Source organism: Burkholderia sp. RF7-non_BP4 (genome assembly GCF_001521935.1).
In the GTDB taxonomy this organism is placed as follows: domain Bacteria; phylum Pseudomonadota; class Gammaproteobacteria; order Burkholderiales; family Burkholderiaceae; genus Burkholderia; species Burkholderia diffusa.
Window position 1 is genome coordinate 1 of the sequence record NZ_LOTA01000040.1, and the last position, 57,671, is coordinate 57,671.

Consider the following 57,671-nt stretch of genomic DNA (forward strand, 5'->3'; position numbering starts at 1 on the left):
TTCGCGATCGTCAGGTTGACGTTGTCGACGGCCGTGCTGTCGCCGAACTTCTTCACGACGTTTTCGATGCGCACGAATGTGTCGTGCGCAGGCTGGCTGCGATGACCGGCCGCGGCCGGCCCGGCGGATACGATATGGTTCATGATCGTCGCCCTCAACCGCCCGACTTCAGCTGCAGCCACAGGCGGTTCTGCATTCGAGCGATGTCGGCACTGCGCGGCATCGCGAGCGACGTCTTCGCGATTGCGGCGTCGGACAGGTAGACGCCCGAATCCTGTGCGATTGCAGGCGTCACGAACGCTTTCGCGGCCTTGTTCGCACTCGGATAGAAGATCTCGTTCGTGATCGCCGCGTTGGTCTTCGGCTCCTCGATATAGTTGATCCACTTCAGCGCGGCTTCGGGGTGCGGCGCATCCTTCGGGATCGCCATCACGTCGAACCACAGCAGCCCGCCTTCCTTCGGATTCACGTAGCGGATCTCGTACGAACGCTTCGCATCCAGCGTGCGGCGCCGTGCGACGCTGACGTCGCCGGACCAGCCGAGCACGACGCACACGTCGTTGTTCGCGAGGTCGTCCGCGTAGCCCGCCGAGCTGAACTGTGTCACGTACGGACGGATCTTCTTCAGCACGTCGTACGCGGCCTGGTAGTCCGCCGGGTTCTTGCTTTCCGGGTCCCTGCCCATGTACTGCAGCGCGGCCGCGAACGCGGCATCCGGCGCGTCGAGCAACGAAATGCCGCACCCCTTCAGCTTCGCCGCGTTCGCGGGATCGAACAGCAGCGCCCAGCTGTCGGTGGGCGCGGCGTCGCCGAGCCGCTTCTTCACCGCCTCCACGTTGTACCCGATGCCCGTGGTGCCCCACGCCCACGGTACGCCGTACTGATTGCCCGGATCGGCCTTCGCGATCATCTTCATCAACACCGGGTCGAGGTTCGCAAGATTCGGCAGCTTCGATTTGTCGAGCTTCTGGTACACGCCGGCCTGGATTTGCTGGGCGAGATAGTTCGACGTCGGCACGACGATGTCGTAGCCCGAGCTGCCCGCGAGCAACTTGGTCTGCAGCGTGTCGTCGCTGTCGTAACTGTCGTAGCGCACCTTGATGCCCGTCTGCTTCTCGAAGCCGGACACCGTGTCCTTCGCGACGTATTCCGACCAGTTGTACACGTTCAGGTTGGCATCGCCCGCACGGGCAGGCTGGCTGGCCGTAGCGGCCAGCGCCACCGACGTGGCAAGCGCGGCGCGCAAGGCCGCGCGACGACGGAAACGAATACGCATGGGGATTCTCCTTGTGATGGATATCGGCCGTGACGCCATCAGGCGGTGTTCAGCACAAGGGGCAATGTAGAGATCGCGGCTCGTATCGTCAGTCCCGAAAACCGGGACAAACGTCATCGTCGTTCGGGGCCGTTTGGGTAGATTCCCGCGTAGGCAGTCGAAAATTTTCGTGATACCTGTAGTCCACCCGATTTCTTCGACACCCGACGCCATGAGCGCTGCGCTTTCCGCCCCCGATCTCCCGCTGAGCCATGTCGCATTCGTGACCGATACGCTCGGCGACATCGCGCAAGCGATCGGGACCCCGCAGTTCATGCGCGCCGTGTACGACACGCTCGTGCGCTACGTCGATTTCGACGCCGTGCATCTCGATTACGAACGCGGTGCGGCGTCGGGCAGGCGCAGCGTCGGCTGGATCGGCAGCTTCGGCCGCGAGCCCGAGCTCGTCGCGCAGGTGATGCGTCATTACTACCGTAGCTACGCGAGCGAGGACGTCACATATGCGGCCATCGACAGCGAAAGCGACACGCAGCTGCTTCAGGTGTCGTCGCAGCGGGTCGCGAGCGAGCTGCGGCACCTGTTCTTCGACGCGGGCGACATTCACGACGAATGCGTAATCGCGGGCGTGACGGGCGGCACGCGCTACTCGATTTCGGTCGCGCGTTCGCGGCGGCTACCGCCGTTTTCGCTGAAGGAGCTGAGCCTGCTGAAGCAGCTGTCGCAGGTCGTGCTGCCGATGGCGTCCGCGCATAAGCGGCTGCTCGGCGCGGCCTGCGCGGACGAAGCGCCGCGCGACGAACTCGATCTCGACCTCGTCGCGCAATGGCTACCGGAACTGCAGGAACGGCTGACCGCGCGCGAGATGCACGTGTGTGCATCGTTCATCCAGGGCATGACCTCGGCGGCGATCGCGCAGTCGATGGGCCTCAAGACGTCCACCGTCGATACCTACGCGAAGCGCGCGTTCGCGAAGCTCGGCGTCGATTCGCGCCGGCAGCTGATGGCGCTCGTGCTCAGGAATGCATCACGCCGGCGCGATGCGTGAGCGTCCGGCGCGCGTGTTGCCGGACGGTTGCGCACGCATCCATCACCGCCGCGCCTCATAACGATTCGACAATTTGTTGGTTCCCTCGACGCGCCGTCTGTATCGTTTACCGACCCGTCAGACCTATCGACCAACGGGGAATCCAACAATGAAACGAATCCGGTCATTCGCACTGCTCGCCCTTCCGGCCTCGCTCCACGTCGTCGGCGCGCGCGGCCAGGGCGGACGCGAATTCGGCCGCCAGTACGATCCGGTCGTCGATCTCGTAGAAGCTAAGCCAATCTAGACAATCGCAAAGATCCGTTACATACCCATCCCATCCGCGTCTGAGCGCCGTAAGAGTTTCAATCGTTCGTCAGCGACTGCAAGACCCGAACTTCGCCTCGCCGAACTCACTGACTGTTACCTGTCGACTGATCGTGGCGCTTGGCAAGTCGGTTTGCCAACCTGTTTCGGTCATCGAGCAGCTCGTCGTACATCGAATACGATCGCCACGACCTGCAGGTGCTCGCGCGCGCCAACGCGCTACGAACGCTCGCCGATGGCACCCGGCGTGCCGCGCTTTGGCTGGCCGCCGCAGTGCTCGAGGACGAGACGGGCCAAGTCAACGTCATCCTCTGGCCTGATCTGCTGGAGAAGTTTCTGAAGGACGCAGTCGGCGCTGCGCTACTCACTGTCTACGGCGTATGGCAGGCCGACCGCTTCCGATTCGAACGCTATCGAGATTCAGCGTGCCGTTCTCTCATTCCTGATTCGGCGACCAGTTCCAGTACGTCTTGCCCCATGCACTGCCCTCTACCACTGGCATGATTTCGCCCGCCTCGAAGTGACGACGGCTCCCTGCCTCCGCAGGCGTTTGCCACCAGCCGGCCGCCGGACACGGGTTGCCACCGGGGACACTTTTGTGATGGAGACCGCCACTCGTCGCAGTCGGCACGATCTGCGGCGGCTCGGGAATAGGCTGTGCATCGGGCAGATCGAAACGCGCAACCCACGCACGCGCATTCCCGGTATCGGCGCTTGGTAAGTCCGGGATGTACGTGTGCAAGGCATCCGGCTTCGGATTCCGCAGAACGCGCAGGACGCTGTTCACGAAAACGTATGGTTCGGGCAGCCCCTCCTCCGGCGCGCCGAGGCGCGGAAAATCGCCGGCTCGAATGAGCAGGCACGAGTTCACGCGTTCGACATGGATGTCAGCGCGATCCAGTTTTCTACGAATCTCGGCGTCGCCGCCGAGGCGATCCACAAACAGTTCACCGAGAACCGTGTACCAGTTCACGCTTTTGATGAAGCCCCAGCGATGCACATGTGCGCCGGGATGCAGATATCGATATACCGCGGTCGGGTCGTCGCGGCTGTCTCCTTCATAGGAGCTCGGGTCGCAATTTTGGGTGCCGAGGTGCGCCGTACTGTCGATCTCGAGACCGCTGAATCGTTCGGCAAGAGCCCATTCCTGCGGCATGTAGCGGTGATAGCTGTATGGCAGGATCGGCGCCAGCCCGCCGTAGCCATATCGCACAACGAGGCGCTCGCAGACGTACCGCAGGAAATCCTCATACTGGGCGATTCCGTCGGCTGTACCGACGAGATCCACCGGCACGTTGAATTTCAAATACGACAGCCCCGACTCGACCCCCTTGGGAATCCGCAGTCGGCCGGTCGGCGAAACATATTCGGTAGGCATGGCCAGGCCGGTCAGCACGCTGATCTGGTATTCGGCCGCGGTATCCTGGTCCGCTGCGCTGGATCGAACGACGCTGACGTCCTTGAACGAGGGTGTGTCAAGAATCGCGCGTCGGATTTTCTCGACGCCTTTACTGCTTCGCTTCGTGAATTTGCCGAGATCTTCGTCTTTCCCCCCGATCAGGTGCGCGCCGAACAGCGTTTCAAAGCGATCGAAGCACTCAAGGATTGCCTGCCGTACCTCCGGTTGCGATCCACGCTCGAAATACACCGTGCCGAGTACACCGGGCAAGACGACCATACGGTTATCGGGAAGCCGCAAACTCAGTTCCTCCCGGTATCGTGCAAGCGCCTGCGAGGGCGTCAAAACGGTTTTCGAGTCATGATCAGCCATCGTCATTTCCTGAAATCTCATTCTTCCATGTCCGTCGGTCACCTGGCCGCCGCGGCAAGACCGAGAGCGCCTACGCCGGCCGCAGTTTCGGTAATTCCCAGTGCGACGGCCAGAGCAGCCGCAGCTTCCGCTCCGGCGGCAACAATTGCAATCAATGCCGCGAGGATTGCAAGGAGTGCCTCCGCCAACACGATTGCAATAGCGACCGCCGCCACGACAACCACGATGACCACGATTGCCTTGACGATGGTCATCCCGACTTGAGCCCAATCGATCGACGTCAGGACCTCCCACGTCAGGTCGGTTTGTCGGACGATCTCGTCCCAGCCGGTCTTCAATTGTGCCGTCGTGTAGCGGTAAACTTCATGGCCTTTCTCGTCGATCCAAACCCATGCATCGGAGGCCTTGTCTGCGATCCACCGACCGGCGGTGAACACCCAAGGTGCATGATTATGCAGAAATGCCTTGGTTTCCTCCGAGAGATAACTAAAACCACGACTGGCTGCATCCCAGAGCGGCGCAATTTCATTTCCGATCGCATCGGCCGCTTCTTCGCCGTGTCGTCGTGCCCAGGACCACCACTCCTCGTACCACACCGGTTCGGCGACCGGAATCGTAGTCCGGATCGGCGCTCGCAGTCGCTCCTGTTCGCGCTGCGATTCCGGTGCAGGGACGTTTTTCAACGCCCATTCACGCACCTTCTCGAGTTCGCGATTGCAATCCGCTACGTCAATCACCGTCATTCGGTTGATGAAGTCCCCGGCAATGCCCTGGTAGTCGCGTTCCTGTCCCACGCCCCAGGTATCGCCCGGGAACTTGACCTCAACGAGCCGCAGCATGTTGTCGACGTGCGTGCCGCCGGTCAAATCGACGGTACCGCGGCCTGGCCAGCGATCGGCTGGATTCTTTACGATGATCACGTCCGGACGCCGAAGCATCCCGATCACCCGCCCTTTCGGCCATGGATTCAGGCTATGCCGGCGTCCAGGGCCCTCGGATACGTCGGCACTGAGAAATGGTATCGGGGCAATGACGCGCCCGGACGCGTACCACGGAGACATATCAAAGCTCACCTCCGCCTTGTATGGAAAATAGAACCGGGCGGGTACTTCGTCGCGCCGTATCGCGGCAGTCATCGCCACCTGTTTGAGCAGATTGACTGTCGTCGTGCCATCCGGTAGGCGCACGTAGACGATCTTCGGCATCTTGAGTGCGAATTCAACCTTCTCCTGCAGGTATCCCTTCGTGATTGGCGGAAGCCGAGCGTACGCCGGATCCTCGTTGATCGTCGTACAGGTTGAACCTGCCGGCTGTAGTGTGCCACCCATCATCTCTCTCCCGAATGCTTACGATTCTGAGGTGTCGTCCATGTAGTCGGCCCAGATATCCGGTTGCCCGCCGCCGGCGAATTTCCACGGTTCGATCTTCACCTTATCTTGTTCAAGCGCACGAAGATTGACGTCTTGCGACGTTGGCGTGTACACGGGAATGGTCTCGCCCAGATCGTTGGTTCGCCCAAGTACGGTTCGACCAGACGGTAATTTGAGCTCATAGGGGTGTTGCATCATCGGCATGCCGTCCACTAGGCTCTGGAGAATGTATTTCGCCTGATATGAAGGCTTGAACTGCGGCATCGCATAGGATTGACTCGTCGGGCCACTGAAGCTGTGCTGCGCACCTTTGACGTCGATCCTGCCAGGCGCATGGAGCTCGATGTTGCCGTCGCGCAGACGAATGTATGCCCCGCCCGATGTCAGCAAGATCTCCTTCGCCGCAGCGACCTCGATCTTGTCCATCGACGATAGGATCTTGACCGCCTTTTGCGCCACTACGTCGATGTCGGAATCCTGCGCTTGAATCTCGACCCGTCCCTTCGCGGCAAAGAGCTTCATGCCTGCGTTCTGTACGAATAGACTGAGCTTGTTCGCGACGCTCGCGATCAGCGATTTTCCGGCAGCGATGTGGGTGCTCTGTCCACTCACCAAGTTCATGTGCATGTCGGAAGCCACGTGCGTGGACTGCTGCGTCGACAGGGCGATTCCGGCCGGACTGCCGAAAAGCAACACCGGCGCCTTGAATATACCCGCTGCTCCCGTGCCCCCGCCCGCGGTACGTCCGCCTGACCCCGCACCGGTCGCGCTGCCTTGAGTCGCGTCGACGAACGTGTGCAGGGCCTCTCGACCCGCCGCGAGCGATTCGGCTTGATGCTGCGCCGCTACTTCCGACATCGAGTCCACCAGACTCTCCGCGCTGACGAGTTGCTGCTGAGTCTCGCGCACGTCGAGCGGCTGGCTCGTCGCTGATTTTGGGTGCGTGGTGATGTACACACCGCTCGACGCACGCACTGCGCCATACGCATCAGTGCGCAAGTCGAAGCCCCTCCCGAGGAAGGCTCCTCGCGCGTTCCCTTGCTGATCAATCAAGTAGCCCAGGTGCAGGACGCTGCCGCCGACGCTGCTCATCAATTGCACCCGGCCCTGCGCGGTCGAATCGTCCATCACGAGCTGGTTGAACCCGGCGCCCGAATACTCTTTCGATCGGTATCCCGACAATAACCCGTTGCTGTGCCAATGCGGCCGAACCGCGCCGTTGTAGACGCGGCCCATCGCCAGCGGTCTGTCGCAATCGCCGCCAATGTGATCGATCAGGACTTCTTCGCCGATTCGCGGAATGTGCACTCCCCCGTAGCCGCCTCCCGAGTCGGCCTGCACCGCGCGCACCCAGCACGACGCACCTTGATTGCCCGGGTTCACGCGATCCCAGATGAACTGGACGCGGATCCGGTTCAGCTCGTCGGTGTAGACCTCCTCGCCCGGCGGGCCGACGACCATCGCGGTCTCCAGGTGCATCACCGGCTTCTCGTGCTCGAACGGACTGCGGTACGGAACGCTCACCCGCTGCGATTCAACCTCGACGAGGAAGAAGCCAGAACCCTCGTCGGCATGCGGCATCGGGTGTGCAACGTCCGTCGATCGGTTCGCACGCGCATTGGCGATCTCTTCGCGCAGGCTGTGCGGGAAATTCGATTTGGAACTGACAGGCAGGTTGTTCTCGATCCACCACGACACAGCAATCGTCGCGAATTCGCGCTGGTCAATACTATCGCCTGCATGCGCCGGGTGATCCGCCAGCTCGAAACGCCGGCCGGCGTCGATCGCACGGACACTGCCGACTCCATGGAAGCGCTTCGCACGCGATTCCCACTCTTCGATGCGAATGCGCGACAGCATGTCTCCGCGTTGCTGCTCGAGATACGTATATGCCCCGGAGTACTCGTAGACTTCGAGCTGGTTCGGCAACGCACCTTGATCTCTGGCAGTCTGTACCGACGTCCCCTTTGCGTGCGTGCGAACGGTTGGGTTCTTATAGTCGAAGGTTCGCGTAGTCAGCGTGACGCTTTGCAGCGACCGCGTCGCGGACCATTGCGTAAACGCTTCGACTTCGTTTCTCGTGCTCGAACGACAGAACGATATCGCTTTCGGCGAGAGCGTGGGGAGTGTGTTCAACCGGTCTGTGATCACCAGCGTGTGCGATTTGCCGTCGTCGGCCTGTTCCCAGTAACCGTACAGCCCCTCGCTCTCGAGCAGACGGTGCACGAAGTTCCAGTCGGTTTCGCTCTGCCGAGTGTATGAGCGATTCGGCGTCGGCCGCGATAACGTGAAGCGGAACCGGCCGCGCGCCTCCGGGTGCTGATTCAGCACGTCGGACACGATGTCCTCGACCGTTCTGTCGATCCAGATTCGTTGGTCGCGCCGGAATTTCAGGAGATACATCCACGCCTGCAGCGTGATCTGGTATGTCGTGAAACCGCCATCGGCACCCAACCGACGCGCGGTATAGACATAGCCGTGAATCGGACGATACCCCCCGTTGGCCTGCAGGATCCAGAGCGTAACGGGTTGGGCAATGAGCTTCTTCAGTTCGATCGTGCCGTCTGTCGACACCACGTCGAGCGTGAAAACGTATTCCCGGCCGAGCGTCGAACGGCCGATAGCCCGCTGCACCACCAGGGCATTCGGCCCTAAGGGTGTGTCGATCTTGAGCAACCGCTCGTGTTGCACGGTGCCCCGGAGGATCGCGTCATAGACATCGCGCGCGGCCACCTCCCCGCGCCCGTCGGGTTGGATCGCCATCGATTCTCTCACTCGTTTTATTGATGTTTGCCTCGACAGCTTGCTGTCTGGCCCTCGCTCGCGATTGTACAAAAGTCAGGTGGAGTCGAACATCTAAGCAGTGCAAACATTTTGAGTAAGACAACCAATATGCAACTATCTGTTCATCTATTTACTCCCTCGAAATTCATACGTCATCGGTATCCAACCTCCATATTGCTCCCGGCACCGTAGTCGAGCAGCCCGCGGTAAAAAGGGCCTTCGCGTTAACGAGTTTTCGGCGAACCTTCTCAGCAGGAACGCATCCGTTCGCGGGCGGGGCGCGGCGGCTTCCCGTCAAAGGCCATCGCGCGAATCCGCCACGTTGAGAGACCGCAGCGGAGACGGGCGACTGCCGAGGCGCGTCACGCCGGGGTCCGCCAGTCTCAGCGACGTGTGCTCGAACCGCTGGAACGACTCGGCAATGTGCTTGCGCAGCAGCTCGACGTCCCACGGCTTGATCAGCAGCTTCTGGACCGAGCCGTCACCGGGCGCGTTGGCGATCGATTGCCCCTCGCCGTAACTCGACAGCAGAATGCGTACGACGTCCGGGTACAGCGCCTTCACGCGCTGCAGCAGGTCGATCCCCGACACGCTCGGCATGCGGAAGTCGGACACGATCACGCCGACGCGATGCCGCGCGAGCAGGTCGAGCGCCTCGTCGGGATCGGTGGTCGCGAGGATCTCGTAGCCGTCGCGGCCCAGCGCCTGCCTGAACATCTGCAGCGTCGCACGATCGCCGTCAACCAGCAGCAGCGTCCGGCGCAGCAGCTCGCGCTGCCGGCAGTGTTCGGGCAACTCCGAGCCGGCCGACAGCATGTCGGCGATTTCGTCACCGGTCACCGGATGGCTGAAGTAGTAGCCCTGCATCGCATGGCAGCGGTGCCGGTTCAGGAACGAGAGCTGCGCTTCGGTCTCGACACCTTCGGCGACCGTCTCCATGTGTAGCGACTCCGCCATCGCGATGATCGATCGCGTCAGCGACGCGCCTTCCGCGCTGGTCGTGACGTCGCTGAGGAACGACCGGTCGATCTTCACGACATCGATCGGCAAGTCCTTCAGATAGGACAGGCTCGAATAACCGGTGCCGAAATCGTCCAGCGACAGCACGACGCCGAGTGCCTTCAGTTCGCGCAGTGTGTGCGCGATCGCATTGCAGTCCTGCATCAACACGCTTTCGGTCAGCTCGAGTTCGAGCGATGCCGGTTCCAACCCGGTATCCTTAAGCGTCCTGCGCACCATGTCGGCCACGTCTTGCTGTCGGAACTGGCGCGCCGACAGGTTGACCGCGATGCGGATCGGCGGATGGCCGTCCCGATGCCACGCGACGGCCTGCGCGCACGCTGTGCGCAACACCCACTCGCCGATCGGCAAGATCAGCCCGGTTTCTTCAGCGATCGGGATGAAGCGGTCAGGCGGGATGATGCCGATTCCCGGCCGTCGCCAGCGAATTAGCGCCTCGACCCCGCTGATCTGCCCCGTCTTCAGATCGACCTTCGGCTGGTAGTACAGCTCGAGTTCGTCGTTCACGACGGCCTGGTGCAGCGCGTTTTCGAGGACGGCATGCTCTTCCACTCGAGCACCCATTTCGCGCGTATAGAAGCTGTAGCAGTTGCGCCCGTGCTCCTTCGCGCAATACAGCGCGGCGTCGGCCGTTTTCAGCAGCGTCTCCGCGTCCGTGCCGTCGGTCGGACACAGACTGACGCCGACGCTGGTCGACACGTGCAGATCGTGTCCGTTGAGCACGAACGGCGCAATGAAGGTGTCGAGAACCTTGCGCGCGATCGCATCCGCGTCCGACGGCGTCGACAGGTTGACCAGCATCACGACGAACTCGTCGCCACCGAGCCGCGCGACCGTGTCGCCATCGCGCACCGAACTCTTCAAGCGCGCGGCGACCACCCGCAGCAGACCGTCGCCGACCGAATGGCCGAAGCTGTCGTTGACGTGCTTGAAACGGTCGAGGTCGAGCACCATCACCGCGATCAGTTGCCCCGTGCGCCGCGCCTGCGACATCGCCTGCTCCATCCGGTCGCTGAGGAGGTTGCGATTCGGCAGGCCGGTCAACGCATCGTGGTTGGCGAGATATTCGATGCGCCCCTGCTGCGCCTTGCGCTCGGTGATGTCCTGCACGATGCCGCGCAGGATGATCGCGTGGTTCGGATCGCGCCCGGCCTCCGCGAGGTGCAGCACATGGCGCTCGGTGCCGTCCGGGTGAATCAGCCGATGCTCGAGCGAGAACGCGACGCCTTCGGTGCGCAGGCTTGTATACGACTGCACGAGCAGCGGCTGCTCGTCGGTCGGCACCGCCTGCAGCAGACGTTCGAACGTGGGCGGCGTGCGCGTGGGGTCGAGCCCGAGGATCCTGAACAACTCCGGCGACCAGTATCCGTCGGTCCGCCCGGCCTGGTACTCCCAGTTGCCCAAGTGCGCGAGCGCCTGCGCATGCGTGAGCCCGACCTCGGTGGTCGCCAGCTTTTCGACGGCGGCTGCCGCGCGCAGCAAATACCGGATCCGGTAGCCCAGCAGCTTCCAGCGCATCGGCTTCGATACGAAATCGGTCGCGCCGGCGTCGAACGCACGGGCGATCGATGCGTCGTCGTCGTTGCCGGTCAGCATGACGATCGGCACGCGACGGCCTTCCGGCAACGCGCGCAATGCGCGGCAGCAGTCGAAGCCGTCGCCGCCGGGCATTTCGACATCGAGCAGCACGACCGCGGGGCGATGACGCAGGAACGCGGCGATGCCCTCGTCCGGCCCCGTCGCTTCCTCGACGCGAAAGCCTTCGGGCTCCAGCGTTTCGACGACCAGCAGGCGCGTCATCGCATCGTCATCGATGATCAGAATCGCCGGCACATCGGCATTGTCCTGGTTCACGACCGTCCTCCTGTTTGGTCCGCTGCGCGATCGCCGCGGCGATCGGCTGGCGACCGTTCGAGCTTCAACCGGTCACGCGCTCGGCGACCAGCGCCGCATGCGCGTGCTCGAATTCCTCATCCGTGCCGGCCACGAGCGGCGCCGCGGCTGGCACGTCGGCCGCGCGCGCGAGACGCTCGATCTCCCGGCAGCGGGCCGACAGCAGATGGGCGCCCACGTTCGCGCTGCTCGATTTCAACGTATGGGCGGCCAGCTTCAGCGCATCGGCGTCGCCCGCTGCGACGGCCGCGCGCATGTCACCGATCAGGCGCGGCGCATCCAGCGTGAATTGATCGATGATCCGGGTCAGCACGTCGGGGCGGCCCGGCCGCTGGAGCGCGCGCAATGCATCGAGCGCCTTGCGGTCGATTACGTCCGCGTCGTCACCCGCGCTCGCTGCCGCCGCCCCAGCCGCGGTAGCGGGACTCGGTTCGATTTCGGCACGGCTTACCGTCTCTTCGCATGCAGCGGCCGGCACGCACGCGTTGCCGCGAACGTGGCGCGCGAGCGTGTGCAACAGCGCGTCGCGGCGGAATGGCTTAGCCAGATAGTCGTCCATGCCGGCGGCGAGACAGCGCTCGCGGTCGCCGCTCAGCGCGTTCGCCGTCAGCGCGATGACCGGCACGCGCGGCGAACCGGTGTCCGTTTCGCGCCGACGCAGCCGCCGCGTCGCCTCGAAGCCGTCCAGCCGCGGCATCTGGCAGTCCATCAGCACCACGTCGAATGCGTCGTGCGCGAGCCGCTCGAGTGCCTGCTCGCCGTCGTCGGCCACGGCGACTTCGTAATCGGTGTCCTCCAGCATCGCCAGCGCGATCTGCTGGTTGACCGCGTTGTCCTCGACCAGCAGCACCCGTGCCGCGATCGCATCGAGCCGCCGGTCGTCGGCCGACGCGATGCCATCGACACCATCGACACCATCGGCGCCCGGCACGGCCGCCGGCAGCCGCGGCGGCATCACGTGCATCGCCGATGCGATCGCCGCGTGAAGGTTGGCGCCGTGCAGCGGCTTCGTCAGCCGCGCGGCGATGTCGAGCTCGTGCGCGACCTGCACGCTGTCCATCATCTCGAACGCGGTCAGTGTGATGATCCTGAGCGCACGCAGCGACGGATCGTGGCGGATGTGCTGCACGAGCGAGATGCCGTCCATCCCCGGCATCCGCACGTCGACGATCGCGAGGTCGAACGGCGCGCCGTCGGCGACTGCGGCCCGCAGCTGCGCGAGCGCGTCGTCGCCGCCGATCGCCGTGGCGACGCACAGCTGCCATTCGATCGCGTGTTCGAGCAGCACGCTGCGATCGGTCTCGCTGTCGTCGACGATCAGCACCTTCAGCCCAGCGAGCGACGGCCTCGCGAATGGTGCGACGCCCACCACGCCGGACACCGGTTCGTATCGCATCGTCACGGTAAACACCGAGCCCTTGCCGGGCGTCGATTCGAGCGTGAGCGTGCCGCCCATCATCTCGGCCAGCTGGCGCGAAATGACGAGCCCAAGCCCGGTTCCGCCATACTTGCGCGCGATCGAGCTGTCTGCCTGCTGGAACGGCTGGAACAATTCCGCGGACACCTCCGGCGCGATGCCGATCCCGCTATCGGCGATCGCGAACACGATGCGGCCGTCGTCCACATACGATACGTTCAACTCGACGTGCCCGCGTTCCGTGAACTTGATCGCGTTGCTGAGCAGGTTCGTCAGGATCTGCCGCACCCGGACCGGGTCGCCGCGCATCCATTCCGGGACCGAGTCGGCGCGATTGAACACGAGCGCCAGTTCCTTGCGTCGTGCATTGGGCTCCATCAGCGCGACGACGTCGTCGAGCAGTTGATGCAGGTTGAAATCGATGCGTTCGAGCGTCAGCTTGCCGACCTCGATCTTCGAGAAGTCGAGAATGTCGTCGATGATGACGAGCAGCGTCTGGCCGGACCGGTACACGGTATCGACGAACTTGCGCTGCTTCGACGTCAGCCGCGTCCGCTGCAGCAGTTCGGTCATGCCGAGCACGCCGTTCATCGGCGTGCGGATCTCGTGGCTCATCCTCGCGAGAAACTCGGATTTCGCCGAATTCGCGGCTTCGGCCGTCGCGATCGCTGCCTGCAGGTCGACGTCGCGGCGCTCGATTTCATCGAGCATCATGTTGAAGCCGGCGATCAGCGCCGCGACTTCGTCGCTGCCCTGATGAGGCATCCGAAGCGACAGGTCGCTGCCGCTGCGAATGCGTGCCATCGTGCGCGTCAGGCTCGACAGAGGTCCGGAGATCGACGTGCCGAGCCGATGGCTGATCACCAGTCCGCCGATCGCCAGCAAGAACGATACCCCCACGATCATCACGATCGCGGTTGCCACGGCCCGGTAGACGTCCGATACGATCCCGCGCTGCTGAAGGTCGACGCGCACCGCCTCCTGTTCCGTATACGCTGCGAGGCGATTGGCCGTCGTGTCGACATCGGCGACGATGCTCTGCATGGCGACGTCGTTGGACAGCATGTCGGACTTCACCGCCAGGATACGGTGCGCGGATCCCGCCAACTCCGTGGTCAGTCCGATCACGCCCTCTGCGCGCTTGGCATTGCGCGGCCCGTCCGCGACAAGTGCATCGCGCAGCGCGCCGGCGGATGCGGTCAGCGCGCCGATATTCCTTCGCAGCTCGTCGTCGGCGCGCTTCAGGCGGTCAGGACTTTCGCCTTGCGCGATCATGCGCAGGTCGAACGCCAGCGTGTTGATGCCGCCGTTCACGGCGGCCGACAGCGACGCGATCCGCGCGGCGCGCTGCCGGAATGCGATCGCTTCGTCGAGGCGCTGCCGCGCGTTGACGATCCGAAGCGCGAACGGGTCCGCGATCTCCGCCAGCTTCGCGTCCAGCGCATCGAGCGATTGCAGCACGCGGTCTTCATGCCCACGGTAGCGCGCCGCCACGGACGGATCCGCGAACATACCGGCACGCAGCGCGACGAGGCCGACCTTGCCGTCGAGGATGTCGTCCGCCACCCGGGTGAGCGCGTTCGTCAGGCTCTGGGCCGCGGCCGCGTCGAGATGCGGCGCCGCGATTGCGAGCGCCTTGCGCGCACCGTCGATGGACGCCTGCATGCGCTCGCGCAGCGGCGCGAGCCGGTACCGGTTCGGCGCGACGTCGACGCGGCCGGCGACGGCGATGATCTCCTTGACGTCCATGCGCGCCTCGTCGAGCGCATGAATCGTGCGGTTGTACGCGGTATTGGCCTCCAGTGCGCCGCTCACGGCGGCATCGGCGTCGCTGTCCAGCCGGTCGACCTGCTTGCCGATCGCGTTCAGCAGCGCATCGCCTTGTGCCTGGACGCGTTCGATCAGCCGGCGTTCGGCGGCGAGTTGCGCGTCGCCGCGCAGCCGCTTGTCGACGCCTTCGTTCATCGACGCGAGCATCGTCCTCAAGCCGGTGGACGGCACGTCGACGCCGTGCCCGTCGATCGCGCGCACGGCCGCCGTCACGCGTGCGATCCGCTGCAATTGCGTTTCGATCTCCGACGACGCCTGCTCGCGCTCCAATGCGTCCTGCGCGCGCTCAAGCCGGCCGAAGTCCAGCGCAAGCTCCGCGTATGCGCGCTGCAACTCGTTGCTGCGCACCTGCAGCGGCAGCGATTCCGTCGTCAGCGTGCGCACACCCGACGCAATGCCGTGCACCGCGATCAGGCTCGTCACGGAAATCGCCACCACACCCAGCAGCATCAGGCTGGTGCTGGCGACGAGCTTAGCCTTGATGTCCATGCAGCCCTCCAGGATCGGGCGGCCCGCGCGCGGCCGCCCAGCCGCTCATCTGGCCGGCCCGTCCAGCGGCGTGACGCGGCCGTGCGCGATTTCGGTGAGGAACACGTCGTTCAGCGCCTGGTGATCGTCGGTGCTTAGATTGGCCACCAGGCCGCCGAGATCGAGACGCCGGATCGATTCGAGCGCCTGCTTCAGCGTTGCCCGGGTGGGTGCCGGTCCCGCCCGTTCCAGTCCGATCAGCGCGACCTTCGCATCAAGGCAGCCCTCGATGTGCACCACGCCAATGTGTTCGTCCGGAAAGCGCTGCGCGATCAGCCGTGCGCAGTCCCGGACCACGGGGCGCTCGCTCTGCGGCAGCGGCACGACCTGCGAAATCAGCATGCCGTTCCCTTCGTCGCCGATCAGGCGCAACAGGTCGTCGGGGCCGACGAACGACACTGCCGCGAGACGGGCCGTGAGGCCTTCGCGGTGCGCTGCGCGAATGAATGCGGCGACCGGCGTATACGGGCCGACCATGATGACGACGTCCGGCCGCGCGTCGAGTATGGCTGCGAGACCCGTCTCGACTGCCGTCGTGCCGCGACGGAACGTACCGGTGGCGACGACGTCGAGGCCGTGGCGGTGCAGCGCGAGCTGGGTGCCGGCCAGCACCGCTAGCCCGAAGCCGTCGTCCTGGTAGAACACTGCAAAACGCCTCGCGCGGTCGTGGGCAATCAAGTGATCGACCAGCACGCGCGTCTCGTCGTCATAGCTCGCCCGGATGTTGAAGACCTCCGGAATGACCGGCCTGCGCAGCGCCATCGCGCCGCTAAACGTACCGATGAGCGGAATGCCGGCGTCCCGGATCATTGGCAGCACCGCGGTGGTTGTCGGCGTGCCGACGTAACCGAACAGCGCGAGGACGTTGCCGCGATCGATCATTTCCAGCGTCGTGTCCACCGTCCGCTCGGGCTCGTAGCGATCGTCGGCGACGACGAGGTCGATCTTCCGCCCGTGCACACCGCCGTGAGCGTTCGCGTCGTCGAATACGGCTTGAGCGCCGATCAACAACCCGTGTCCGAGGCCTGCAGAATTGCCGGATTGCGCGTTGACCATACCCAGGCGGATCGTACTGTCGGTCACACCGGGCTCCGCCGCAATTCCGGCGCCCTGGCCGCTCAGTGCGGCGCAGCACACGATCATCGCCAGCGCCTGCCTGCCGCAGGGACGCGCGAGCGAGCGCAGTACGTTCGAATACCAGGTACCGGAACAAATCGGTGTGACTGACACACTCTCGTCCATGTTGAATCCCTGTCCGGCATCCCGTTATTCCGACTTGCTGGTGCATCCCGCCGCATACCACACGGCTGCCGTGGTACGAGTCAATTAGTCATATATATAGATGGCATATCTTGCGGCCGCAAGCCGCAGGCCAAAACAGGGTCATTACCTTTCAACGGAAAGATGTCACGTCGTAGGCCTTCGTCGATAGAACGGTGGTGCGAAACTCGAGTGAACTTATGAGGTTGTGCGTCGCGCAATAAAGTTGCCGGCGGCAGAGCGCCGCGAAGCCCCTTGTGAGCTCGTCGCTCTGTTGAAGTAACTGGGGCCGTCCGGCGGGCGCCTTGCGACCCGGAGCGGTATCGCTGCGACAGCGTTCACGGGGCGCATCGCCGAAATCGCTTGCTTCTTACGCTTCAAAAATATCGCTGCGAGAACCTCTGCTTCCGCATCAGTGATGTGCGTATTCCGTGCGTGCGATCGGCGTCGCTCTCACTTTCGAATACTGAAATACGGGCATGGCTTTGAGCGCATTCCGCGTCGCGCCGGCCCAGACGAGCTTGCCGCCGATGAAGTCGATCTGCGTGATCGGCACGGCAACATCGTGCGCTGACACACCAAGGAACTGGTGTGCCGCGACGATCGCGAACGAAACGGCGTCGTCGGGTGTGACGATGATGTCGTGCAGTACGCCGACCTTCTCACCGCGATCGTTGTAGATGACTTTGCCCAGCAGACTCTTCTTCGCACTCCATCCGTTCACCACGAGGCTCGCCTGTTCGATGCTCACGCCGACCACCTGCGTGCCGGCGACTTGCGCGTCGGCAAGCGTCGCGCCGCATGCGAGCGACGCGGCTACAACCGCTCCTGCGATCCATTTCGATGTTTTCATCATTCACTCCGGTCAGTACAGAAATCACGGCAACTGCGACCCTCGATAGCCGATACGATCGCCGCGGCCCGCCCCGACGCATGCTGGCGCCGCGTCCCCGTTGACACGGAAGCATGTCGATGCGTTTCTGACACTGTGCTCTCGCAGTTCCCAGCGCGTTTTCGAATTCGCACGGTGGTGTCCACCGAGCGACTGCAGCAGCGAGAGTGAATCGCTGATTTCGTGCGATTCCTGAAAAGCCACCGGCGCTCGCCGAATAAAGTGTTGTCGTCGTCAAATGGCCGCAACCAGCCGTCACATTGACCTGAACCCGAGGAATTCGAATCATGGAGATCGACACACGCAACGCGACGGAAAGCGAACGCGGCCCGTTGTCGCCTTGGCTTGCGGTCTGCCCGCGCGAAAGAAGATGCCGCGCTATTCGGCGCGGCCGATGATGTCGACAGAGATTCTGCTGCTCGGCGCGATGCTCATCGCGGTCACCGGTGTCGTCCAGGCGGCAAGCGTCGCGTTCTCGCTTCCACAGACATTCGTGGTGTCGTTCGTCGGCATTCTGTTCGGAGCGCTATTTCTCGCGATGCACGCGTGGCTTCCGGAGCCGGCGCTGGCATTTGTCGACCCGGTCGTCGCATGGCCGCTATCAGCGGACATGTGCCTGACGCTGTTTCTGCCGCCGCTGCTATTCCAGGCGGCGTTGAGCGTCGAGATTCGCGAGATGCTAGGCGACTGGCTGCCGATCCTGATTCTCGCGATCATCGGCGTGTTCGTCGCAACCGTGTCGATTGGTTTCGTCGCGTCATGGACCACAAACGTGCCGGCCAGGGACGGTCTTTTGCTGGGTGCGATCATCGCAACGACCGACGCATCGGCGGTCCTTGCCGTATTCCGCAGCGTGACGGCACCTAGTCGGCTCGTACGGCTCGTCGAAGGTGAGAGCTTACTAAACGATGCTGCCGCGATTTCGATTGCCACCGTCCTGCTCGAGGCGTCCCGCAGTGCCGATTCGGTCTCACGGACGGTAGCGGAGATATCGCAGATTTTTGCCACTGAATTCGGCGGCGGCGCGATACTGGGCATGGTCGTGGGACGCATGCTTGCCTGGGGACTCGTTCACCTTGGCGGCGAAGGGAAGGCCGAGCTCACGCTGACCCTTGCGGTGCCATACCCGCTCTATATTCTCGGCAACGAGTTCTTCCATGTCTCTGGCGTCGTGGCTGTCGTGACGGCGGGACTCGTGATCAGTGGGCTTGGGCGGGCTCGCCTCACACCGCGCAATTGGTCGCATTTGCAACTCATGTGGGAGCAGGTGGCTGGAATCGCCGGCACGCTTGTATTCCTCCTCGCGACGATCCGCGTGCCCGGTCTGCTGAGAGCCGCCCGGGCGTCTGACGCCCTGGCGCTCGGGGCAATCATCATCGCTGCACTCGCCGCACGACTCGCGGTACTGTTTGGCGTGTTTCCCTCGGTGTCCCGACTAGGGTTAAGCAACGCCGTCACGCGTTCCTTCAGGCTCGTGATCACCTGGGGTGGCTTACGCGGAGCAGTCACCATCATCCTCGCACTGGGTATCGAGGGCAACGCGGCGTTGCCTGAACCCACACGTCGCCTTGTTTCGGTGCTGGCAACCGGCTTCGTCCTCTTCTCGCTGGCCGTTAACGGATCGACGCTTCGCCCCCTGATCCGCTTCCTCGGGCTCGATCACCTCTCGCCGCAAGACATGGCGCTGCAGGAACGCGCCGTTGGCATTGCCGGGGCGGAAATCGACGCGCTCGTGCGGGCTTCAGCGCGATCTCTCCGGATCGACCCGAATCTCGCATGCGATGCGATCGATGCCTATCACGACAGCACATCGCTCGATAACTTCTTGCGCTCTGACGACGTCGCAACGACCGACGAAGACCGTCTGACGGCCGGCTTGCTCGCTCTTGCACGCAGGGAAGGCGATCTCATACCTCGATACGGCAACGGAATCGTCGCAGTAGAAAACCTGGATCGCATGATCGCGAACGCAGCCGCGATGACGGAAGCCGTCCGGCGCGGCGGGCGCGCCGCGTATCGGCAGGCGGCGGCACAAATTCTGCAGATCCGATGGAGCTATCGGGCCGCACGGTGGATCCATTCGTGGTTGAAATTAAGCTGGCCTTTCTCTTGCGCGCTCCAGAACCGTTTCGAATTGCTAATATGCCGGCGCGCCGTGCTGGAACAACTACATCGCTATACCGAAACAAGTCTTCAACCGCTACTCGGTCCCGAAACGACCAAGACGCTGTCGGCAATCCTACATGGCCGCATGGACAGAACCGAACACGCAATCACCGAGATGCGAGGGGATTTCGGCCACTACACCCGCAAACTCGAGCGACGTATGTTGCTGCTCGTCGCGCTGAACGCGGGACGCGATCGTGTCGAGCATTTGTACCGGGACCAGTCGATTTCCAGCGAAGTGTACGAATCGGTCAGCCGCGATTTCATGCGTGCATGGCGCAACGCAATTGAACGGCCGGAGTTTTCTGCCGATGATGAATGAAATTCGAGCGACGTTCAATCTACGGTGCCATATCGACGAGGCATGGTACGTAACGGTCAGGATCGTGCGGCTTCGCGACCTAATCGGACACGACGGACGGCAATGGCTGTTCGCAATCGCCCTGATTTTCGGCGATACCCCGCCGATTTGCTTCGCACCCTGGACGACTACGTTCAGCGCTGGCGACATGAGGCCTCCGCTCGCTCCGGACGCCCCCATCCTGCGTCAAGCCGCCAGGCCTTCGGCGCGCACTCGCTGGACGGAACGTGGCCGTGCGAATCCACAAATACCGATCCTTCCCAACAGTTGGCCGGCCCGATCCACGACACAATCCGTACACCATCCGACGCATCGTGACACTCTGGAGAGGATCGTCTCATGTCTCACCATCTCGACTGCTTGCTTGCACGCCAAGACATCCGACTCCACAGCACCGATCTCTACTGCTTTCTCGACCAGACTGGCAACCTCGTCGTCACCGGGCTGTCAGTCGCGATCGCCTTCGTCTTCGGCACCGTCGAGCTACTGGGCCTGCTCGACAACGCGCTTGGCCCGCATCCCTGGTTCTGGCCGTGGACGTCCGCGATCGATCTGAGCACGCTCGGCTGCGCCAGCTTTGGGCTCTTTGTCGTGACCTGGGGCGTCTCGATTCCGATCCGGAAGCTCGGGCACGGCACAAGGGACGGAAGCGCTGTTCCTTGCGTCGCAGACCATGATCGACGCCCCCCTCCAACAGCCGCATCGCCAAATATTGACCGTCGGATCTTTACGTGTTCGCCGGCCGGTCCGCGAGCCATGCGGCGCCGCGCTGCTTCATGTCCATTTCCAGAGCGCTGCCTCTGGTCGCAAAAACACGTCGGACAGGAAACCCACTCTTTTCGAGCAGATAGGCCAGCGCCGCGTATTCGGGTGGAAACCTCTCCACAACGTCGCCATCGATCGGTTCAATGCTCAACGGAAACGTAAAGCAACCCATATCGTAAATACTCTGTCGCCTGACAATCTTCCACATCCCGTCACGTTTCTCGACGAAGTCGTAGAAGCGATTGTGCACTGCACATCCAAGCTTCAATACGACTTGGTCGGCCACGATGATCGCATTCGTCTCAACTAGTGCTTTCGTCCCGTTGAATTCGATGACGGGCTGGCCAATCAGGTGTTTGGTATGCAAAGCGGAGCCTCCCATCATGCGCGAGCCAGCGATGAAGTCGGCCACCGCTCCTTCGAACCAGGTGACCTCGATGGTTGCATCCGGGTGAAACAAATCGGCGAGGTTGTCCCAACTCGCGAGATCGCGATACATCCAGCCGGCCATAAGATCGGATATTGCGAGGTGGTCTTCGATATGTCCTTGCATTGCTATTTCCTAGTTGTGTAAAGGTGATCGGCCGTGGAAAACGATCGTCGTACCACGAGAGGAATCCAGCCGATGCTACGAAACCAGGCAACCTGGCTTTTTTGCATAGGGTACCTATTTTTAGGATTCACACGGTCAAGTGATTCAGGAGATCGAAACGGATTCAAAATTTAAATAGAATTTGCGAGATGCGAAGTCCAGTTAGAGCATCGTGCTGCCATCTACTGTGAATCAGTAAATGTCCTAACGCGCCGGTATGCCATCGATTGTTTTCACAAACTACCACGGCGAATCGCGCTATCACCCCCGAAAACTTGACTGTTTCTCCTTCTGCCCAGTGAATCTCTACAAGAAACTTTCTGACGACATTGAACGGCTAATCCTTCAGGGGGTGTACCAGCACGGCGACAGGGTGCCGTCGGTCCGGCAAGCGAGCCAACAGCACAGGATTAGCATCACGACCGTGCTGCATGCATACCGGCTGCTCGAGAATCGTGGTTTGCTGGAAAGTCGGCCGCAGTCTGGCTATTTCGTGCGCGTGCAACCCGATAACGGGAACCTAAAAGTGCACTCACTTGAGCCATCGAGGCCGACAGCGAGTTTGTCCCCTGTTGACCAGGGCCGGCTGGTACTCTCGACGCTGCGCTCGATGGGCACCGCTGATGTCGCGCCCTTAGGCTCGCCCTACCCGGATCCGTACCATTTTCCATTCGAGAAGCTGAACCGCTATGCATATGCGGCCGGCCGTGACAAGTCACTATGGGGCGTGGTGGACGGGCTACCGCCCGGCCATCCACGCCTTGTGCGACAGATCGCGCGTCGCTATCTGGAGAACGGCATGTCAGTCGACGCAAATGAAATCGTCGTGACAGTCGGTGCAACGGAGGCAATCAACTTGTGCTTACAGGCAGTGGCAAAACCCGGTGATGTCATCGCGGTGGAATCACCAACTTTCTATTCGATGCTGCATGCTATCGAGCGGATGGGCATGAAAGCGATCGAAGTGCCGACTCATCCTGAGTACGGAATCGACATTGCAGCGCTGGCGGAGACTGCAAGATCACAGCCGATCGCCGCCTGCATGGTGATGCCGAACTTTCAGAATCCACTCGGCTTCCAAATGCCAGACGACCGAAAGCGTGAGCTCGTCGGATTCGCCGAGAAGACAGGAATTCCGATCATAGAAAACGGTGCGTATAACGAACTGCATTTTGGAAATACGCATCCCAGCACGCTGAAGTCGTACGACAGAAATGGGCTGGTTCTCCATTGCTCGTCGTTCTCGAAGAGCCTGACGGCTGCGTACAGGATTGGCTGGGCGCTGCCGGGCCGATACCGCGATCAGGTAGAGAACCTGAAATTCTTGAACACGCTCGGGACGCCGTCTCTGCCGCAACTCGCGATCGCGGAGTTTCTTGAGCGAGACGGTTACAAGCATCACCTACGACGCTTGCGCAGGGCCTACGCGCAACAGGCGAACCTGATGCGTACGTTCGTGTCGAGGTTCTTTCCGGAAGGCACGCGAATTTCGAGCCCCTCGGGAGGCTATACACTTTGGGTGGAATTACCGGCACAAGTCGACGTGGTGCGCCTCCATCAGCTTGCGCTGGAGCACCGTATCTCTATCGGGCCTGGGCACACGTTCTCGGCTTCGGACAGCTACCGGAACTTCATCTGGCTGAACTACAGCAGCCCGTGGTCGGCTGGAATCGAGCAAGCTGTCATCACAATCGGCAGGTTGGCTGCGCTCTGCGCGTGTTGACCTAGCGATGATGGCGGACGGGACGCATTACCGAGTTCGCAGACACGTACGCCACGCACCGCGATACACACAACGCGAGCGCAACTCATTATTGCGTTCGTTCGCCTCCCGCCATCTCTCGAACACACCATCGCGGCAGGGCCGTGCATGGACAAGCGCTGTGGCAAGACGCCCAAAGATCAACAAGAAGGCAAGCGGCGCGGCACGGTACGGACTCTCTTCGGGCGTTGGGATACCCATCAGCCGGCGCCAGGCGTACTGTTGTCTGCGTGCGGATTCGCTGCAGTTGCGCGCTCAATGGGCGCTCCGTGAATGTTGATCGTCCGCATGTCTGCCGCCGAGCAAGACGGACCACGCGCCGAATTGAGCCACGGATTCAGCGCTGCAAGCACACTCGCGCGCGCGCCGTAGTCATCGGGCAGTTGCGGCTGTCCGCGTGCGAAAGCGGCGACCGGCTTGCCGATGAAAAGGGCCAGCAATGCGGCTACGATCAGTGTGCGATCCATGATGAAACTCCCGGGAAAGATTCGATGAGGGCGCATCGTCGATGCGCCGCCGGCGCGACCGTTACAGCGATTCACTGCCTGACACGTTCATTCCCGCGAATGGGGGGCACATGGCGCTGACCGGCAGATGAGAAATTCGAAATCCGCGGCCGCCACCTCGGGTCGTGTGGACATGAACTTTGTCAGCGTCGGGCCGGCGCCGTGCCGTGGCGCCTGTCATTGAACGACCCGGCGTCGTGCCGCGGAAGGCAGTTGAAAATCGCGTTCAGTGGTGCTCGTACAACTGCTGGGCATCGAGCGACGCGAGCGACACCGGAGTGGTCTTCGCGGCGACGGTCGGCTGTGCCGCGACCGACCGCGATTGCTGCGCGGCGATCTTCGCCTCGGCTGCCTGGATGTCGTCGGGATAGTAGGGATCGGTGCCGACGGGCCGATAACCGGCCTTTTCGACGCGGACGAGATCGGCGCGCACGTCGGCGCGCGTGATCGTGCCGACGGCGGTTTGCGCGAATGCGGCGATCGGTGCGCTCAGCGCACAGGAAAGCAGTACTGCACGAATCAGGTTGTTCATGATGTTCACCTCTCAAGATGGCGTTTTCGCGTCCGCTGACCAGCCAGACATCCGCTCCGCATCGATGCGATGAAGAGTTGTGTCCATTCTGCGATTCGCGCGCTTTCCGGAAGGTGAGACTTCGATTACGGTCTTGTCATCTGATCGCTGTCGCACGTCGCGTGCGGGCCGACCTGGTTCGTCGAATACGACGCAGGCGCTCAACGAAATCCGTATGTCGGTCGATGGCTGTGTTCATGCGGACGCATCGACCGGCTGTATCTGCGGAATCATCGCAGCCTGGCCGCGCACGTTCCCGGCCGCGTCCGTGAGTTGCCACACGATCGCGCGCTCGATCCAGAAACGCTTGCCGGTCTTCGTTATACGCACGCCGCGGTATTCAGACACGAAGCCGTCCTGCGTCACCTTGTCGAGAAACAACTGGCGTTCGCGGCGCTCCATCGGCTCCGCCGAAAGTCGCGAAGGCAAGGCCGTCAGTTCATCCCAGTCGTATTCGAAAATCGCCTGCGCGCGCTTGTTGCCGTATACGAAGACCGGATCGGCCGACGCATCGTGCGCGAGAATGCCGAACGGCGCCGCACGGTACAGCCACGCGGCGCCGTCGGATGCGCTCATTCCGTCGGGAACGAGCGGCCGGTTCAGAAACCGATGGTAGGAGTCGGCAAGAAGAACGAAGAAGTCTGGATCTGTGCGCAACGACATCGGTAAGGCTCCTGAAATCGGTAGGATAAGTCAATGAGCGACGGTTCACGGTCCGACATTATATGAATGAAGCGGCACGCCGCGGTCGGAACGGGCAATTGCTGCCCGGTACGGCGCAAAGGTCGCTCAGCAAGTTTTTGACACGATCGCTCGACTACCGTTTTGGACATAAAATGCGGGAGCATCCGTCCCGAATCGTTAAACAGAAACATCGGGCGAATACGCTTCTACTTCGAATTTCACGGACAGAGGGCGATATGACCAGTATGACCAGCGACACGGCCGATCCTGTCGTCTTCGTGATCGACGACGACAGCGCTATTCGCGAAGCGGTCGAAACGTTGCTCGACTCCGTCGAACTGCGTGTCAAGTCGTTCGATAACGCACAGGCATTCCTGGCGCTTGACTTGCCCGACGTACCGAGCTGTGTCGTTCTGGACGTACGGCTCAAGGGGCAAAGCGGGCTTGCCGTACAAGAGCAGATCACGCGCGAACTGCGTATCCCGGTCATCCTGATGACCGCTCACGGCGACATCCCGATGTCGGTTCAGGCGATGAAGGCCGGCGCGGTTGACTTCCTGCCGAAGCCGTTCCGCGGTCAGGACATGATCGACGCGGTTACGTGCGCGCTGGAAAGCGACCGCAGGCGACGTGCGGTCGATCGTTCGACCGCGATATTGCGTACGTGCTACGAATCGTTGACGCCGCGCGAGCGCACGATCATGGCTATGGTGGCGAACGGGCTGCTGAACAAGCAGATCGCAACGGATTTGAATCTGAGCGAAATCACGGTGAAACTGCACCGCGGCCAAGCGATGAAGAAGATGAAATCGCAGTCGCTCGCGGATTTTGTACTGAAGGCGCAAGCGCTGGGCCTGGTCGATCGCGAAAGCCGGCTGGTCGAGCATGCATGACACGCGGCCACGATCGAGTACGGTCGGCAACCACAACGCGACAGGAGTCATCGCGAAGCACATAGTTGGAAACGAATCGTCGAATCCCTGTTCCCTCCGCGCACGCGAACATCGTGCCGGCCGCAGCGCAGCCCATGCATAATCTGCCGCATGCGTCCGTGATGGCGCAACTTGCCGCCACCCTGCCCCTTTCCGTCGTATGCGAAGACGAAGACCTCATCCATGGTCGCGCTTTGCTGACGGACCCGAATGGCAAGCGCATTCCAGTCCTGGTCGCGCAGCCGAAAGGCGGCGCATCGAATCCTGCTGCGTTCGAGTGCTTGCTGAACGAATACCGGATGCGCGACAGGCTGGACGCCTCATGGGCTATGCGGCCAATCGATCTGCAAAGACACGGCAACAGCATCGCGCTCGTTCTGGAAGACGCTGGCGGAATTCCGCTCGAACGCCTCCTGACCGAAAGGCTGTCGACCGGGCGTTTCTTGACGCTCGCGACCGCGATTGCCGCCGCTGTCCACCGCATGCACGCCCGCGATATCGTGCATTGCGATCTGAAACCGGAACATCTGTTTGTCGATGACGCGGCCGGCCTCGTGAGGATTACCGGTTTCGGAATCGCGTCCGACGCACCGCGAGATCGTGAGCGTACAAGTCCGCCGGACATCATTGCGGGGACGATGGCCTATATGGCTCCTGAGCAGACCGGACGACTGAATTGCCCGATCGACGCCCGCACCGATCTGTACAGCATAGGTGTGGTGTTCTACCGAATGCTGACCGGGACGCTGCCCTTCTCGGCGGCGAGCGCAACGGAATGGATGCACAGCCATACGGCCCGGAAACCCGTTCCACCGCATCTGCGGGTCGAACGGGTCAACGCCCAGCTGTCCGCGATCGTGATGAAGCTGCTCGAGAAGGAGCCCGGAGCCCGCTATCAAAGCGCGGCCGGGCTCGAGCGCGACCTTCGCCGCTGCGTTGCGCAGTGGTCCACCGATGCGACGATCGATTCGTTCGATCTCGGCGACGTGGACCTGCCGGACCGACTGCCCGGTCCGGTCAGGCTGTACGGCCGCGAGCACGACCTCGCGCGGCTGATGCGCGTGTTCGGACGGATCGTCCACGGCGGGCGCATCGAATTCGCGTTGGTTTCCGGGTACGCGGGTGTCGGCAAGTCGTCACTGGTACGCGCGCTGCAAGCAGCGGTCGGGCCGTCGCAAGGCACGTTTGCTGTCGGAAAGTGCGACCAGCACAACCGCGACACGCCTTATGCGGCCATCGTGCTTGCGCTGAAGAGCATGGTGAAGTCCCTGTTCACGCAACGCGAGGATGCGTTGCGCCGCTGGCGCGACGCGATCGTCGACGCACTCGGACCCAACGGCAAGCTGATCACCGACTTCGTGCCCGACCTCGAGTTGCTGCTTGGCGAACAGCCTGGCGTGCCGGAGTTGCCGCTGCAGCAGGCGCAGGCGCGCTTTCGGCTCGTGCTGCACCGCTTCATCCAGGTGTTCACGCGGCTTAAGCCGCCGCTCGTGCTGTTCGTCGACGATCTCCAGTGGGCCGACGCGGCCACGCTCGATCTGCTCGAAAGCATCGGCAGCCGGTCCGGGATACGCCACATCCTGCTGATCGGCGCGTACCGCGACAACGAGGTCGACGTCGCTCACCCGTTGCCGCAACAGCTCGCGCGGCTCAAGTCGGCCGGCGTCGCCGTCGACGAAATCCGGCTGACCGCGCTGACGGTCCCGCAAGCGACTGCCCTCGTCGGCGACATCCTGCGATCCGACGACCAGCGCGTTGAGCAACTTGCGCGAATCGTCCACACCAAGACCGCAGGCAATCCGTTCTTCGTCGTCCAGTTTCTGCAGGCGCTTGCCGAAGAGAACGTACTGCTGATGGATCGATCGGCAGGACGGTGGTCATGGAACACGCAGGCCGTCAGGAGCGCGCGGTATACGGACAACGTTGCAGAACTGCTGTCCGCGCGGCTCGAACGCCTGCCGGATGCGTGCCAAGACGCGCTCCGTGCGTTGGCATGCCTAGGAAATAGCGCTTCTGCCCGCAGCATCGCGATCGCCCGGCACTCGACTGAAGACGCGCTGCATGCGGAGCTTCGGATAGCGATTCGACAGCAACTCCTCGAACGCGTCGGCGATACGTACCGGTTTGCGCATGACCGGATCCAGGAAGCCGCCTATTCGCTGATTCCCAAGGCGGTACGGGCCGAAACGCACCGGGACATCGGTCGGCGCCTGCTACCGCATCTGCCCGACGCCCACGACGACGGGCTGCTGTTCGAAATCGTCGGGCAATTCGAGCGGGCCGGCAGTCACGCGATGTCGGCGGACGAGCGATACGTAGCGGCGACGCTCAACCTGCGCGCCGGCATTCGCTCGAAAGCGTCCGCAGCGTACGGTGCCGCACTACGCTACTTGCACGCCGGAGTGGAGCTGCTGACGCGCGTGCCGGACACGCGCTGGCCCGGCGTTCGCTTCGAGTACGAGCTGGAGCTTGCCGAATGCGAGTTTCTGACAGGCGAACTCGCGGCGGCCGAGCGCCGACTTGCGGCGTTGCGCGTCGATACGCTGAATGTAATCGATCGCGGCCGCGTCGCCGTCCGGGCGATGGACGTCTATACGGCGCTCGATCGAAGCGGCGACGCGATCGCGGTCGCGCTGGCATTCCTGTCTGGCGTGGGCATCGACGCTTCGGCGCACCCATCCGATCTGGAGGTTAGCGACGAATACTCGGCGCTTCGGCGCCGCGCGGCCGGTCTGACGGTCGACGACATCGTCGAATTGCCGTCGATGCGCGATCCAGTCGGGCTGACTACGCTCGAAGTATTGACGCGCCTGCTGTCCGCTGCGTGCTTTACCGATTTCAATTTGAATTCGCTGATCACATGCAAGGCCATCAACATCAGCCTCATCAGCGGAAACTGCGAAGCATCGTGCGTTGCGTACGGCACGTTGAGCCGGATCGCCGGACCGCGTTTTGGCGATTTCGAGCTCGGCATCCGGTTCGGCAAGGCCGGCTACCGGATTGCCGAACTCAATGCACAGCATCGGTTCCATGCGAGCACCTGCATGGTGTTCGTCATCTTCACGTTGCGCTGGATGATGCACGTCCGGCTGTCCGAGGATGCGCTGAGGCGTGTGTTCGCCGCAGCGAACAAGGCCGGCGACCTGCTGTACGCGTCGTATTCACTCACGTGCCTGAACACGAATTTCCTGTTTGCCGGCGATCCGCTGCCGGCCGTCGGCGACGAGGCCGAACGTGGACTGGCGTTCGCACGCAACGCGCGACATGGCCTCGTCGTCGACATCCTGTCGACGCAGCTCGCTCTGGTCCGCACATTGCGTGGACAAACGCGACGGCCCGGATCGTTGGATGATGCACAGTTCGACGAGCACACGTTCGAATCGCATCTCGCCGCCAATCCGGGCCTCGCGATCGCCGAGTGCTGGTACTGGATACGCAAGATGCAGGCGAGCTATCTGTTTGGCGATAACGGAACGGCGCTCGAATCGCTGCGGCGTGCGGAGTCGCTGATATGGACGTCGTCGATGTTCCTGGAGGAGGCGGAGTTCCATTTGTATGGGGCACTCACGCTGGCCGCCGCGATCGACCAGGCCGCGGCCGACGAACGCGCAGGCCTGCTCGCGCGCTTCGTCACGCATCAGACGCGTATCGACGTGCTGGCCGGCCAGTTCCCTGAGAACTTCGAGACCCGCGCGGCGCTGGTCGGTGCCGAGCGTGCGCGCGTCGAATCGCGCATGCTCGATGCGGAACATCTGTACGAGCACGCAATCCAGTCGGCCCGCGCGGGCGAATTTCCGCACCAGGAAGCAATCGCGAGCGAACTTGCTGCCCGCTTTTATCGCGCGCGAGGCTTCGACATCATAGCCGACGCGTATTTGCGCAATGCCCGCAACGGGTACATCCGCTGGGGTGCGGACGCGAAAGTCCGCCAGCTCGACGAGACGTGTCCGCATCTTGGCGCCGAGACAGGCAGCCGCGATCGCCGCGAAACGATCCGGTCAACGGCCGGCGAAGTCGACTACGCGATGTTGATCGATGTATCGCAGCGCGTTTCGTCGGAGATCGATCCGGAGAAGGTGATCGACACGTTCATGAAGGCCGCGCTCACGCACTCGGGCGCCGATCACGGATTACTGATCCTCGCCTCCGGCGACGGCGACGCAAGCATCCGCGCTGACGCCACGGTTCACGGCGACGAGGTGATCGTCGTGCAGGAAAGCTCGCCGCTCGATGCGCGTCGCCTGCCGATTGCGACGATCAACTATGTGCTGCGAACCCGCGAGACCATATCCAGCCCCGATGCGTCGAAAGAGCCGGTCTGCGCGTCCGATCCCTATACGCTCGCGGAGCGCGTGCGATCGATGCTGTGCATGCCGCTCGTGCGCGGAGATGAACTGACCGGTGTGCTGTACCTCGAGAGCAGACTCACCACCGGCGTATTCGCACCGGCGCGCCTCGCGGCGCTCGGCGTGCTCGCGTCGCAGGTGGCGATCACGCTGCAGAACGCACGGCTGTATCGCGATCTGTCCGAGCGCGAAGCGCGGATTCGCCGGCTCGTCGATGCGAACATCGTCGGCATCTTCATTTATGCGCTCGACGGAACGATCGTCGAAGCGAATTCCGCGCTCCTCGACCTGATCGGCTACAGCCGCGAGGACCTGGAGCACGGGCAGCTGAATTGGCGATCGCTGACGCCGCCGGAATGGATCGAGGCGGATTTCCAGATCCACGAGCCGGCACTCCGGGCGACCGGCGTGCTTGCGCCGATCGAAAAGGAGTATTTTCGCAAGGACGGTAGTCGCGCACCCGTCCTGGTCGGCGCGGCGATGTTTTCGTCGACCGGTCAGCACGGCGTCGCGTTCGTGTTGGACTTGAGCGAGAGCAAGCGTGCCGACGCACGTGCGCGCGAAAGCGAGAGTCGCTTCCGCGAGATGCAGAAGGAACTCGCGCATGCGAACCGCGTGTCGGCCGTCGGGCAGCTGACCGCGACGATCAGCCACGAGGTCAAGCAGCCGATTGCCGCGATGGCGGCGAATGCCGATGCCGCGGCGCGTTGGCTGGCTGCTCGGCCAGCCAACATTGAACGGGCGTCGAAGGCGCTGGACCTGATCGTCCGCGACGCGTTGCGCGCCGGCGACGTCATCGACCGCATCCGCAACTTCGTCCGCAAATCGCCCGTTCGCGAAGAGGTGGTAGACGTCAACGCAGCGATTCTTGACATCCTGTTCGTCACGCGGCGCGACGCGGAAAAGAACGGCATCTGCATCGACACGACCTTCGCATCACCGTCACCGCTCGTTGTCGGCGATCGCGTCCAGCTCCAGCAGGTGATCCTCAACCTGATCGTCAACGCGATCGAGGCGATGCACGCAGTCAACGAGGGCCGCCGAAGCCTCGTCATTTCGACGTCGAATATCGAAGGCCGCAGCGTCGAAATTCGCGTGACGGATTCGGGGCCCGGCGTATCGGACGCCCACATGGAACGGCTCTTCGAGCCCTTCTTCACGACGAAGGATACGGGGATGGGCATCGGCCTGTCGATCGCTCATTCGGTGGTTCTCGCGCACGGCGGCCAGTTGCATGCGAGCTGTCGTGAACCATCTGGTACGACATTTCACGTCACGCTTCCGTCAGCGCGAGTCTGACAGTGCTCTACAGGCAACCGCCGTGCAACGGCGGCAACGTCGCGCGTGAGCGCACTGCGATGCAGGCCCATGCGATTTGGCAAAGATCCGTGCACCGATAGAACGACGCCCTCAACACCTCTCCTAATCTGCGACGAGAACACGTTCCGCAGACGATTGAATTCGTAAAACCAGGAGAAGAAGAATGGCGAAGGTGCTTTGTGTGTTGTATCCCGACCCGACGACCGGCTATCCGCCGTATTCCGTGCGAGACGACATACCGGTCATCACCGCGTATCCGGGCGGGCAACGCGTGCCATCCCCGCAAGGTAGCCCCGGGTTTACGCCGGGCGAGCTGGTCGGATGCGTGTCGGGTGAACTCGGCCTGCGGCCGTATCTGGAAGCGCATGGCCACGAGTTGATCGTGACGAGCGACAAGGACGGGCCGGACTCCGTATTCGAGCAGCACTTGCTCGACGCGGACGTGGTCATTTCGCAGCCGTTCTGGCCCGCGTACCTGACGCGCGAGCGGATTGCGAAAGCGAAAAATCTGAAGCTCGCACTGACCGCGGGCATCGGATCGGACCATGTGGATCTTCAGGCGGCGACGGAGCGCGGTATCGTCGTTGCGGAGGAAACTTTCTCGAACAGCATCAGCGTGGCCGAGCACGTCGTCATGACCGTGCTCGCCCTCGTCCGCAACTTTCTTCCGGCTCACCGCTTCGCGGTGAACGGCGGCTGGAACATCGCCGATTGCGTAAGCCGCAGCTACGACCTCGAAGGGATGCACTTCGGGACGATCGGTGCGGGACGCATCGGTCTCGCAGTCCTGCGCCGACTGAAACCGTTCGACGTGCATCTGCACTACTCGAGCCGCCATCGTCTCTCGTCCGATCTCGAACACGAACTCGGTCTCGTCTACCATCCCACCCCGCAATCGCTAGTGCAGGTCTGCGACGTGATCAATCTGCAATGCCCGCTGTATCCGTCGACCGAACATATGTTCGATGACGAGATGTTCCGTCACGTCAAGCCAGGCGCATACCTGATCAACACGGCGCGCGGCAAGCTGTGCGACACGGGCGCGGTCGTGCGCGCGCTCGAATCCGGACGCCTCGCCGGCTATGGCGGCGACGTGTGGTTTCCACAGCCGGCCGCGGCCGATCATCCGTGGCGCCGGATGCCGAACGCGGCGATGACGCCTCACATTTCGGGCACGTCGTTGTCCGCGCAAGCGCGCTATGCCGCCGGCACGCTCGAAATCCTGCAATGCTTTCTCGAAGGCAGGCCGATCCGTCCGGAATATCTGATCGCCGATGGCGGCAAGCTCGCCGGCACCGGCGCCGCATCGTACAACCTGACGTAAAGCGCACAGCGGGGCCGGCCAACGCCGCAGCCGGCCACGCTCGCGGCCGTTGTTGCAAGGTTACTGCCCAATGTGCTCGCGAATGCCGCTACTGATCTGCTCGAGCGCCGCCTCGGTCGACGGCACTTGACGCAGCGCGTTTAGAAGGACGAAGTCGTGAATCGTGCCGTTGTAGCGGACGGCCGCGACGCTCACGCCTGCGTCTTTCAACTTGCGTGCATACGCCTCACCCTCGTCCCGCAGCGGATCGTTCTCCGCGGTCACCACGAGCGCGGGCGGAAGCCCCTTCAGTTCATCGTTGCTTGCACGCAGCGGTGACACGTACGGGTTCTCGCGCGTCTTCGCATCGGGCGCGTACAGATCCCAGCCATACTTCATGAAGTCACGGGCAAGGAATCGCCCCTTCGCATACATGCGATACGAATCGGTATCGACGCTGGCGTCAGTCGCCGGAATCAGCAGTGCCTGGTAGCTGATCTTCGGACCGTTGCGATCCTTGGCCATCAACGTCAGCGCCGCAGCCATGTTTCCGCCGACCGAATTGCCTGCCACCGCAATCCGGGAGCCGTCGGCGCCGAACTGGCTTGCGTTGGCGGCGGCCCACTTCAGCGCCGCATATGATTCCTCGAGCTGCGTCGGGAATTTCGCCTGCGGCAGCGGCGTATATTCGACGAACACGGCGACCTGCCCCGAGCCGACCACGAGGTCGCGCACGAGGCGCTGGTGATTCGCGAAGTTGCCGACGATCCACACGCCCCCGTGGATGAACAGTAGCACGCCCGGCTTACCTTCGACGTGAGTCGGCTTCACGATGTAGAGCTTCACCGTGCGCCCGTCCTGGGTAATCGTCCGCTCGGTGGTCGTAATGCCAGACATGTCGACCGGCGTCTGATTTTGAAGATGCGTCAGGATCTCCTGCGGCTTCGGCTGCGGCAGTTCCCAGAACGGGCTGCTGTCCTTGTTGAGCGCGACGAGAAACGATCGAATCTGCGGATCGATGTGCTCGTCCGTCGCAGGATCCGCCGGTGACGCGGCGTAGGACGGCGTCGCGACGCCGAGCGTCGCACACGCGGCGATGGCCGCGACAATGAGCATCTTCCTGAGTGGCATGTTCATTTGATTTCCTTAGCATTTCCAGATGTGATGGGATAATGCGTCGCGCCTTTTCGCTGCGCCATACGCAGTGCGCGACCTGCACGCCGCGAGCGAACGTTCTCGCAGGCGGAGCCATCATGCCCAGTTGCATCGGGGGATTTTTTCGCGACCCGGGCGCGGTTGCCGATTCGAACGGCGACGCGCCTTTGCTGGCCGCTTGGGGCGGTCGCGATGCGACGCCCGGATTCAGGTCCGGCGAGTCCCCGGCGTGGCGTCGTCGGATTGAGCGATGCCCAGCGCTTCGGCCTGTTTGACGAAGACGGCCAGCGAGCGCGCGTCCATCTTCTTCATCGCCTGCCCACGATGGATCTTCACGGTGATTTCGCTGAGGTTCATTTCGGCCGCAATCTGCTTGTTCATCAGTCCGCTCGCGACGAATGCCATCACTTCGCGCTCGCGTGCCGACAACGTTGCATATCGGGAACGCAGATCGGCCAGCGCGCGCTGCGCGCTCTTGCATCGCTCGTCGCGTGCCAGCGCGGCGGAGACGGCATCCAGCATGTCCTGTTCGCGGAACGGTTTCGCGAGGAAATCCATTGCGCCGGCCTTCATTGCCTTCACCGACATCGCTATGTCGCCGTACGCGGTCATGAAGATGATCGGCAGCCGCAGGTCGGCGGCTGCGATCTGCTCCTGAACCGCGAGACCGCTCTGACCTTTCAGGCGCACATCGAGGATCAGGCAGCTCGGCACGTCGGGTTTGTCGAACGCAAGAAATTCGTGCGCGGACGCAAACAACTGAACGCGCATTCCCACCGACCGAAGCAGCATGTCGATGGCCGTGCGCATCGATTCATCGTCGTCGACGACGTAGACGATCGACTGCTCGGGCGAATCTTGCGCGTCAGTGCTCATTACACATTTCCTCATCGATTGGCAACACGAACTGCATGACCGCACCCGGACACTCGCGCAGGTCGGCCCAGATGCGCCCGCCGTGCGCTTCCACGATCGATCGGCAGATCGACAGCCCCATTCCCATGCCATCCCCCCTGGTCGTGAAGAACGCGCTGAACAGACGGTCGAAATCGGCATGCCGGATCCCGGTGCCACTGTCCTCCACGACGACCTGAGCCTGCCCGTCGTCGCACGTGTGCGTGCGAATCCGCAAACGGCGCGCGCCGGGCGCGACGGCCGACATCGCCTGCACTGCATTCATCACTAGATTGATGACGACCTGCTGCAGTTGCACGCGGTCGCCGCGCACGCGCTGCGGTGTTGCCGAATAGTCGGCTTCGACGTCGACCCGCTGGCTGTCAAGCTCGCGGCGCACGAGTTCGAGCGATTCTCGCACAACGACGTTCAGATCGAGCGACGTCTGCTCGGGCGCGCGCTTACGCGCCATCGCGCGAATCTGCCGGATTACGTCCGACGCCCGCTTGGCGTCGCGGATCATCTGTCCGACCGATTGCTGCACCTCGCGCAGGTCGGGCTCAGGGCGGTCGATCCAGCGCAGCGCCGCGTCGCCTGCCGTCACGATCGCGGCGAGTGGCTGCGTAACTTCATGCGCGATCGACGCGGCCAGCTCGCCCAGCATCGTGACCCGCGTCGCGTGCGCGAGCTCGGCGGTGGATCGGTCGAGCGCGTCCTGCGCGACAACACGTTCGGTCACGTCCATCAACGCGCCGACGTATTCGGCATCGGCCGGGTGCGGCATTAGATGCGCGACGTAATGAACGTGCTTGACGCGGGAATCGGGCATCATCAGCCGGAACTGGATATCGAGATACGGTTCGCCGGCCATCAGCCGGCGCCACGCGTTGGTCACTCGCAACACGTCGTCCGGGTGGGTGCGGCCGGTAATCCATTCGATGCTCGGCGTCGTATCGCGCGTCAGCTCGAAGATCCGGTAGGTTTCGTCGGACCACCACATCGCGCCCTCCGGCACCCGCATCGCGATGCTTCCGGTATGGCTGAGGCGCTGCGCGTCCGACAGCAGCGCCTCGCTGCGGCTCAACGCATGCTCGGCCTGCTTGCGCGCCTCGATATCGGTATTCACGCCGTACCAGCGCACGACGCGCCCACCGTCATCCCGAAGCGGCTCGGCGCCGATGTGCACCCATCGGTAGACGCCGTCCCGACGCCGGATACGCGCGACGCTCTCGAACGGCGCCCCTGTCGCAACCGCATGCCGCCACGCGACGTGCATCGTATCGAAGTCGTCGGGATGGACGACGGCGCGCCAGATGTCTTCGCCGTTCTCGGCCACCGACACACCGAACTCGGCCCAGCGCCGGTTCACGTAACCGATCTTGCCGTCGCTGCCCGAGTTCCATACCATTCCCGGTATCGCGTCGATCATCGCGCGCAGTTCGCTCTGTTGACGCAGCAGCTCGCCTTCCATGCGCTTGCGGTCGGTAATGTCGTTGTTGGTCGCGAGGATCGCGACCGGCTTGCCGCCGGCATCGCGCCACAACGCGAGCCGGCTGGAAATCATCACCGTCTCGCCGTCGCGGCGCACGCGCTGCAGTTCGCCCTGCCACTGCCCGGACGTCAGCACAATGCGGTGAATGTCCTCGAGCGGCACCGATGCTCGCGTCTGCGTCAGCTCGTGAACCGGCTGACCGATCGCCTGCTGCGCCGTCCATCCGTACAGCGCCTCTGCGCCTTGATTCCAGAATGCGATCCTGTCCTGCAGGTCATAGACGACGATCGCGTCGTGGGTCAGGTCGAGCAGTTGCAGCCGCTCGCGCAGTGTCGCGGTGTTCGACAGATTGCGCAACGCGAGGAATGCCGTGGTGACGATCGCGAGCAGGCTCACCCCGCAGCGCGCGAGCGCGCCGGCAGAATAGCGTTCGTCGTGCGATAGCGCGAGCGCGAGCAACGTGAGCGAGATGCACGTGCAGGCGGTCATTGAAGTCGCGCGACGCGAGCCGGCCGATGCGACGAGCAGCACGACGGCCACGTACAGCACCGCGATCGCGATGTCGAGCGGCGTCAGGTCGATGACGAAGACCGCAGCGGCCAGCGCGCCGGCCAGCGTATACAACACGCGCGAGTCCTCGCGCCAGAGCTTGATCGTGCTTTGGTTGAACATCATCGCCATCGTGCGGCACGCCGCGAGAACAAAAGGAAAAGCGGATCAGCGTGCCGCATCGGTCCCGCCGGCCTTCACCGATTCCAGATGACGCGCCATTTCCGCCGAGTCCACCGGTTTGCCGAGTACGCAGATGGCGCCCATGTCGATTGCTTGCCGCCGGACCGAATCCGACGCAAACGCGGAAATGAAAATGACCGGCAGCGCGATGCCGCCGTCGACGAGACGACGATACATTTCCAGACCGGAAATGCCGGGCATCTGGACGTCCGAGACGATACAGCAGACGTCCGTGAGGCCGCCCGCTGCGAGAAACTGTTCCGCGGACGCATAGAGGCGGGCCGTCCAGCCAAGGGAACGCACCAGGCTCGACGTGGCGACGCGAACGGATTCGTCATCGTCGATAATCGAAACGATCGGATTTTTCTGCAAACCTCGGGCCCTCGGCCGAAATCGTACGACGGGCAGCCCGCTACCGGCCGCCCCAACCACAGTCATATTAGAGAAGTCGGCGGTCCGCGGAAATCATATGTACGTATAGTCGCCGCCCCTTCCCGGCCGCCATGGGCCGACGGCCGGACCGGCAACCGCCGTCGCACCGCGGCGCGACGGGCGGGCGCTGCTCGCGATCCGGCGAATTCGCAGTCTTGCGTGCGTTCGCTCAACGACGCGCGACGCGCGCTCTCTATATTCCAGGCGTCGATCAACGATCGACAGCCGGCACGCCATCGTCGCCACTCCAGTCGCGGCGATCCTGCACGCCGGGCGTACCCCGGGCCGCCGCATCGACCGAGCTCCACGCAGCACCGGTCGTCACCGGTGTGCTTGCACGCATCGCCACCGTCCCCGCTGATATCCGAAGGAGCGTCATCATGAAGAACATCGCCGTCTCACTTATTCTGAGCGCATGCGCGCTGATCCCCGCCGCCGGTTTCGCGCAAACCGCCGCACCAATCACGCGCGCGCAGGTACGCGCGGACCTGGCTCGCGTCGAGCAGGCGGGCTATCTGCCGTCGCGCGGCGCCAATGCCGACTATCCGGCCGACATCCAGGCCGCCGAAGCGAAAATCGCTGCGGACGGCACACGGCAGGCGCTCGCGCAGGGATACGGCGGCGCGCCCGACTGGGGCCGCAGCGCGGCCGGAACCCGCGCCGCACGCACTGTCGCGAACGGCGGGAGTTGCGTCGCACCGGCCAGCTTCTGCAATCCGTACTTCGGCAGCTGAACCGCGCCGCCCGCCCGCGCGCCGAGTCTGCGCGCGCGAGGCGGGACGGCGATTCACGCGCGGATGAATGCGAGCAGATCCGCGTTCACGCGATCGGCATGCGTCGTGCACAGCCCGTGCGGCGCGCCGGGATAGATCGTCAGTCGCGCGTCGCGAACGATCTCGGCCGACAGCCTTCCCGAATCGTCGAGCGGCACGATCTGGTCGTCGTCGCCCTGCAGGACGAGCGTCGGCACGTCGATTCGGCGCAGGTCGTCGGTAAAGTCCGTTTCGGAGAAGGCCTTGATGCAGTCGTATGCGCTCTTGATGGAGCACTGCATGCCGGCATACCAGAATGCATCCACCGTGCCTTGCGAAGGCTTCGCACCGTCGCGATTGAAGCCGTAGAACGGCACCGCAAGATCCTTGAAGAACTGCGAGCGGTTCCCGGCGACCCCGCTGCGGATATCGTCGAATACCGACAGCGGCAACCCGCCGGGGTTCGCGGCAGTCTTCAACATCAGCGGCGGCACGGCGGCGATCAGCACCACCTTCGCGACGCGCTGCGTGCCGTGCCGGCCGATGTAACGCACCACTTCGCCGCCGCCGGTGGAGTGACCGACGAGCACCGCGTCCTTCAGGTCGAGCGACTCGATCAGTTCGGCCAGGTCGTCGGCGTAACGCGACATATCGTTCCCGTTCCACGGCTGGCTCGAGCGACCGTGTCCGCGGCGGTCGTGCGCGATCGCGCGAAAGCCGCGCTCGGCGAGATACATCATCTGCGCGTCCCACGCGTCGGCATTCAACGGCCAACCGTGCGAGAACACCACGGGCTGGCCCATGCCCCAGTCCTTGTAAAACAGTTCAGTGCCGTCTTTCAGTACGAGCTTTGCCATTTTCATGCTCCTTCGAGAATGCCGCTGTCGCCCGCCATTGCGGGCATGCGGCGGTGTCGCACGGCGCGCGCTGGCCCTTTGCCGATCGCGCCGCCGTGCATCCGCGCCATTCTCGTCATCGCGTGACCGCCCGGATTTCCGGACGCATGCTGCATTTCCGTTCCGCACGACGGCGACATCGGGCGTGTCGCGATCGACCGGTGCGGCTTCGAGCGGCAATCCGGCCATTTTGTCTGTGTATAATCGGCGCGCATTTTTCGGCGAGATGGTGCCCCGTGTCGTGGGGCGTCGCCCGGACGCACGGCCAACGTGGCATCCCACAATGAACGAACCTCACGCAGCGGCTGACACGATGCACGATCGGGATACGCGCGCAGGCGACGACGCGCTGTTCCGCTGCGCGCCGATCCCGATCCTGATCGAAGACTGGTTCGGCATCAAACGCTGGATCGATACGCTGAAGGCTCGCGGCGTGACGGATCTCGAGGCCTACCTCGACGCGCATCCCGACGTCATCGACGAAGTTCGTCGGCTGCATGCGTTCGTCGATGCGAACGACGCGACGCTGTCGCTGTTCGAGGCGACATCGAAGGACGCGTTTTTCGCCGCGGCCGGACAACTGCTGCCAGCCAGCCGGATCAGCAATTCGCAGGTCCTGCACGCGATGTTCGAAGGCCGTTCGGCGTGCCAGGGAGAACGTACGCTCTCCACGTTGACCGGCAGGAAAGTGCCGATCGTCTGGCGCTGCTCGCTGCCGGCCGAAGACGACAAATATCGCCGACTTCATTTCTACGCATTCGACGTCACCGAGTACAAGGAGAACGGCGAACGGCTCGACGCGCTGCGTGCGCAACTCGCGCGCACGGCCCGGGCGTCGATGATGGGACAGCTCGTCGCGTCGATCACGCACGAGATCGGCCAGCCGCTCGGTGCGATCCGCACGGCGCTCGACGCGGCCGTCCGGTGGCTGGACCGCACCGAGCCGGACGTCGCCGAGGCCACCACCGCCTTTCGCCACGCATCGCGGTGGACGGACGACATGGCGAACATCTGCCGGCGGCTGCGCGGGTTCCTGGCCGGTGCGCCGGTGGAGGCGGTCGAACTCGACTGCGCAGAGGTCGTGGCCTCCGCGGTGCAGTTGGTCGCGTCGGAAGCAAGCGCGCATGCGATCACGCTCGCCGCCGAAGTCGCCGCCGGCGCGACGGCGCATGCGGACCGGATTCAACTCCAGCAAGTGCTGACGAACCTGCTCATCAATGGCATTCACGCGATCGACGCGGCACCCGCCGATGCGCGCGAGCCGCTGTTGCGCGTGCGAGCGGGCCGCTACGATGACACGCACACGCTGTTCGAAGTCGTCGACAACGGCTGCGGGATCTCGGGCGCGCCGCACGAAGCGATCTTTCAACCGTTTTCCAGCACCAAGCGCGACGGCATGGGAATGGGCCTCCCGATTTCGAAATCGATTGTCGAAGCGCACGGCGGCACGATCTGGATCGGCGATACTGGCCCGCACGGCACGCGGATCTGCTTCACGCTGCCTTCGTCTGCGCACGCGGCGGCCGCGCAAAGCGAACGCCGCGGCGCGCCCGACGGTGCCGGACCGGCTCCCGGCCGGGCCGACGATTGAGCCGGCACCGCGCGAAACCACCCGCCGGCGCTGCGCGCGCGGGCACCGCCGCTGCGCAGCGGCGTGCATCCGAGCACCGGATCCTCGCGACGGTCGTCGCGGCGAACGCGCTCGAATTCTTTGACTATTTCTCGTATGCCGTTTATGCGGCGTTCATCACGCGTACGTTCTTCCCTCACGTCGTCGGCGCCTACGGCCCGCTCCTGTCGCTCGGCACTTTCGCCGCCGGATTCCTGTCGCGGCCGCTTGGCGCGATTGCGATCGGCGTCCATGCGGATGCCGCCGGACGCAAGCCGGCGCTGCTGCTGAGCGCTGCGCTCGTGACGGTCGGCTCGTTCGGGCTCGCCGTAATTCCGGGCTACGCGACGCTCGGCATCGCCGCGCCGATCGCCGTGCTGCTGTGCCGGATCCTGCAGGGCATTGCGGTGGGCGGCGAGATGGGCGCGTCCGGCGCGCTGCTGATCGAGCGGTGCCCGCCCGAGCGCAAATGCACGTACGCGGGCTGGCTGATGGCCGGACAGGGGCTCGCTCTGGCCGCCGCCGGCGCCTGCGGGATCGCGCTGCACGCGACGCTGAGCGTCGCGCAGATCGAGCACTGGGGATGGCGCGTGCCGTTCGCGCTCGCGGCCGCGCTGATTCCCGTGCAAATCTACCTGCGCCGCCATATCGACGAGACGTGGGAACGGCGCACCGCAACGACCGCGTTCGGCGGGCTGCTCCTGCAGCATCGCGGCCGATGGCTGTTTGCGATCGCACTGATTTTCGGCGGCACGGTGCCAACGTACGTCGCCACCTATACGACGACGTTCGGCGTCGCCGGCCCGCCGCCGTCCGCGTATGCATCGTTCGTGACGACCGCGGCCGTCGGCGCGGTGACGTTCGCGTTGTCGATCGCGGGCGGCCGTCTTGCCGATCGCATCGGCCGCATCCGCACCATCGTGCTGGCCCGCGCGCTGACGATGGCCGTCGTCCTCCCGGCATTCCACTTCGCGGCCGTCCATGCGCATCCACTCGCGCTGCTCGGCGTGGTCGCGCTGTTCGCCGGGCTGTCGGCACTCGCCGGCGCGCCGAGCATCGTCGCGATCCTCGACATGTTCCCCGCGCGCGGCCGGGCAGCCGCCCTGTCCGTGGCCTACGCGACCGGCGTTGCGCTGTTCGGCGGCACCGCGCCGTTCGTCGTCGCGTCCGTGAACGCATGGGCCGGCACGCACGTCGCGGCCGGCGCATACGTGTTCGTATCGGCCGCCGTCACGCTGGTCGCGCTTGCCGTCGTTCACGCAACCGACGCGCGAACATCCGCCGTTCGACGCTGAGCGCCGCTTCCGGCGGCGGCTGCCGCCACGTCGCCGTCGTGCGATTCCGCAATTGCCCGCCGTTTGCCGACAGCGCCCATCCCTGCTCCCTTCCAGAATCCGCCTGTCGTCCGACGCATCTTCGATCGAAGCGTCCGACGTCCCGCTGAAAAGCGTCGAAGACCGTGCCGGCGCGTATCGCGCGATACGCGAGACGGCACGTCTCCCAACCCGCAGCCCCACTTCGGACAGGATCGAACCATGTCACATCATCTCGACTCCCCGCTCGCGCGGCAGGACATTCGCCTCGACATCACCGACCTCTACTGCTTTCGCGGGGACACGGGAACGGTACTCGCGATCAACGTCTGCCACTCGATCGCGGGCGACGTGCCGACGCCCGGCTATCACCCGGAAGGATTCTACGAATTCAAGCTCGATCTGAATGGCGATGCGCTCGAAGAGCTCACGTACCGGATCTGCTTCGACGCGCGCGATGCGCACGGGCGCCAGCGCTTCGAGCTGCGCCGCATCGCAGGTGCGGCGGCCACCGATCCGCATGCTGACGGCGAACTCGTGGTGCGCGGCAGCACCGACGAAGTAGTCACTGCGCCGTCCGGTACGCGCGTATGGGCCGGCAAGGCAGGCGATCCGTTCTGGATCGAACCCGACGTGCTGCATGCGGTCGGCCATGCGTTCCAGGACGGTACGCCGCTCGACCTCGGCACGTGGCAGCCGGGCGATGCGCGCAACCTGTTCGCGGGCCATACCGTGTACTCGATCGTGCTCGAAGTGCCCGACGCCGAGCTTGTCACGAATGCCAGCGCGAACCGCAAGGTCGGCGTATGGGCGGTGGCGACGCTCGCGACGGACGCGGGCGGCTGGCGATCGATCAATCGCGTCGGGCTGCCGATGATTCATCCGCTCTTCACGCAATACAACGAGGACCTCGGCGACCGTCTGAATGCGGGCCGCCCCGCCGACGACTTCGCCACGTACGGCGAAACGGTGATTGCATCGGTGGCCGGCGCGGTGCGCGCGAACGGCACCGCCGAAGATCCGATCGGCTACGCAACGGCCGTCGCGCATCGATTCCTGCCGAACATCCTGCCGTACACGATCGGCACGCCCGCCGTGTTCGGCATGGTCGAGTGGAACGGGCGATCGCTTACCGACAACGCGCCGGACGTGATGTTCACGATCGCTTCGAACACGCCGATCCGGCTCGGCATCGGCAAGGAGTCGGTCACGTCGAAGCCGTCGCCCACGTTCCCGTACGTTCCGAAGGCCTGACGCCGGTCCGGCGTCTCCGGTACCCGGCGTCCGCGCGCGCCGGGTGCGCCCTCTCACCTTTTTTCGAGGCTGCCATGCATGCACGTCGACACCTCCCGCTACCCGGCGCAGCCAGGGCCGGCCGACATCGCGTCACGTCGTTCAGTCCTGCCGCGATCGCGATCGTCGCGTTCATCGTGCTGTTGCACGTCGTCGGCTGGGGTACGCTGATCGCGCTGATCGTCCCGCAGCATCTGAGCGTCGGTTCCCGCGCGTTCGGAATCGGCGCGGGCATCACCGCGTATTCGCTCGGCATGCGCCATGCGTTCGATGCAGACCACATCGCCGCGATCGACAACACCACGCGCAAGCTGCTCGGCGAAGGCCAGCGCTCGGCGAGCGTCGGCTTCTGGTTTTCGTTCGGTCACTCGAGCGTCGTATTCGGGCTCGCCGTGCTCGTCTCGCTCGGCATGCGCTCGCTGTCTGCGCACATCGTCGACGCCGGGTCGACGCTGCGCGGGGTGACCAGCGTGCTGGGCGCGATCGTGTCGAGTGTCTTCCTCTATGCGATCGCGGCGCTGAACGTTGCGGCGTTCCATGACCTGTATGCGGCCTTTCGCGCGATGCGCACGGGCCGCTACGACGAATTGCAGCTCGAGCGACACCTTGCTTCGCGTGGTCTCGTCGCGCGCGTGCTCGCGCCGCTGATGCGCATCGTGCGCAAGCCGCCCCAGATGTACTTCGTTGGACTGCTGTTCGGGCTCGGCTTCGATACGGCCACGGAAATCGCGCTGCTGGTGCTGACCGGCTCCGGAGCCGCGTCCGGTCTGCCGTGGTACGCGATCCTCTGCCTGCCCGTGCTGTTCGCGGCCGGCATGCTGCTGTTCGACACGATCGACGGTTCGTTCATGCACGTCGCGTACAGCTGGGCGCTCGCGCAGCCCGTTCGCAAGATCTATTACAACCTCGTCGTCACCGGTCTTTCGATTAGCGTCGCGCTCGTCATCGGCACCGTGGAGGTGCTCGGCCTGCTCAACCGCGCGTTGGGCACGCACGGCGTGGCCGGCACTTGGCTCGCGGCGCTCGATCTGAACGATCTCGGCTTCGCGATCGTCGGCCTGTTCGTCGCGACCTGGGCCGTCTCGATAGCGATCTGGAAGCTCGGACGCATCGAGCAGCGTTGGGCAGTCGGCCGCGACGCATAGCATTCCGCAACACGACGTTCACCGCCTACGGAGGGCATCCATCATGAGCAAAGTCATACTCGTCACCGGCGCATCCAGCGGCTTCGGCAGGCTGACCGCCGAGGCGCTCGCGCGCGCCGGTCACACCGTCTACGCGTCGATGCGCGACATCGGCGGGCGCAACGCGCCGGTGCTCGAACAGATGCGCACGCTCGCACACGACGCACGCGTGGACCTGCGCCCGCTCGAACTCGACGTACAGTCGGACGCATCGATCGATCGCGCTGTCGCGCAGGTGATCGAGCAAGCCGGCCGCATCGACGTGCTGATCCACAATGCCGGCCACATGGCGTTCGGGCCGGCCGAAGCGTTCACGCCGGAGCAGTACGCGCAGCTGTACGACATCAACGTGCTCAGCACCCAGCGCGTGAACCGCGCCGTGCTGCCGCACCTGCGCGGCCGGCACGAGGGGCTGCTGATCTGGGTATCGAGCAGCAGCGCCGCCGGCGGTACGCCGCCATATCTCGCGCCGTATTTCGGCGCGAAAGCCGCGATGGACGCGATCGCCGTGCTGTACGCGCGCGAACTGTCGCGCTGGGGCATCGAAACGTCGATCGTCGTACCCGGTGCATTCACGCAGGGCACGAACCATTTCGCGCACGCGAGTGCGCCGACCGACACTGCGCGTGCGGCCGAATATGACGCCGGCCCCTATGCGGACTTCGGCCGCGAAGTGCAGGAAGCGTTCGCCGCGATCGTGCCGGCGGACGCGCACGCGAGCCTCGTCGCCGATGCGATCGTGAGCGTCGTCGCGGCGCCTGCCGGCAAGCGGCCGTTCCGCGTACACGTCGATCCGACCGAAGACGGCGCGAACGTCGGCTTCGCGGTGCTCGACCGGCTGCGCGCGGAGATGCTGCATCGCGTCGGCCTGTCCGATCTTCTGTCGCCGCGCGTCCCGACGCCGGATTGAGCGTATCGCGCACCGTTGCACCCGTACCCGATCATCCACTCGTCCGGTTCGGCCGCACGACGCGTCGCGTCCGCGGCCGCCCGGCACTCATCGAAGGAGTTCACATGTCTCAATCGTCCGGAAAGATCGCCCTCGTCACCGGTTCGTCGCGCGGCATCGGCGCCGATATCGCGGTTCGCCTCGCGCACGACGGGTTCAAGGTCGTCGTCAACTATGCGAGCAATGCGGCATCAGCGGAAGAAGTTGTCGCGCGCATCCGCCAGGCGGGCGGCGACGCGTTGCTCGTCAAGGCCGACGTCGCCGATCCGGCGGCCACCATCGCGATGTTCGATGCGGCCGAAAAGGCGTTTGGCGGTGTCGACGTCGTGGTCAACAGCGCCGGCGTCATGCTTCAGGCACGGATCGCCGAATTCGACGACGCAACCTTCGACCGGTCGGTCGCCATCAACTTCAAGGGCGCGTTCAACGTGTGCCGCGAAGCCGCGCGCCGCGTGCGCGACGGCGGCCGGATCATGAACCTGACGACCAGCGTGACCGGCGTGCGTCTGCCGACCTATGCGGTGTACATCGCGACGAAGTGCGCGGTCGAAGGGCTCACGCAGGTTCTCGCACAGGAACTGCGCGGCCGTCGCATCAGCGTCAACGCGGTCGCGCCGGGGCCGGTGGCCACCGAGTTGTTCCTCGCCGGCAAGAGCCCGGAACTCATCGAGCGCATGGAGAAGATGAATCCGATGGAACGGCTCGGACAGCCGGAGGACATCTCGGCAGTCGTCGCATTCCTCGCGAGCCCGCAGGGCGGTTGGATCAACGGCCAGATCGTGCGCGCGAACGGCGGAATGTGCTAAGGCGCGCTGGGCGAGCGCGCGTGTCCGCCCAGCGGCCACGCGCGCATCGCGGCGGGCTGCGACCGGCCTACCGGATCCTACGCCGACACGCACGAGTGCACGTTGCCCGGTCGGCGTCTTTCGCGCCGCCTGCCGTCGTTCGATAAGGAGCCTTCATGAACCCGCTCGTCATCCCATCGTTGAAAGCACTGTGCCTGTCGAGCGCCGTAGCACTTGCCGCCTGCATCGTCGGGGCGGCCCAGTCGCCACGGTTCGTCGATACGATCGAAGTAGTTGGCTCGGATACGGAATTGCCGCTCGAGCGCATCGCGATCGGCGGCACATTCGTCGCTGCGGAATCGCATGCCACGCACGCGTCCGCGCGCTTGCCCGCGCGTCTGCCCGCACGGAACGCCGCGGATCATCCCGCCGCGACTCGTCGAGCGCACGTCGCCAAGCGGCTCGATCATGCCGACCGCGTTCGCGGTTACCGGCACGAGATCAACGATGCGAAATGCTGGACTTAGCGCGATATGCGCGGCCGCGATGCGAGCGACGCGCGCACCGCACCGGTGCGCGCGCCCTTACGATGGACTGCACGCGCGTACACTCACGCCGTTTCCTCGATCTGTTCCAGCATCGATGCAAGAATCATCGCGCCGGCATTGATCGGTACCGGACGCGTTGGCCGCGGCCGGTAAACCAGATCGCCTGGCTCGATCCGACACCCGCTCACCGCGCACACGCCGCCGACGCGCGCGCGCGCCGTCTGCCAGACCTGATCGCCATACGAGCACCGCGTCGCATCGCGCCATGCGATCGACACGGTCGTCGCGCTATGGCGCTCGACGACACTGATCGCGACCGCTCGCCGTTCGGATATCGCATGCGGCTTGTTCCTCGCGTCGGCGCCCGCGCGCGTGCGACGCGCTTCGCGTGGCCGTGCGGACGCACGCACGTCGCGCGGCGCACACAGTTGCGTGAGCAGGCCGAGGGTCTGCGTCCACGGATCGACGTCCGTCGCGTTCGTTCGAAGTTCCATCATCGCTCCTCTCCGTTGCATGAACCCATCGCCCTTTCCTGCCGCGCGTCGCACACCGGCATCGTTGCGTGCCAGCCCGCTGCGTGCCCCGCGCTGCCGCCCGTGCAGACTACGCACGACGCGATCGTGTCGCGCGTCGGCGCCGGCGTCGGTTGCCGCCACCGCGGCGTATCGTCATGCGCGCGCGCGGCGCCGCACAGAAACCGCTCGCTGATCGCGAGGAACGCGCTGATCCGCTCACCGTTGTTCATGGACGCTCGTCCTCCAGCAGCAAGGCGTTTGACCGACGAAGCGCTTGAACACGGTCGTGAAGTGCGCCTGCGAGCGAAAGCCGGTGCTCAACGCCACGTCGAGCACGTTGTGGCGCGATTCCAGCAGCAGCTGCTGCGCGCGCTCGATCCGGCGGCGCATCAGGTATTCGTGCGGACGCAGCCCCGTCGCGTGACGGAACTGCGCGGCAAAGTGCATGCGCGTGAGACCGGCGCTTTTCGCCATGTCGGCGAGGCCGATCGAATCGGCGAGATGCGCTTCCACGTACTCGACCACGCGCCGCATCCGCCACGACGGCAGCTCGGCCGTCCGTCGCGCATCGCGTTGCGGCACCGAGAAGTGTCGGGCGATGACGCGCGACACGATCGCGAGGCTGACGCCGTCGGCAAACACCTTGCCGAGCACGCCGTCACGCGTATGCGACACCGCGAGCGCCTGGCCGAGCCGCTCGAGGGCCGGGTCGCGGATCAGGCGCGGGTCGTCGATGACGACATCGCCCGTCGGCGGCCGGCCGAACAGGTCTTCGTAGCATTCGGCAAGCACGCGCTGCGACGCGAACAGGTGCAGCACGTCGCTCGCGCCGTGGAAGTCCGCCTGGCAGTGCACGCCCGGCGCGGTGACCTGCGCGGCGCCCGCGGTCACGCGTCCGTCGACGAGCACACGCCCCGCGTGCGTGAACGTCAGCGACGTGCATTTGAGGCTGATGCCGATGCAGTGCCATCGATCGCTACCGTCGTGCGACACGGCGACGGACGTCGCGTCCTGTCGCGTCCACCGCGAGAGCGCCATGTCGGCCTGCGGCGCGGCGCCGGGTTCGCGCCACGCGCGCTCGACGTTGATCGGATCGTGCGCGGCCGGCAGCCGGCCGCACGCGTCGACGCCGTCGACGGAACCCGGGAGATTCGGCAAGGAAATCATCATGATGGTTATCCGGAAAAGATCGTAAGACGATGATCGGCAGCGGTGCGCCGCGTCGACTCAACGGTAGCGAATCGGTACCGCGCGGGCCAGCCGTACATAGGGATGCGCGAAAGCGGCAATCGATGGGTCGCGTCATATCAAGGTTTAATGCCTCGATGCGGACACCTTCCGGCGGTTTCGCCCGCATGGCGCGGCGTGCCGCCCGCATGGCGCCGCCGCACGCCGGCATGGCGCCGATCGAACGGGGCATCGATCCGGCGAACGCCTTCATACCTTCGTATAGTCCGGCGATGCGATCGGGTGGCGCGATGGCGACGAACGTCGAAACCGTCCCGCCGCCCGGCAAGCGCGCATTCCACCCGCAACGGCGAACGCTGGCTTTCCGATATGCACGACCGGAACGGACGGTGCGCGCCACGCGCGGGTACGGCGCGCCCGCACCGTGCCAGTGGACAAGCCGGCGTGCGTTCCGGCAATCCTGACCGGAGCGCGGAGCCGATACTCCGGTTACCCGAACGACGACGATATCGATGCGCCACGCGACGCCGGCGCCGTCTCGCGCCTGACCGCGCCGGCGGCCCGCTCGCGCCGCGATCGCACCGGTGCGTCGCGAGCGGGGATGTCCACACACGCACGGGCCGGGCGTCGACGCGCGGCTCGGCGCCACGTTCAACGAGAGGAAAACATGCGCCCCATCAAACTCGCCGTCTTGGCACTCATCCCGCTGTTCACGGTGGCGACCGCCGCAGTCGCGCAAACTGCGGCCCCCGCTTCGGCATCCGCCGTATCGACACCCGGCAAGAAGCAGCTTCGCCGCGCAAACTGGCACACTGAAACGCAGGTGCGCAAGGCGCTGACGTCGACACGCGGCCTCGCGACGTCGGACATTCGCGTCGTCGCGCGTGCGGACACGATCACGCTCGACGGCACTGTTCCCGACCAGGCACAGATCGAGCTCGCGCAAACTGCGGCGCAGGCCGCCGCGCCGGCGAAGTCGGTGGTCAACCGCCTGTCCGTTAAGGAAGCCGGGCATTGACGAGCACATGAAGGCGGAGGCATTCGCCGCGCCGACAGCGCGATGCCTCGCGTGCGCCACCACGGCCGGCGCCGCGGTCGCGGACGCGGACGCGGACGCGGACGCGGGCGCGGGCGCGGGCGCGGGCGCGGGCGAAACCGCGATCTCGGCAATGCATACGGGTTTCATCACGACACGCTCCCGACGGATTCGACACGCGCGCATCGTCGATGCGCCGCCGGCAGCATGGCCGCGGCGGCGGCTGCCTGACATGAGCATTCTCGGTAACGCACCTGCGCGCGGCGCTGACCGGCAGATGACAAATTCGAAATCCACGTCTGATGCCGCCCCGTCCGCGCAGATAACGGCTTCGTAATGTTCGAGTCAGGGTAGGGTCAACGCCGCGCCGGCAGACTGCACGCTCGTCGCATCGAATGCGCATCCGAGCCCTGCTTCGAGGAGCACCATCATGTGGATCGTCCGGCTGGCGTTACGCAGGCCTTACACGTTCGTCGTACTCGCGCTGCTGATCTTCATCGCGGGACCGCTTGCGCTGCTGCGCACGCCCACCGACATCTTCCCGAGCATCGACATTCCGGTCGTCAGCATCGTCTGGTCGTACAACGGCTTCTCCGCGGAGGACATGGCCAAGCGGATCACGTCGAACTACGAGCGCGCGCTCACGTCCGACGTCGACGACATCGAGCACATCGAGTCGCAGTCGCTGAACGGCGTGTCGGTCGTGAAGATCTTCTTCCACCCGGGCGCCGACATCAATCGCGCGATCGCGGAAGCCGCGAGCAATGCCGCGTCGATCCTGCGCATCCTGCCGCCCGGCACGTTGCCGCCGAACATCATCACGTACAACGCGTCGACGGTGCCGATCCTGCAGCTCGGGCTGTCGAGCGACACGCTCGCCGAGCAGCAGCTGTACGACCTCGGCAACAGCTTCATCCGCACGCAGCTCGCGACCGTCCAGGGCGCGGCGGTGCCGCTGCCGTTCGGTGGCAAGATCCGCCAGATCGTCGTCGACCTCGATACGCGCGCGCTGCAGGCGAAGGGGCTCGCGCCGATCGACGTCGTGAACGCGATCAACGCGCAGAACCTGATCCTGCCTGGCGGCACCGCGAAGATCGGCACGCACGAATACAACGTGCAGATGAACGGCAGCACGCAGACGGTCGCCGCGCTGAACGATCTGCCGGTGAAGACGATCGGCGGCAATGTCGTGTACGTGCGCGACGTCGCGCACGTCCGCGACGGTTACGCGCCGCAGACCAACATCGTGCGGGCGGACGGCAAGCGCGCGGCACTGCTGACGGTCGAAAAGACCGGCAGCGCATCGACGCTGACGATCATCGACCAGGTGAAGGCGATGTTGCCGAAGATCGCGGCCGGGCTGCCGAAGGCGCTGCACATTGCTCCGCTCGACGATCAGTCGGTGTTCGTGAAGGCAGCGGTCCAGGGCGTCGTGCGCGAGGCGCTGATCGCCGCGTGCCTGACCGCGCTGATGATCCTGCTGTTCCTCGGCAGTTGGCGCGCCACCCTGATCATCGCGATCACGATCCCGCTCGCGGTGCTCACGTCGCTGCTCGCGCTGTCCGCGCTCGGCCAGACCATCAACATCATGACGCTCGGCGGGCTCGCGCTCGCGGTCGGGATCCTCGTCGACGACGCGACCGTCGCGATCGAGAACATCACGCATCATCTCGAGCTCGGCGCGCCGCTCGAGGACGCGATCCTGACCGGCTCGGGAGAAATCGCGGTGCCGACCTTCGTGTCGACGCTGTCGATCTGCATCGTGTTCGTGCCGATGTTCCTGCTCACGGGCGTCGCGCGCTATCTGTTCGTGCCGCTGGCCGAGGCCGTGATCTTCGCGATGATCGCGTCGTACTTCTTCTCGCGCACGCTGGTGCCGACCCTCGCGATGACGCTGATGCGCGCAAAAGGAAACGGCCGGCCGCCGCGCGGCGTATTCGCGCCGCTCGTGCATTTGGCGCGTTTCCAGGCTGCGTTCGAGCATCGCTTCGAGGCCGTGCGGCTGCGCTATCGCGCGCTGCTCTCGGCGGCGATCGCGCGGCGTCGCCGCTTCGCGGCCGCATTCCTGCTCGCATGCGTCGCGTCGACGGGCCTCTACGCGTTCGCGGGGCAGGACTTCTTCCCGTCGGTCGACACCGGCGAGATCCGCCTGCATCTGCGCGCGCCGACCGGCACGCGGATCGAGGAAACCGCGCGGCTGACCGACGAGGTTGAAGCGAAGATCCGCGGCGTGATTCCGGCGGGCGAACTCGCTGGCGTGCTCGACAACATCGGCGTGCCGGTGAGCGGGATCAACCTCACGTACGATTCATCGGATCCGATCGGCACCGAGGACGCCGACGTGCTGGTCACGCTGAAGCCGAATCACGCGTCGACCGCCGCATACGTCGCGAAGCTGCGCAACGTGCTCGCGCAGTCGTTCCCCGGCGTGACGTTCGCGTTCCTGCCGGCCGACATCGTCAGCCAGATCCTCAATTTCGGGCTGCCCGCGCCGATCGACATCCAGATCGTCGGCAACAAGCTCGACCAGAACCGCGCGGTCGCGAATGCGCTGCTCGCGAAGCTGCGCGGCGTGCGCGGGCTCGTCGACGCGCGCATCCAGCAGCCCGGCGACGAGCCGGCGATCAATGTGAACGTGGACCGCACGAAGGCGATCCAGGCCGGCCTTGAACAGCGCGACGTCGCGCAGAACCTGCTGATCGCGCTGTCCGGCAGTTCGCAGACGACGCCGAACTTCTGGCTCGATCCGCGCAACGGCGTCAGCTACCCGGTGCTCGTGCAGACGCCGCAATACACGGTAAATTCGCTGCAGTCGCTCGCGAACGTGCCGCTGCCCGCCGGCTCCGCGCGCTCGCCGCAGACGCCGGCTGGCGGCCCGGCCGCGGGCGCGCCCGCGCAGAACCTGCTCGGCGCGCTCGGCACGTTCTCGCGCTCGACGCAGCAGGCCGTGGTGTCGCACTACAACGTGCAGCCGGTGCTCGACATCTTCGCGTCGGTGCAGGGGCGCGATCTCGGCGGCGTCACGGCCGACGTGACGAAGCTCGTCGACGCCGCGCGCGCGCAGCTGCCGCCCGGCTCATCGATCGTGCTGCGCGGCCAGGTGCAGGCGATGCACGAGTCGTTCGCGGGCCTGCTCGGCGGCCTCGCACTCGCGATCTCGCTGGTCTACCTGCTGATGGTCGTGAACTTCCAGTCGTGGCTCGATCCGCTCGTGATCGTCGGCGGCCTGCCGACATCGCTCGCCGGCATCGCGTGGATGCTGTTCGTCACGCGCACCACGCTGTCGGTGCCCGCGCTGACCGGCACGATCCTGTGCATCGGCATCGCGACCGCGAACAGCATTCTCGTCGTGAACGCGGCGCGCGAGCTGCTCGCGGGCGGCGCGTCGCCGTGGCAGGCGGCACTCGACGCAGGCTTCAGCCGCTTCCGGCCCGTCGTGATGACCGCGCTCGCGATGCTGATCGGCATGTTGCCGATGGCGCTCGGCCTCGGCGACGGCGGCGAGCAGAACGCGCCGCTCGGCCGCGCGGTGATCGGCGGCCTCGCGTTCGGCACGTTCTCGACGCTGCTGTTCGTCCCGGTGCTGTTCGGCTTCGTCCACGCATGGCTCGCGCGGCGCCGCGACGCCTCGGCCACGCGGCGCACGCAGCAAGCGCCCGACGCGCCGGTGCTGCGTTGAGCTCGGACGGCCGCCCCTCCTCATCATCCTTCGATTCGCCCGACCCCGGACCCATCATGAACGACTCGATCGAACCCGTCGCCCCGCCGCCCGCCGCCGAATCGGCCACAGCTGTGCCGTCCGCCGCGCCCGACACCCCGCCGGCTCGTCACGGCCGTAAGCTGGCCGTGCCGCTCGCGGCCGTCGCGCTGGCCGCCGCGCTGCTCGCGCTCGGCATCGTGCCGCGTATCGATGCACGCGCCGCACAGCGTGCACAGGTGGCCGCACAACAGGCGGTGCCGGTGTCGGTCATCGTGCCCGGCGTGGCGCCGGCCGACCAGACGCTGACGTTGCCCGGTTCGGTGGCGCCGTATGCAGACGCGTCGATCTATGCGCGCACGAGCGGCTACATCGCGCACTGGAGCGTCGATCTCGGCACGCACGTGAAGGCCGGCCAGACGCTCGCGCAGATCTCGGCGCCCGATCTCGACGCGCAGTTGCGCCAGGCGCGCGCCGACGAAGCGAGCGCGCAGGCGAACTACGACTACGCGAAATCGACCGCGCAGCGCTGGCAGGACATGCTGAAAACGCAATCGGTGTCACAGCAGGACACTGACACGAAGGTCGCCGACATGAACGCGAAGCGCGCGATGCTCGCGTCCGCGCAGGCGAACGTCGCGCACCTTGCCGAACTCGTGTCGTACGAGTCCGTCACCGCGCCGTTCGACGGCGTGATCACCGCACGCAGCGTCGACGTCGGCACGCTGGTCACGGCGGGCGGCACACCGGGCAGCCCGGGCCTGTCCGGGGAACTGTTTCATCTCGAACAGACGGACACGCTGCGCGTGTTCGTCGACGTGCCGCAAGACAGCGCGACCGGCGTATCGACCGGCACGACGGTTTACCTGACGACACCGCAGTATCCGGGGCGGCGCTTTGCCGCGCGTGTCGCGCGCAGCGCGGGCGCGATCGATCCCGTCACGCGCACGCTGCGCGTCGAGATCGACGTCGACAACCGCGACGGCGCGCTGATGCCCGGTGCGTATGCGCAGGCGCATCTCGTCGTGCCGAGCGCGGCGCCGGCGCTCGACCTGCCGGTCAGTGCGCTGCTGTTCCGCCCGAACGGCGTGACGGTCGCCACCGTCGGTGCGAACGGGCGAACCGCGCTGAAGACCGTGCAGATCGGACGCGATTTCGGCACGCGCGTGGAGATCGTTGCGGGGCTCGCGGCGACCGATCGCGTGGTCGACAACCCGGGCGATGCGATCACGGCCGGCGAAGCCGTGAAGATCGTGTCGACCGCGCCCGCTGCGGCGCCGGCCGCGGCTTCGCCCGCCCGGGCCGCGCAACCTGCTTCCGCCACCGCCGTGCGCGACGTGCCGCCGATGCGCGCCGCCGGTACCGCGACGGCCGCATCGGCGCCGGTTGCGGCGCCCACGCACGGCTGACCCGTCGACGACAACCCACGAGATGCCTCCCATGCGCCCTCTTCACCCGCTCCCGTTCGCTCGCCGCATCGTCGCGCTCGGCGCCGCCACATTGACCGCCTGCTCGACGCTGCCGCCCTATTCGCCGCCCGCCGTCACGGTACCCGCACACTACGCGGGCGCACCGGCCGCGCAGGCCGGCTGGCATGTCGCGATGCCGGCCGACGGCGCCGCGCGCGGCGCATGGTGGACCGTGTTCGGCGACGCCGAACTGAACGCGCTCGAAGCGCGCGTCGACGTGTCGAACCAGACTGTGAAAAAAGCGGTCGCCGATCTGCAACAGGCCCGCGCGATGGTCGACTACCAGCACGCCGGATTCCTGCCGACGATCACCGCAGGCGCCTCGCAGAGCCGCGCGCGCGTGTCGCAGAACCGGCTCGGCTCGTCGCTCGCCGGCAAGACGACACCCGACTACCAGGCGGGCGTGGCCGCGAGTTGGGAACCCGACGTGTTCGGCCGCGTGCGCGATGCGGTGACGAGCGCGCAGGCGAACGCCGCCGCAAGCGCGGCCGACCTGCAGGCCGTGAAGCTGTCGATCACGGCGGAACTCGCGACCGACTATTTCGCGCTGCGCTCGCTCGACACGCAGAAGCAACTGCTCGACGACACGGTGCGCGCTTACGCGGACGCACTGACGCTGCTGAAGCAACAGCTCGCGGCAGGTGCGATCGATGCGTCGGCAGTCGCGCAAGCCGAGACGCAACTCGAATCGACGCGCACGCAGGACACCGACATCGACGCGTCGCGTGCGCAGTTGCAGCACGCGATCGGGACGCTCGTCGGGGAAAGCGCGTCGACGTTCGCGCTGCCGCCGCGCGTGCAGGCGTTCCACGTGCCGGCCATTCCGGCTGGCGTGCCGTCGCAGCTACTGGAGCGGCGGCCCGACATCGCGGCCGCCGAGCGCCGCGTGGCGGCCGCGAACGCACAGATCGGCGAGGCGCGCGCCGCGTTCTTCCCGGATCTCGTGCTGTCGGCGAGCGCAGGCCTCGAGAGTTCGTTCTTCGCGCCGTGGCTCGCCGCGCCGAGCCTGTTCTGGTCGCTCGGCCCGCAACTCGCCGGCACGCTGTTCGACGGCGGTCGCCACAGTGCGTCGCTGCGCGGCGCGCATGCGCAATACGACGGCGCGGTCGCCGATTACCGGCAGACCGCACTCGTCGCGTTCCAGCAGGTGGAGGATCAGTTGTCGACGCTCGACGCGCTCGCGTCCGAAGCCGGTAGCCAGCAGCGCGCGACCGACGCGGCCGACCTGTCGCTGCGGCTGACGACGAATCGCTTCAACGCCGGCGCCGTCAGCTATCTGGACGTGGTGACCGCGCAGACGATCGCGCTGACGAACCGGCGCACGGCCGATCAGATCGACGCGCGCCGGATGGAGGCCGCGGTCGGCCTGCTGAAGGCGCTGGGTGGCGGCTGGCAAGCGAGCGCGGACGCGGCATCGAAAACCGGCACGGACGAACGTACGGCCGCCCCGTTGCCCGATCCCGTCGTCACGCAGCCGACGGCCGGTTGAACGTGAGCACGAAGCGCGTGCCGCGCGCATCGCTTTCAACCTGCGCGGTGCCGCCGTGCAACTCCATCACCGAGCGCACGATCGCGAGGCCGAGCCCGGCCGTGCCGCCCGGCGCACCGCCGCTGCGTGCGGGGTCGCCGCGCACGAACCGGTCGAAGATCCGCGGCAGCAGCGCGGGATCGATCGGCTCGCCCGGATTCGCGACCACGACGCGCAGCGCGTCCGGCGTGTCGTCGACGGAGAGCGTGATCACGCCGCCGGCCGGCGTGTAACGCAGCGCGTTCGCAAGCAGGTTGCCCACCGCGCGGCGGAACAGTTCGACGTCGGCGGTCAGATGCCCCCACCCTTCGACGCGCAACGTCGAGCCCGCTTCATCGGCGAGCCCCTCGAAATACTCCGCGATGCGCTCGAGTTCGTCGTGCACGTCGAACGCGCGCTGCCGCGTGACGAAGCTCGGATGCTCGGCGCGCGCGAGAAACAGCACGTTCTCGATCATCCGCGCGAGACGATCGTATTCCTCGAGATTCGATTCGAGCAGCGTCTGGTACTCGTCGGCCGAACGCGGCCGCGCGAGCGCGACCTCCGTGGCGCCGCGCATGTTGTTCAGCGGCGTGCGCAGGTCGTGCGCGAGATCGGCGCTGAATTGCGACAGATGCGCGAACGCCTGCTGCAGGCGGCCGAGCATCGCATTCTGGGCATCGACGAGCGCGCGCAGCTCGGCCGGCGCGCGCGATGCGTCGAGCCGCGTGTCGAGCTTGTCGACCGTGATCCGGCCGGTGTTGTCGACGATCTCGCGCAGCGGCGCGAGCGCCTTGCGGATCAGCCAGTAGCCGAGCAGCAGCGCGAACAGCGCGCCGAGCGCACCGGCGAGCTTCAGTCGGTCACGGTAGCCGCCGAGCAACGTCGCGCGGTCGCGCATGTTGCGCGCGACCGCGATGCGGATCGGCGTGTGATCGCCGAGCGCAGCCTCGATCACGACGCCGCGCATTGGCGTGCCGCCGTCGGCCTTCCACGTCGCGAGCCTGTCGGCAGTGATCCGGTCGTTCGCGGGCACCGGCAGCGCATGCGGCGCAAACAGCTGCGCGTCGGCCGGCAACGCGCCCGATGCGGGAACCGGCGCATCGTCGAGCGCGGCGAGCCTGACGTTGTGGCGCGCGAGCACGTCGCCGCGTGCATTGACGACGACCATCGACAGCGCCTCGTTGCCGAGCACCTGGCTCGTGAGCCGTTCTGCATGGGTGCGGACTGCATCGAGCGACTCGAGCTCGCCCGCGAGCCGGCGCGTGTGGCGCGCGGCCAGCACGATGTCGAGGTCGTCCTGTGTGTTCACCTGCCGTTCGAGGCCCGCATACACGTATGCGCCGACCAGCGCGAACGCGGCGAGCGTGGTCGCGGCGAACGCGAGCGCGAGCGTCGCGGCGAGCGAGCGCGGCCGCGTCATGCGTCGTCCTTCGGTTCGAGCACGTAGCCGACGCCACGCACGGTATGGATCAGCTTGACTGGAAACGCATCGTCGATCTTCGCGCGCAGGCGCCGGATCGCG

Annotated in this window: 40 protein-coding genes and 2 pseudogenes (1 of these 42 running past the window's edge); 19 read left to right on the forward strand and 23 right to left on the reverse strand. The window is 65.0% G+C overall.

All coding sequences use genetic code 11. The features are described 5' to 3' along the window. Both WS49_RS35055 and WS49_RS16700 read right to left on the reverse strand, forming a co-directional pair. Window positions 1–143 (reverse strand): annotated as a pseudogene (locus WS49_RS35055) (polyamine ABC transporter ATP-binding protein); the annotation flags it as partial. Window positions 144–154: 11 nt separating this feature from the next. Continuing rightward, entirely contained in the window at window positions 155–1,276 is a 1,122-nt protein-coding gene (locus WS49_RS16700; protein WP_059530624.1) for a polyamine ABC transporter substrate-binding protein, read from the reverse strand. Window positions 1,277–1,487: 211 nt separating this feature from the next. On the opposite strand from WS49_RS16700, the gene WS49_RS16705 reads away from it, so the two are divergent. Next, window positions 1,488–2,321 (forward strand): helix-turn-helix transcriptional regulator, encoded by an 834-nt coding sequence (locus tag WS49_RS16705; protein ID WP_059530627.1) that lies wholly within the window; start codon window positions 1,488–1,490, stop codon window positions 2,319–2,321. 486 nt (window positions 2,322–2,807) lie between these two features. Next, window positions 2,808–3,020, forward strand: a pseudogene (locus tag WS49_RS36070) (hypothetical protein); the annotation flags it as partial. Window positions 3,021–3,063: 43 nt separating this feature from the next. On the opposite strand, the gene WS49_RS16710 reads toward WS49_RS36070, so the two are convergent. From WS49_RS16710 to WS49_RS16740, 7 genes are all read right to left on the reverse strand, one after another. Further along, on the reverse strand, window positions 3,064–4,398 hold the full coding sequence (locus WS49_RS16710) for a type VI immunity family protein (RefSeq protein WP_059691042.1): 1,335 nt from the start codon (window positions 4,396–4,398) through the stop codon (window positions 3,064–3,066). Between the two features lie 38 nt (window positions 4,399–4,436). Further along, complete coding sequence (locus tag WS49_RS16715; protein WP_059530872.1) at window positions 4,437–5,726, reverse strand: VRR-NUC domain-containing protein; 1,290 nt, start codon at window positions 5,724–5,726, stop codon at window positions 4,437–4,439. 18 nt (window positions 5,727–5,744) lie between these two features. After that, entirely contained in the window at window positions 5,745–8,501 is a 2,757-nt protein-coding gene (locus tag WS49_RS16720) for a type VI secretion system Vgr family protein (RefSeq protein WP_373557195.1), read from the reverse strand. A 345-nt stretch (window positions 8,502–8,846) separates the two neighbouring features. Next, window positions 8,847–11,426, reverse strand: a complete 2,580-nt coding sequence (locus WS49_RS16725; protein WP_059530637.1) for an EAL domain-containing protein — start codon at window positions 11,424–11,426, stop codon at window positions 8,847–8,849. A 64-nt stretch (window positions 11,427–11,490) separates the two neighbouring features. Then, window positions 11,491–15,201 (reverse strand): hybrid sensor histidine kinase/response regulator, encoded by a 3,711-nt coding sequence (locus WS49_RS16730; protein WP_059530640.1) that lies wholly within the window; start codon window positions 15,199–15,201, stop codon window positions 11,491–11,493. A 45-nt stretch (window positions 15,202–15,246) separates the two neighbouring features. Then, window positions 15,247–16,482 carry an ABC transporter substrate-binding protein gene (locus tag WS49_RS16735; protein WP_059530643.1) on the reverse strand — a complete coding sequence of 412 codons (1,236 nt, stop codon included), beginning with the start codon at window positions 16,480–16,482 and terminating at the stop codon, window positions 15,247–15,249. 430 nt (window positions 16,483–16,912) lie between these two features. Next, on the reverse strand, window positions 16,913–17,353 hold the full coding sequence (locus tag WS49_RS16740; RefSeq protein WP_059530875.1) for a PRC-barrel domain-containing protein: 441 nt from the start codon (window positions 17,351–17,353) through the stop codon (window positions 16,913–16,915). Between the two features lie 409 nt (window positions 17,354–17,762). Between WS49_RS16740 and WS49_RS16745 the strand changes: the two genes are divergently transcribed. After that, a complete protein-coding gene (locus WS49_RS16745) occupies window positions 17,763–19,880 on the forward strand; it encodes a cation:proton antiporter (protein WP_179949284.1) in 2,118 nt (705 codons plus the stop codon). Window positions 19,881–20,646: 766 nt separating this feature from the next. On the opposite strand, the gene WS49_RS16750 is transcribed toward WS49_RS16745, so the two are convergent. Continuing rightward, window positions 20,647–21,237 carry a nuclear transport factor 2 family protein gene (locus WS49_RS16750; protein ID WP_059530648.1) on the reverse strand — a complete coding sequence of 197 codons (591 nt, stop codon included), beginning with the start codon at window positions 21,235–21,237 and terminating at the stop codon, window positions 20,647–20,649. Between the two features lie 337 nt (window positions 21,238–21,574). Between WS49_RS16750 and WS49_RS16755 the strand changes: the two genes are divergently transcribed. Continuing rightward, window positions 21,575–22,999 (forward strand): aminotransferase-like domain-containing protein, encoded by a 1,425-nt coding sequence (locus tag WS49_RS16755; protein ID WP_059530651.1) that lies wholly within the window; start codon window positions 21,575–21,577, stop codon window positions 22,997–22,999. A gap of 239 nt (window positions 23,000–23,238) precedes the next feature. On the opposite strand, the gene WS49_RS33705 is transcribed toward WS49_RS16755, so the two are convergent. The 3 genes from WS49_RS33705 to WS49_RS16765 all read right to left on the reverse strand — a co-directional run bounded on the left by WS49_RS33705 (window position 23,239) and on the right by WS49_RS16765 (window position 24,778). Then, window positions 23,239–23,505, reverse strand: coding sequence for a hypothetical protein (locus WS49_RS33705; RefSeq protein ID WP_082725530.1), 267 nt, complete (start codon window positions 23,503–23,505; stop codon window positions 23,239–23,241). A 265-nt stretch (window positions 23,506–23,770) separates the two neighbouring features. Continuing rightward, a complete protein-coding gene (locus WS49_RS16760) occupies window positions 23,771–24,076 on the reverse strand; it encodes a DUF4148 domain-containing protein (RefSeq protein WP_059530654.1) in 306 nt (101 codons plus the stop codon). Between the two features lie 234 nt (window positions 24,077–24,310). Then, window positions 24,311–24,778 (reverse strand): MEKHLA domain-containing protein, encoded by a 468-nt coding sequence (locus tag WS49_RS16765; protein ID WP_059530657.1) that lies wholly within the window; start codon window positions 24,776–24,778, stop codon window positions 24,311–24,313. Window positions 24,779–25,035: 257 nt separating this feature from the next. Between WS49_RS16765 and WS49_RS16770 the strand changes: the two genes are divergently transcribed. The 3 genes from WS49_RS16770 (at window position 25,036) to WS49_RS16780 (ending at window position 32,721) form a co-directional block, all read left to right on the forward strand. After that, window positions 25,036–25,692 carry a response regulator transcription factor gene (locus WS49_RS16770; RefSeq protein ID WP_179949158.1) on the forward strand — a complete coding sequence of 219 codons (657 nt, stop codon included), beginning with the start codon at window positions 25,036–25,038 and terminating at the stop codon, window positions 25,690–25,692. A 161-nt stretch (window positions 25,693–25,853) separates the two neighbouring features. Next, complete coding sequence (locus WS49_RS16775) at window positions 25,854–31,376, forward strand: ATP-binding sensor histidine kinase (protein WP_257127765.1); 5,523 nt, start codon at window positions 25,854–25,856, stop codon at window positions 31,374–31,376. Between the two features lie 184 nt (window positions 31,377–31,560). Next, window positions 31,561–32,721, forward strand: a complete 1,161-nt coding sequence (locus WS49_RS16780) for an NAD-dependent formate dehydrogenase (protein ID WP_059530663.1) — start codon at window positions 31,561–31,563, stop codon at window positions 32,719–32,721. A 60-nt stretch (window positions 32,722–32,781) separates the two neighbouring features. Here the strand turns inward: WS49_RS16780 and WS49_RS16785 are convergent, their stop codons facing one another. The 4 genes from WS49_RS16785 to WS49_RS16800 form a co-directional block, all read right to left on the reverse strand. Beyond that, a complete protein-coding gene (locus WS49_RS16785) occupies window positions 32,782–33,837 on the reverse strand; it encodes an alpha/beta hydrolase (RefSeq protein WP_059530666.1) in 1,056 nt (351 codons plus the stop codon). A 225-nt stretch (window positions 33,838–34,062) separates the two neighbouring features. Further along, the gene (locus tag WS49_RS16790) at window positions 34,063–34,731 is read right to left on the reverse strand and encodes a response regulator transcription factor (protein ID WP_059530668.1); all 669 of its coding nucleotides are present in this window, start codon (window positions 34,729–34,731) and stop codon (window positions 34,063–34,065) included. Next, window positions 34,721–36,916: a PAS domain S-box protein gene (locus tag WS49_RS16795; protein ID WP_059530881.1), complete on the reverse strand. Its 2,196-nt coding sequence runs from the start codon at window positions 36,914–36,916 to the stop codon at window positions 34,721–34,723. The genes WS49_RS16790 and WS49_RS16795 overlap by 11 nt, the downstream gene beginning before the upstream one ends. A gap of 42 nt (window positions 36,917–36,958) precedes the next feature. Then, window positions 36,959–37,345 carry a response regulator transcription factor gene (locus WS49_RS16800; RefSeq protein WP_059530670.1) on the reverse strand — a complete coding sequence of 129 codons (387 nt, stop codon included), beginning with the start codon at window positions 37,343–37,345 and terminating at the stop codon, window positions 36,959–36,961. Window positions 37,346–37,785: 440 nt separating this feature from the next. Between WS49_RS16800 and WS49_RS16805 the strand changes: the two genes are divergently transcribed. Further along, on the forward strand, window positions 37,786–38,139 hold the full coding sequence (locus WS49_RS16805; RefSeq protein ID WP_059530672.1) for a DUF4148 domain-containing protein: 354 nt from the start codon (window positions 37,786–37,788) through the stop codon (window positions 38,137–38,139). Window positions 38,140–38,192: 53 nt separating this feature from the next. Here WS49_RS16805 and WS49_RS16810 read toward each other — a convergent pair whose 3' ends face one another. After that, window positions 38,193–39,014, reverse strand: coding sequence for an alpha/beta fold hydrolase (locus WS49_RS16810; RefSeq protein ID WP_059530674.1), 822 nt, complete (start codon window positions 39,012–39,014; stop codon window positions 38,193–38,195). Window positions 39,015–39,336: 322 nt separating this feature from the next. Here WS49_RS16810 and WS49_RS16815 point away from each other — a divergent pair, with 322 nt between their 5' ends. From WS49_RS16815 to WS49_RS16845, 7 genes are all read left to right on the forward strand, one after another. After that, window positions 39,337–40,644, forward strand: a complete 1,308-nt coding sequence (locus WS49_RS16815; protein WP_059530676.1) for a sensor histidine kinase — start codon at window positions 39,337–39,339, stop codon at window positions 40,642–40,644. 80 nt (window positions 40,645–40,724) lie between these two features. Next, the gene (locus tag WS49_RS16820) at window positions 40,725–41,957 is read left to right on the forward strand and encodes an MFS transporter (RefSeq protein ID WP_059530885.1); all 1,233 of its coding nucleotides are present in this window, start codon (window positions 40,725–40,727) and stop codon (window positions 41,955–41,957) included. Between the two features lie 240 nt (window positions 41,958–42,197). Continuing rightward, the gene (locus WS49_RS16825; RefSeq protein ID WP_059530679.1) at window positions 42,198–43,229 is read left to right on the forward strand and encodes a DUF4331 family protein; all 1,032 of its coding nucleotides are present in this window, start codon (window positions 42,198–42,200) and stop codon (window positions 43,227–43,229) included. 74 nt (window positions 43,230–43,303) lie between these two features. Then, on the forward strand, window positions 43,304–44,413 hold the full coding sequence (locus WS49_RS16830) for a HoxN/HupN/NixA family nickel/cobalt transporter (RefSeq protein ID WP_082721791.1): 1,110 nt from the start codon (window positions 43,304–43,306) through the stop codon (window positions 44,411–44,413). A 43-nt stretch (window positions 44,414–44,456) separates the two neighbouring features. Then, on the forward strand, window positions 44,457–45,362 hold the full coding sequence (locus tag WS49_RS16835) for an SDR family oxidoreductase (RefSeq protein ID WP_059530682.1): 906 nt from the start codon (window positions 44,457–44,459) through the stop codon (window positions 45,360–45,362). 104 nt (window positions 45,363–45,466) lie between these two features. Then, entirely contained in the window at window positions 45,467–46,207 is a 741-nt protein-coding gene (locus WS49_RS16840) for an SDR family oxidoreductase (RefSeq protein ID WP_059530685.1), read from the forward strand. 155 nt (window positions 46,208–46,362) lie between these two features. Then, window positions 46,363–46,713, forward strand: a complete 351-nt coding sequence (locus WS49_RS16845) for a hypothetical protein (RefSeq protein ID WP_059530688.1) — start codon at window positions 46,363–46,365, stop codon at window positions 46,711–46,713. 83 nt (window positions 46,714–46,796) lie between these two features. Here WS49_RS16845 and WS49_RS16850 read toward each other — a convergent pair whose 3' ends face one another. Genes WS49_RS16850 through WS49_RS16860 form a run of 3 tightly spaced genes read right to left on the reverse strand, consistent with a single transcriptional unit; the run spans window position 46,797 to window position 48,416 of the window. Beyond that, a complete protein-coding gene (locus WS49_RS16850; RefSeq protein ID WP_059530690.1) occupies window positions 46,797–47,231 on the reverse strand; it encodes a DUF3331 domain-containing protein in 435 nt (144 codons plus the stop codon). Beyond that, on the reverse strand, window positions 47,228–47,479 hold the full coding sequence (locus WS49_RS16855) for a hypothetical protein (protein WP_059530693.1): 252 nt from the start codon (window positions 47,477–47,479) through the stop codon (window positions 47,228–47,230). Before WS49_RS16855 ends, WS49_RS16850 begins: the two co-directional genes overlap by 4 nt. Then, window positions 47,466–48,416 (reverse strand): helix-turn-helix domain-containing protein, encoded by a 951-nt coding sequence (locus tag WS49_RS16860; protein WP_059530891.1) that lies wholly within the window; start codon window positions 48,414–48,416, stop codon window positions 47,466–47,468. The genes WS49_RS16855 and WS49_RS16860 overlap by 14 nt, the downstream gene beginning before the upstream one ends. Before the next feature lie 445 nt (window positions 48,417–48,861). On the opposite strand from WS49_RS16860, the gene WS49_RS36075 reads away from it, so the two are divergent. The 4 genes from WS49_RS36075 to WS49_RS16890 all read left to right on the forward strand — a co-directional run bounded on the left by WS49_RS36075 (window position 48,862) and on the right by WS49_RS16890 (window position 56,128). Beyond that, complete coding sequence (locus WS49_RS36075; RefSeq protein WP_257127762.1) at window positions 48,862–49,455, forward strand: BON domain-containing protein; 594 nt, start codon at window positions 48,862–48,864, stop codon at window positions 49,453–49,455. Window positions 49,456–49,903: 448 nt separating this feature from the next. Continuing rightward, window positions 49,904–53,152, forward strand: coding sequence for an efflux RND transporter permease subunit (locus tag WS49_RS16880; protein ID WP_059530705.1), 3,249 nt, complete (start codon window positions 49,904–49,906; stop codon window positions 53,150–53,152). Window positions 53,153–53,208: 56 nt separating this feature from the next. Continuing rightward, window positions 53,209–54,579 (forward strand): efflux RND transporter periplasmic adaptor subunit, encoded by a 1,371-nt coding sequence (locus WS49_RS16885; RefSeq protein WP_059530708.1) that lies wholly within the window; start codon window positions 53,209–53,211, stop codon window positions 54,577–54,579. Window positions 54,580–54,610: 31 nt separating this feature from the next. Continuing rightward, entirely contained in the window at window positions 54,611–56,128 is a 1,518-nt protein-coding gene (locus tag WS49_RS16890) for an efflux transporter outer membrane subunit (RefSeq protein ID WP_059530712.1), read from the forward strand. Here WS49_RS16890 and WS49_RS16895 read toward each other — a convergent pair. Both WS49_RS16895 and WS49_RS16900 read right to left on the reverse strand, forming a co-directional pair. Further along, complete coding sequence (locus tag WS49_RS16895; RefSeq protein ID WP_059530715.1) at window positions 56,106–57,569, reverse strand: heavy metal sensor histidine kinase; 1,464 nt, start codon at window positions 57,567–57,569, stop codon at window positions 56,106–56,108. The genes WS49_RS16890 and WS49_RS16895 overlap by 23 nt on opposite strands. Further along, window positions 57,566–57,671, reverse strand: the 3' portion of a protein-coding gene (locus WS49_RS16900) for a heavy metal response regulator transcription factor (RefSeq protein ID WP_027786146.1). The gene runs 572 nt beyond the window's last position; the window shows 106 of its 678 coding nt (coding positions 573–678); the start codon falls outside the window, past its right edge; it ends in the stop codon at window positions 57,566–57,568. Before WS49_RS16900 ends, WS49_RS16895 begins: the two co-directional genes overlap by 4 nt.

Excerpts from the sequence above, each read along its gene's own strand:
- WS49_RS16700 (WP_059530624.1), bottom strand. The coding sequence starts at position 1,276 with ATGCGTATTCGTTTCCGTCGTCGCGCGGCCTTGCGCGCCGCGCTTGCC.
- WS49_RS16705 (WP_059530627.1), top strand. The coding sequence starts at position 1,488 with ATGAGCGCTGCGCTTTCCGCCCCCGATCTCCCGCTGAGCCATGTCGCA.
- WS49_RS16710 (WP_059691042.1), bottom strand. The coding sequence starts at position 4,398 with ATGGCTGATCATGACTCGAAAACCGTTTTGACGCCCTCGCAGGCGCTT.
- WS49_RS16715 (WP_059530872.1), bottom strand. The coding sequence starts at position 5,726 with ATGGGTGGCACACTACAGCCGGCAGGTTCAACCTGTACGACGATCAAC.
- WS49_RS16730 (WP_059530640.1), bottom strand. The coding sequence starts at position 15,201 with ATGGACATCAAGGCTAAGCTCGTCGCCAGCACCAGCCTGATGCTGCTG.
- WS49_RS16735 (WP_059530643.1), bottom strand. The coding sequence starts at position 16,482 with ATGGACGAGAGTGTGTCAGTCACACCGATTTGTTCCGGTACCTGGTAT.
- WS49_RS16740 (WP_059530875.1), bottom strand. The coding sequence starts at position 17,353 with ATGAAAACATCGAAATGGATCGCAGGAGCGGTTGTAGCCGCGTCGCTC.
- WS49_RS16745 (WP_179949284.1), top strand. The coding sequence starts at position 17,763 with ATGCCGCGCTATTCGGCGCGGCCGATGATGTCGACAGAGATTCTGCTG.
- WS49_RS16750 (WP_059530648.1), bottom strand. The coding sequence starts at position 21,237 with ATGCAAGGACATATCGAAGACCACCTCGCAATATCCGATCTTATGGCC.
- WS49_RS33705 (WP_082725530.1), bottom strand. The coding sequence starts at position 23,505 with ATGGATCGCACACTGATCGTAGCCGCATTGCTGGCCCTTTTCATCGGC.
- WS49_RS16760 (WP_059530654.1), bottom strand. The coding sequence starts at position 24,076 with ATGAACAACCTGATTCGTGCAGTACTGCTTTCCTGTGCGCTGAGCGCA.
- WS49_RS16765 (WP_059530657.1), bottom strand. The coding sequence starts at position 24,778 with ATGTCGTTGCGCACAGATCCAGACTTCTTCGTTCTTCTTGCCGACTCC.
- WS49_RS16770 (WP_179949158.1), top strand. The coding sequence starts at position 25,036 with ATGACCAGTATGACCAGCGACACGGCCGATCCTGTCGTCTTCGTGATC.
- WS49_RS16775 (WP_257127765.1), top strand. The coding sequence starts at position 25,854 with ATGGCGCAACTTGCCGCCACCCTGCCCCTTTCCGTCGTATGCGAAGAC.
- WS49_RS16780 (WP_059530663.1), top strand. The coding sequence starts at position 31,561 with ATGGCGAAGGTGCTTTGTGTGTTGTATCCCGACCCGACGACCGGCTAT.
- WS49_RS16785 (WP_059530666.1), bottom strand. The coding sequence starts at position 33,837 with ATGAACATGCCACTCAGGAAGATGCTCATTGTCGCGGCCATCGCCGCG.
- WS49_RS16790 (WP_059530668.1), bottom strand. The coding sequence starts at position 34,731 with ATGAGCACTGACGCGCAAGATTCGCCCGAGCAGTCGATCGTCTACGTC.
- WS49_RS16795 (WP_059530881.1), bottom strand. The coding sequence starts at position 36,916 with ATGATGTTCAACCAAAGCACGATCAAGCTCTGGCGCGAGGACTCGCGC.
- WS49_RS16805 (WP_059530672.1), top strand. The coding sequence starts at position 37,786 with ATGAAGAACATCGCCGTCTCACTTATTCTGAGCGCATGCGCGCTGATC.
- WS49_RS16810 (WP_059530674.1), bottom strand. The coding sequence starts at position 39,014 with ATGGCAAAGCTCGTACTGAAAGACGGCACTGAACTGTTTTACAAGGAC.
- WS49_RS16815 (WP_059530676.1), top strand. The coding sequence starts at position 39,337 with ATGAACGAACCTCACGCAGCGGCTGACACGATGCACGATCGGGATACG.
- WS49_RS16825 (WP_059530679.1), top strand. The coding sequence starts at position 42,198 with ATGTCACATCATCTCGACTCCCCGCTCGCGCGGCAGGACATTCGCCTC.
- WS49_RS16830 (WP_082721791.1), top strand. The coding sequence starts at position 43,304 with ATGCATGCACGTCGACACCTCCCGCTACCCGGCGCAGCCAGGGCCGGC.
- WS49_RS16835 (WP_059530682.1), top strand. The coding sequence starts at position 44,457 with ATGAGCAAAGTCATACTCGTCACCGGCGCATCCAGCGGCTTCGGCAGG.
- WS49_RS16840 (WP_059530685.1), top strand. The coding sequence starts at position 45,467 with ATGTCTCAATCGTCCGGAAAGATCGCCCTCGTCACCGGTTCGTCGCGC.
- WS49_RS16845 (WP_059530688.1), top strand. The coding sequence starts at position 46,363 with ATGAACCCGCTCGTCATCCCATCGTTGAAAGCACTGTGCCTGTCGAGC.
- WS49_RS16850 (WP_059530690.1), bottom strand. The coding sequence starts at position 47,231 with ATGATGGAACTTCGAACGAACGCGACGGACGTCGATCCGTGGACGCAG.
- WS49_RS16855 (WP_059530693.1), bottom strand. The coding sequence starts at position 47,479 with ATGAACAACGGTGAGCGGATCAGCGCGTTCCTCGCGATCAGCGAGCGG.
- WS49_RS16860 (WP_059530891.1), bottom strand. The coding sequence starts at position 48,416 with ATGATTTCCTTGCCGAATCTCCCGGGTTCCGTCGACGGCGTCGACGCG.
- WS49_RS16880 (WP_059530705.1), top strand. The coding sequence starts at position 49,904 with ATGTGGATCGTCCGGCTGGCGTTACGCAGGCCTTACACGTTCGTCGTA.
- WS49_RS16885 (WP_059530708.1), top strand. The coding sequence starts at position 53,209 with ATGAACGACTCGATCGAACCCGTCGCCCCGCCGCCCGCCGCCGAATCG.
- WS49_RS16890 (WP_059530712.1), top strand. The coding sequence starts at position 54,611 with ATGCGCCCTCTTCACCCGCTCCCGTTCGCTCGCCGCATCGTCGCGCTC.
- WS49_RS16895 (WP_059530715.1), bottom strand. The coding sequence starts at position 57,569 with ATGACGCGGCCGCGCTCGCTCGCCGCGACGCTCGCGCTCGCGTTCGCC.